This window comes from Aquimarina ulvae (assembly GCF_053613295.3).
The window spans coordinates 1-43,729 of the sequence record NZ_JBSIBP030000020.1 but is presented as its reverse complement, the minus strand read 5'-3'; the positions used below and the strand labels follow the sequence as shown (position 1 = coordinate 43,729).

Here is a 43,729-nt window from a genome sequence, read left to right as displayed (position 1 = left end):
GCTGATAATTGTACTACAGATCCTGTTATTGCTTTTGTAAGTGACGATACTTCTGTTCCCGGTGTTGTATCGAGAACCTACAGCGTAACTGATGAGGCTGGTAATAGTATCAATGTGATGCAAACAATTACGATAAACGATACGACCAATCCAACGGCCAGTGACCCAGCATCTATTTCGGTACAATGTAGTTCTGATATTCCATCACCGGATCCCACCGTGGTTTTGGATGCTGCAGATAATTGTACTGCAGATCCTGTTGTTGCTTTTGTAAGTGATGATACTTCGGTTGCCGGTGTGGTGACCAGAACCTACAGCGTAACTGATGAGGCTGGTAATAGTATCAATGTTATGCAAACAATTACGATAAACGATACGACCAATCCAACGGCCAGTGCCCCAGCATCTATTTCGGCACAATGTAGTTCTGATATTCCATCACCGGATCCCACCTTGGTTTTGGATGCTGCAGATAATTGTACTGCAGATCCTGTTGTTGCTTTTGTAAGTGATGATACTTCGGTTGCCAGTGTGGTAACGAGAACCTACAGCGTAACTGATGAGGCTGGTAATAGTATCAATGTTATGCAAACAATTACGATAAACGATACGACCAATCCAACGGCCAGTGACCCAGCATCTATTTCGGTACAATGTAGTTCTGATATTCCATCACCGGATCCCACCGTGGTTTTGGATGCTGCAGACAATTGTACTACAGATCCTGTTGTTGCTTTTGTAAGTGACGATACTTCTGTTCCCGGTGTTGTAAGGAGAACTTACAGTGTAACAGATGAAGCCGGTAATAGTATCAATGCGATGCAAACAATTACGATAAACGATACGACCAATCCAACGGCCAGTGCTCCAGCATCTATTTCGGTACAATGTAGTTCTGATATTCCATCACCGGATCCCACCGTGGTTTTGGATGCTGCAGACAATTGTACTACAGATCCTGTTGTCGCTTTTGTAAGTGACGATACTTCTGTTCCCGGTGTTGTAAGGAGAACTTACAGTGTAACAGATGAAGCCGGTAATGGTATCAATGTGATGCAAATAATTACAATAAATGATACGGAGGTTCCAATGATTACCTGTCCTGGTAATCAAATATTAACAACAGGTTCTTTAATTCCTGATTATTCAGGCATAGTAACTATGGTGGACAATTGTGATGCTAATGTAACAATAGAACAAAGTCCATTAGCGGGATCAGTTTTTGTTGATGGAATGACAGTACAGATGATCGCTACAGATGCTAGTGGTAATTCTAATGGTTGCTCATTTGTAATTACGACTTCTTCGGATACAGAAGCACCGGTTCTTGTATGTATACCTGATCAAGACGTACCGTGTGATTCAGAAGTGATTTTGGATTATAGATCTGCAGTAACTGTGATGGATAATACGGATCCAAGTCCAAGTATTACTCAGGTGCCAGCTCCTGGAACTGATATAATAGATGGAATGGAAATAGTAATTACGGCAACTGATGCAAGTGGCAATAGTGCTGTATGTAGTTTTAGGATAGATCAGGACAGGGTGTTAATAGAAGCAGGAGACAATGAAGAAATAACAGAAGGAGAGGCGGTACAGCTGAGTTCTGAAACTTTGGATTCGGGTACCATTATATGGTCTCCGATCACCGGTCTAACAGATGCAACTATTTTTAATCCCATAGCTAATCCTACAGAAACGACCACATATACGGTTACATTTACCAGCGATGAAGGGTGTATTGCTGAAGATACCATCACTGTATTTGTAGAACCACTTCCAGAAGATGAAACAAAATATGGTTTCTCCCCTGATGGAGATGGGATCAATGAGTTTTGGGAAATTGATGGAATTGAGAATTATCCAAATAATCAGGTTTCAATATTTAATCGTTGGGGAGATTTAGTTTTTGAGATTGAAGGTTATGATAATACATCTCGAGTATTTAATGGAATCGCTAACAGAAAGAGAAGCCTTGGAGGAGACAAACTTCCGGAAGGGACTTATTTCTTCAACATTAAAACCGAAGGCACGAACCATTTCAAAAAATCAACAGGTTTTCTTGTTTTAAAACGCTAATTCATGAAAAAAACATATATGTTATTGATAGTTGTAATACTATCAAAAGGGTTTTTATGTAAAATATTTTCTCAACAAACACCACTTTTTGCAAACTATGATTACAATACAGTGTTGATCAACCCAGCTCATGCGGGCTTTTACGCTGATACAGACGTAACGCTAACCAACAGAGGATATCTGAATCAAATTGATGGAAGCCCAAGAAATATTGGATTGACAATTAACTCCTCTTTAAATTCGCGAAAAGTAGGTTTAGGTGCTGGCTTTTCTAGTGATAAAATCGGAGTTACAACAGCCACAAGTTTATTTGCATCGTACGCTTATAAAATAATTTTTGACCATAATTATAACCGTGCTCGGTGGTGGTCTTATAACCCTAACGTATTGTCTTTTGGAATTACAGGAGGAGTTCTGCTATACAACGAAAATTTACAAGAATTAGGAATACAAAATGACCCTAATTTTGAAAATAATATCAATACTGCTATTCCAACAATTGGTGTTGGAATCTTATATAATAGAGAACATATTTATATTGGATTTTCTGCATCGAACGTTTTAGGTAATTCTTTAACTTCTGATAAGAATATTAATCTTGATAATCCATTGTATGCTTACATGGGATATAGGTTTTTTACAACTCGTTTCCAAGAAGTAATGATAAAGCCAAATGTTTTGATAAAATATGTTTCAGGAGCACCAATCCAAGCAGATTTTAATCTTACAGTAAATTATAAAAATAGCATCGAAGTTGGAGCTGGTTATAGAACCAGTTCTTCAATAAATTTTTTAGCAGGATTTTACCTTTTTGATCACTGGAGAATACTCTATAATTATAATCAAACAGTAAGAAATACTCCGATTAATAATACGCACGGAATCGTGCTTAGTTACCGTTTTGGAGATGGTTTTGTAAATAAAAGGTCTTAAATTAGACCTTTTTGCATAATAGGTTGGAGCTTTATTTATGATGATACGTGTAGATTTTGTAAATACAAGTGCTTTCTCGATAAAAACATAGAAGGCCTATTGGTTAAAAGTAAGAGGAATTATAAGGAAGATAAAAAATCAGACAACTGGTTGTCTTGATAATGATTACTTACTCCTCTTAGACATAAGGTTATCTATGCAGTGTATAATAACTTTTTTATTATATCACTTATATAATGTATCAGATTATTTTAAAGATAAATTAGTGTTGTATGTAATTCATTTTAATAGCATATTTGGTAAGTCCTGCCAGGTTTCTTACATTTAGTTTTGCGATTAAGTTTTTTCGGTAACTTTCTATAGTATGTTTACTTAAGAAAAGCTTATCAGCAATTTCCTGAGTTGTAAATTCTTGAGCAATTAAAGTTATTACATCAATTTCTCTTTGAGTAAGCTTTACCTCTTCATTTTTCTTTTTGGAAAACTTATTCTCCATATAAATATCTTTTATTTCACGAGAAAAATATTTTTCTCCCCCCAGAATCGTTTCTATAGCCTTAAGAAGTTCTTCTTTTTCAGCATTTTTTGGGACATACCCATCTACATCATGCTCGATAAGATTGTCTATCATATCTGGATTGTTATGCATGCTTACTACCAGCGTTTTTATTTTAGCGTTTTTTTCTTTAACAATCTTATTGAGCGCAATTCCGTCCATTTCTGGCATGGTGATATCTGTTATAATCAGATCAATTTTTTCATCCGGATTGATTTCTAAGTATTTGGCAATATGTTTACCGTTTTTTGCTGTTAAAAGGATATTATAATCATTTTGAGAATTTAGGATACTTAGCAATCCATCTAAAAACATTTTGTGGTCATCAGCTATAATTAGGTTGTATTTCATCTGCGGTAATTATTACGTTGGTTATTTCTATATTAATAATCGTTCCTCTTTTTATTCTGGAATCTATATCTATCGTTCCTGATATTTTGTTTAATCTACTTCTAATATTCCTAAATCCAATACCTTCTACATTTTTGTCTAGGTTAAAACCTACACCGTCATCTTCAAAAAGAATATTTAATTCGTTATCAACAAAATTGAACTGCAGTTCAATAGCAGATGCTTTAGCATGTTTAATACTATTGGTAACAAGCTCTTGTATGATCTTAAATGTCTCAACTTGCAATGTTTCATCTAACGCGTCAATAGTTTTTCTGGGAAATGCATTAAAAGTAGTGTTTAGTTTACTGGCACCTCCTATATTATTAAAATACTCTTCGAGTACATCACAAAAGTTGTTTTTACTAAATTTTTTAGGTATTAAATCGTGAGAAATACTTCGAACTAGCTCATAAGTATCATCAATTTGGTCATTGATCCCTTTTAGAGCACTTTCATTTTTCTTTTCAGAATTATTTAGTTGAAGTTTAATAGCGGCTAGATTACCTCCAATACTATCGTGCAGTTCCTGGGCAATACGTTTTCTCTCTTTATCTTGTCCCTCTACAGAAGCCTTAATTACTTTTAATTCTTGATCTTTTAATAAAGACGAAATTTTTTCTTCGCTTATTTCTTTTTGTTTTATACTTAATTCACTCTGTACTTTAATTTTTTGATAATAGGTAATTAATAAACCAATTACAGGAATTAAAAGTATAAGGAAAGAATACAAGATGATATTTTTAAATACTCGTTGCCGTATCGTTTCGTCTTCTTGAATTTTTAATTGAGCATCTTTTAATTCCTGATTCTTTTTTAAAATAATGTTATCATTTAATGTTTTTTCTGAAATGTTCTGAAACGATAACAGCTGGTTTTCGTGTTTTTTTCGCTCAATTTCAATTTCTTTTTTTTCAATTTCCTGTTTAAGTTTTAGGTTTCTAATAGCTTCTTCCTGATTTGCTAGTTCAAGTTTTTTATTAGTGTTTTCTACTTGCAGAAATTTAATCTCTTTCTCTTTTTGGAGCGTTTTATACTGTACTTCTAACTCATTAATTTCTCTATCCTTATCTAATTTTTGTGTAGAGTCAATCGTTTGGGTATACTTTTCATAATAGGAGAGGGCTTTTTTGTAATCATTTTGGACAGTAGCGATTTCTTTAAGCCTATAGTAAATCTTTTCTTGTTCTTTGAGAAAACCAACTTCTTTTGCCTTTTGTAATCCGGAAAGCGTTATTTCTTCTGCCTCCTTGAATCTTTTAAGATCACTAAGTACTCGGCCTTTTTCAACGCTACCAAAAATTTCCATGCGATCATATTTGTTAACCTTTGCAATTTCTAAAGCCTGATCAAAAGAAATTAGAGCCTTATCCAAATTACCTAGTTTTTTATAAGTAATTCCCATATTGACCGAAATTGTTCCAATACAACCCATTCTATTTGCTTCTTCACAAATTTTCCTAGCTTTTTCAAAATATGCTACGCTCTTGTCAAACTCCTCTCTATATCCATATATGTTAGCCATATTTACTATTGAGCCAAATACGATTTCTTCATTTTCTTTATACTCTATACATTTTTCTAATAAATCCAAAGCAAGATCATACTCGCCGGTTTCGGTATAGATGCTGGCCAAGCCAAAAGAGTTGACATAATTAACACGCTTGTCATCATACTCCAGTGAAATATCTATCCCTTTAAGATGCCATTTTTTAGATTTTTCTCTCAATCCCAAGAAACTATCTGCCTGTCCAAGCGTATAATACGCTAAGCCATAGATGTTTTTTTTTAGGGTATCGTTTCCAAAATCATTTAATTCGAGTATTTTTTTTGCATAGTATTTTACCGAATCAATTTGTGATACGCTTCTAAAATAAGAACTTAAAACCAAACTTAAATCAGCTTTAAACCTATCACTTTTAACAGATCTTTTCTTTAGCTGTTTGTGTGCTCTTATGTAGCTTTCTCTTCTTTTATCAGGTATATTGGCTAACGTTTTGAGTTCTTGGATAATTTGCCTTTCTCCTTTATTGGGATAAGGGAAAGTTCGCTTAGTGTCAATTTGTGCATTGATATTCATTGAGATTAATAGGATTAAAGCCATTCCGATAGTCCTACAATAGAAAAATTTTATGTAATTAGGTCTTGTCATTAACGCATTTATTATTTCAAGGTATCATAATTTCTTTTTCATTATTAGCAAGTATTACTGGTATTGCGATATCAATGATAGTTCCTCTATTTATTCTGGAATCAATAAAAATAGTTCCCAAAACACTCTTTAATCGACTTTCAATATTACGTAAACCTATGCCGTTTTGATGCTTTTCTGTATCAAAGCCAATTCCATTATCCTCAAACATGATATATATATCGTTCTCTACAAGATTTATTTGTAGTTCGACTAAAGAAGCTTTGGAATGTTTGATAGTGTTCGTGATTAATTCTTGGATTATTTTAAAACTTTCATCTTGAATAGTTTCATCTAATCGATCAATTTTCTTTCTGGGAAATGCACTAAAAGTAGTTTCTAAATTGCTGGAATCCCCAATATTTTCAAGGTATTCTTCTAAGACATCGCAAAAATTATTCTTACTAAACTTTTTAGGAATAAGATTATGAGAGATGCTACGAACCAGTTCATAAGTATCATCTATTTGTGGATTTATTTTTTTAAGAATACCTTCGTTTTTACTGGGGGCATTATTTAGTTGAAGTTTGATAGCAGCTAGATTTCCTCCGATACTATCATGTAGTTCCTGAGCTATACGTTTCCTCTCTTTATCTTGGCCTTCTACGGAAGCTTTTATTACTTTTAATTCCTGATCTTTTATCAGAGATGAAATCTTTTCTTTATTAATTTCCTTTTGTTTCTTGTTTAATTCACTTTGAGCTTGAATTTTTTGATAATACGTAATCAAGAGACCAATAATTGGAATAAGGAGAATCAAAAAAGAATAAAGAATAATATTTTTAAACCCCTTTTGTCTGGTAGCTTGTTCTCGTTGTAATTCAAGTTCAAGGCTCCGATTGGAATTTTCTGCGAGTAAAAGCTTAATTTCTTTTTCTTTCTTAATAGTTTGATATTTTACTTCTAACTCGTTAATTTCTTCATTTTTTTGAAGTTGATTAATAGAATCATTTATTTCATAATATAACGTGGTAAAATTAAGAGCGCTTCTGTAATCGTTCTTCAATTTCGAAATATCACTAAGGTCACTATAAATTTCCATTTGTATTGACAATAAACCTAATTCTATCGATTTATTTAGGGATTCTGAAAGCACCAATTCTGCTTCCTTGTAGTGTCCCATTTCTGCAAAGACATCACCTATATTTGCATTTGCTATTAGTGCAATTTGAGAAAATTGATTTTCACCAGCAACTTTGGCTGCTTTTTTATAATTAACAATAGCCTTTTTGTGATTACCCATTTCTTGGTAATTGGCTCCCAAATTAAGGATGATGTTTGATAATGCATTATATTGTTTATCTTTTGCCGCTAATTCTTGTGCCTGCTTTAGGTATTTATTTGATGTCTCAAAATCTTTTAGATATGCATGGATATTACCTATATTGATATAACTACCATAAATAATTTCTGGGTCATTTTCGTAGGAAAGACATTCTTCAAAAAGCTTCAGAGATTGTTGATAATTTCCTAAATCGCTGTACGTAAGTGCTAGACCGTGTAAATGTGTAAAATAAAGATCTGTTTCTTTAAATTTTTCTGTTAATCTAATGCCCTTTTGATGCCACTTTTTGCTTTCTTCATAGAGCCCTTTATTCTTATAATTAATCGCCAATATGTTGTACGCTAGTATTTTTCCACGAGTACCTAAAGAGTCGTTTTGTGACGCACTAAATTTAAGGGACTCTTCTACATAATAATTAGAAGAATCAATCAATGTTCTATTTTTATAGTAATAAGCTAATAACAAATTTGCATTTGCTTGTGCATAATCTGTTTTTGTGTTTTTTATAAGGTGGTGTGCAATTTTTACTATTTTTTGTTCTTCTTCGCTGTTCAGAATGTCGTACGCTTTATTAATAAGATCTCTTTCTTTTTCTTTAAGTGTATATTTTTTAGAGAAAGCAGGAATATTATTGTCATTAACCTGTGCACTAATGATCGAACATAGTGTTAAATATATATATATAATCCCTTTTAGCAATAATTTAGGCATAAACAAAGGTATTAATTCTAACAGGTTCTGATATCCCTGAAAACAGGGATCTTCAATGCTCTGTTTACCGTTTATTCATACATAAGATACTGTGATCGGATCTTTTTAAACTGTTCTAAATCTTTTTGCCAGGTTTTTTTGATTTCTTTTTCTGTATAGCCTTGTTCTATCTGCTTTTGTAATATTTCTGTTCCTGCATGTATCGTAAATGATTTGTTGTTAAAAAAACCTTCTTTATTTTTCGAATTAAGGTAAGCATCAAGCAACCATTGCAAGTTAATCTTGTTAAGGCGTTCTGTTTTTCTAAGATCCCTTCCATAGCAGACTTCTCCTTTATGCTTAGGATATTTAGAACCAAAATTAGGTTGAGGAGTATAAGCAAAATTATATTTTTCTATTGGGAAATCTGGAGATCCAAAAATCTGAAATTGCATTTCCGTACCGCGACCCGCGTTAATTGTTGTTCCCTCAAAAAAACCAAGACTGGGATAAAGATTTATTGATCTATCGTTTGGTAAATTAGGAGAAGGTCTTATGGCCAAACTATAATAGGTTTCATGCGTGTAATTCTTAACAGGTATGATATTGATCTCGCATTTTAGATCATCACCTAGCCAACCTTCTCCATTGACCATTTTTGCATATTCTCCTATAGTCATCCCGTGCACAAGCGGAATCGGATGTACACCTACAAAACTTGCGTGTTCGGGCACTAACGTTGGCCCATCAATATAATGCCCGTTAGGATTAGGACGATCCAAAATTAATAAGGGGATATTATTTTCTGCGCAAGCTTGCATTACATAATGAAGTGTAGAAATATAAGTGTAAAATCTTGCTCCAACATCCTGAATATCAAAAACAACTATTTCAATATCAGAAAGGGCTTCTGCAGATGGTTTTTTGTTTTTACCATATAATGAAATAATTGGCAACCCTGTTTTGATATCCTTTCCATCGGATACCAGTTCTCCTGCATCCGCTTTCCCTCTGAAACCGTGTTCTGGAGCAAAAACTTTTTGAATTTCAATATTTCTGGATAATAAGGAATCCACCAAATGGGTATATTGGTCAAGAGACGTTGTGGTTACTCTTTCGTTTTGTAAAAGGGGCTTCAAATGTGGAAACTTAAAAATAACGGATGTTTGGTTTCCTACAATAGCAACTTTTTTATTCTTTAATAACGGCACATACAGTTCTGTTTGATTTGCTCCTACGATAACGGGCTTTAAGACATTTATAGAATCCTGTATTTCACCTTCTGAAATAACACTTTTTTCGTTGGTATTAGACTTTTCGACTTCAGAAGTAGTTGGAGTTGATGTTTTTGTTCCGCTTCCGCAAGAAATAAGCAGCGTAAAAAAGAATAAAAACGTATTTTTGAACCGGTCTGCTAAATAGGCAGATGCATTTTTGATAAAAACCATAGATAACTTTGAATTTCGAATATTTTATTGCCAAACGCCTTATCAAAGGTAAGGAACATAAAAGTAGCATATCATCAACAATTATTAAAATTGCCATCTTTGCAATTGCCATTGGTATGGTGATGATGTTGATAACAGTTGCTACTGGTATAGGTCTACAACGTAAAATCAGAGAAAAAGTTGCTGCATTTAATGGGCATGTTATTATAACCAGTTACGATAATAATAATAGTGTAGAATCATTAATCCCTATTAAAAAGGAACAACATTTTTATCCTAATTTTGTGGATGTTAACGGAATTACCTATGTACAAGAATTTGCCACAAAAGCAGGCCTTATCAGAACGGAGGATAATTTTGAAGGAGTTGTAGTTAAAGGAGTTAGCAATACATATAATTGGTCATATTTTAGAGAATATTTGACTGAAGGTGTATTGCCTGATTTTACAAATCCTAGAAATAATCAAATATTAATCTCTCAATACATTTCATCAAGATTAGGTCTGGCAGTAGGAGATAAAGCGAATACTGTTTTTTTGAAAAAAAACTCAAGCTCCAATATTCCGGCTAATATTCGTGCTTTCGAAGTAGTTGGGATTTATGATTCAGGCTTTCAGGAATTTGACGAAAAATTTATTTTCGCAGATATCAGGCATATTCAGAAAATGAACAAATGGGAAGAAAATGAAGTTGGGGGATTTGAAGTGTTTATTGATGATTTTGATAAAATAGATCAGAAAGGCAGAGAGGTTTATAACAGTATCCCTTCTGATTTAGAAGCTCAGACAATCGCTTTAAAATATGGAAGTATCTTTGAGTGGCTGAAACTTTTTGACTTAAATATTATTGGTATAATCAGTATCATTATATTGGTTGCAGGCATTAATATGATCACTGCATTGCTGGTGTTAATTTTAGAGAGAACACCGATGATCGGAATTCTTAAATCCCTTGGAACTAACGACTGGAGTATAAGAAAAGTTTTTTTATACAATGCTGGTTATTTGATTCTTCTTGGATTGTTTTGGGGTAATGTAGTTGGTATAGGACTATTGTTTGTTCAGAAAAATTATGGGGTTATTGGTCTTAACCCGGCAACATATCACGTAAGTACAGCACCGGTTTACATCAGTTTGTGGTATATTCTATTTCTGAATGTGGGAACTATGTTGTTATGCTTGCTGATGTTGCTGATCCCTTCATTTGTGATTGCTAAAATATCACCTTCTAAAGCAATTAGATTTCAGTAGTTGTAAATAAGACACCTTCCTCTTACATAATGACTTTGTATTTGTATCTTTGCACCGCATAAAAAATAAAGCGGGTTAAAGAAACTGTAATAAATTAATAAGCTTGTGAAGTACGCAAATAATATACTAGAAACCATTGGAAATACACCGATGGTGAAAATGAATGCTTTGGTAAAAGATGTGGATGCGCTGGTATTGGCAAAATATGAGACTTTTAATCCAGGAAATTCAGTAAAAGACCGAATGGCGCTGAAAATGATAGAAGATGCGGAAGCAGATGGAAGATTAAAACCGGGCGGAACTATTATCGAAGGTACATCGGGTAATACTGGAATGGGCTTAGCCTTGGTTGCCATTGTTAAAGGATACAAACTCATCTGCGTGATGGCAGATAAACAATCCAAAGAAAAAATGGATATTTTACGTGCCGTTGGAGCAAAAGTGATGGTGTGTCCAACTAATGTAGAGCCAGATGATCCCCGATCATACTATTCGGTTTCCAAAAGGTTGGCCGAAGAAACTCCTAATTCTTGGTATGTAAATCAATATGATAATCCTTCTAATGCTAAGGCACATTATGAGAGTACAGGACCTGAGATATGGGAGCAAACTGATGGTAAGATCACACATTTTATTGTAGGTGTAGGAACAGGAGGGACAATATCTGGAGTTGGAAAATATTTAAAAGAAAAAAATCCAAATGTAAAAATTTGGGGAATAGATACCTATGGTTCTGTGTTTAAAAAATATCATGAGACCGGAGTGTTTGATGAAAATGAGATATATTCTTACATCACAGAGGGTATAGGAGAAGATATTTTACCGGAAAATGTAGATTTTTCGATTATCGATGGATTCACAAAAGTGACTGATAAGGATGCTGCGGTATATACCCAGAGACTTGCTAAGGAAGAAGGAATGTTTCTTGGTAATAGTGCCGGAGCCGCTATTAAAGGTTTATTACAGTTAAAAGATAACTTCAAGAAAGAAGACGTAGTTGTCGTGCTATTTCACGACCACGGAAGTCGTTATGTAGGTAAGATGTTTAATGATGATTGGATGCGAGAACGTGGTTTTCTGGAAGAAGAAGTATCTACTGCAGTCGATTTGGTGAAAAATCATGAAGTAAAACCCCTAGTGACAGTAAAAACAGAAGAATTGGTTTCTCACGCAATAGAGCATATGCGTAAATTTCAAATTTCACAAATACCGGTTCTAGATAGTGAAGGTTTTGTTGGTTCTGTAGACGAAAGTGCATTGTTTACCGCGTTTCTAGAAGATAAAAACACCGGAGATACACCTATTCGAGAGATCATGAATGATCCTTTTCCGATCGTTAACTCTCATACATCCGTTGATGAAATATCCAGATTAATAAAAGATGGTAATTCGGCGGTTCTTGTAGCGCTAGAAAACGGTAAGTATCATATTGTTACAAAATATGATGTAATCAGTCATATAAAATAAATTATTTATATTTATAACATGTTAGGAACCCCCTTTATTAGTCATATGAACTAATATAGGGGTTGTTTTTATACTCTAAAACCGAATTTATAGATAGTTCTACGCAACTTAATGATAAAATATCAATCTATAAATAAGAAGGGTGTGTATAAAATCTTGGGGCTATGCAAAAATATTCGTTTAACTTTTCTGATATAGATGAATTAAGAAACTATTTTAGATCTCAATTGGATCCAGAAGGAGCTACTGATAGAATTTATTTTCCTTCAGAAATAGGAGAAGGGTACCTTAGTTATTATAAAATATCTCCAGAGGTTTTTCTTTTTATTAACAACTATAAATCAAATGTCGATATAGAATATATTCGAGAACCTATAGAGGAAAAAGATATTATTTTACATTTTAGAAAATACTCATTAGATCATCAAATAAAAAAAAATGAAATTATAAGCTCTTACTCAGATGGTTATACTCCTGGAAATATGAGATGTATGGACGCCCAACAAGGAGAACGCGTTTACATTACAAAAGGAGCCGAAGTAAAGTCTATTATGATCGTATTGAAAAGTAAATACACCAAACCTTATTTTTTGAAAAAAAATAATATGGCAGAGAAGGTAGATCAATATATAAGATATTCTCATCAGCATATTAATAAATTTTATTTATCCTACAAGCAATCCATACTTTTTGATCAGATTGTTTCTCCTGACATCGGTAAAGTAGAAAATTATTTATTTTTTATCGCAAGAGGAATTCGATTGTTAGAAACTTTTTGGAAAGACGTTTTAATGTGGGAAACTGAAAGTAATCCATTTAACATTAATAGCTCACAAGTGGGGAATATATATAAAGTAAGTAATTATCTGGAACATAATTTACACGAACCATTTGTTGGAGTTGATCAATTAGCCTCTATGGCTCATATGAGTCGCACAAACTTCTTTAATATGTTTAAAGAGATTCATGATCAAACACCATTAGAATTTTTTAATAATAAGAAATTAGAAAGCTCTTACAATATGATCTTTACAGAGGGGCTGTCTATCAAAGAAGTTATGGACAATTTGAATTACTCCAACTCCTCCAAATTTAAGAAGGCATTTTTTAATAAATTTGATATTTATCCCGATATCCAAATTTAATCAAATAGCAAATAGGTATAAAATATAGATGGTTGTCATATTTTGACAACCATCTATAACCTAACACAAACTCAACTAAGCTTAGGATTTTATAATCTTTATTTTTTTATTGAAATTATCTTCCCTATTTGTTTAACAAAGAAAAGAAATGATACGATTGCAACAATTTCCATTAATACATAAAATCTTACCAATAGTACATTTTTGCTAGTTTTAAGTCTTTTTTAAGAGTTTTTTGGTGTAAATGCTACTATTTAGGGTTGAATAGTGTGGTTTTTAAGGGGGAAACACCTTTTTTTTTAAGCTTAAAACGTAATTTAGGTAGTTTCTATAGCCATTTTTATAGGGATTAGTGAAATTTTCAAACACCATCTGCCTATTGTATCATAAGGTTGCGTATTTATTATCTCCAAAAACAAACTATACTGATTACGTTTGTGAATAGCTTCCAAAATTAGTTCCGGAAAACAAATCAGCTTCAATTTAGTTGTTACGAATATTGATAAAATTATTTATCAATGAGAGTAACAAAACAATTATTAGTAACACATGATATTAGAACCAACATTTATTTCTTGGATAATATTAGGTAAATTATGAATGAAGAACTTTTACATTACGTATGGAAATATGAAAAATTTAATTTTTCAAACTTAAAAACCACTAGCTCGCTTTCAATTGTTATACAGCGTGTAGGAAATCATAACAAGATGAACGCAGGACCAGACTTTTTTAATGCTCAATTGATAATTGACAATCAAAAATGGGCAGGTAATGTTGAAATTCATATAAAATCAAGCGATTGGTATGCACATCACCACGAGAGCGATCCTGCTTATGATAATGTTATACTGCATGTAGTCTGGAAAGATGATATGAATATTTTTAGAAAAGATAATTCTGTCATACCTACTTTGCAGTTGAAAGATTATATAGATGAGGCAGTATTGTATCGATATCAAAAACTATTTCGAAATAGGGATAAAGGCTGGATTCAATGTGAAAAACAACTAACTGATGTGCCTGACTTTACTATTTTCAATTGGCAAGAAAGATTATATTTAGAAAGATTAGAACAAAAGTCTGAATTGATTTTGGAGTTGTTGAACAATTCTATGAATGATTGGGAAGCAGTACTTTTTAAGTTATTAGCAAAGAACTTTGGTTTAAAGATTAATAGTGATGCGTTTCTAAGTTTAGCCAATTCTTTTGACTTTTCATTGGTAAGAAAGTGCAGTACGGATACAACGCAATTAGAAGCCTTGTTTTATGGACAAGCAGGTTTGCTAAATTCTGATTCTAATGTTTCCTATGTTCAGGAACTTCTGAAGCAGTATAAATTTTTAAAAAACAAGTTTAAATTGACAAATCAAGGTGTACTTTCTTTTCAGCTTTTTAGGTTACGCCCCTCTAATTTCCCTACAATTAGGATATCTCAATTGGCAATCCTTTATTTTAGAAATCAACATCTTTTTAGCAAAGTCATTCAAACTAAAAGTTTGACTAAATTCTATGAACTATTTAGCGTTGCCGCAAGTAATTTTTGGAAAACCCATTATACGTTTGACAAAGAGTCAGCCAACCGAAATAAAACCTTAACGAAATCATTTATTCATTTGATTATAATCAATACCGTTATTCCCTTGAAATTTATGTATGCCAAAAACCAAGGAAAAGATGTTTCAGAAGAAATCTTAGGGCTGATATCACAGTTACCAGCAGAAAAAAATGCAATCACAGATAAATTCGGAAGCTTAGGTATTACCATTGAAGATGCGTTGCATTCTCAATCGATGATCCAGCTTAAATACAATTATTGTGATCAAAAAGCATGTTTACGGTGTGCCATTGGTAATTATTTATTGAATAGAGAAGGTAATTCAGGATAATATAATTAATTTGCATTATGCTTTATAATCTGAGACATTTTTTAGAGCGAAACGGATTTTACGTTTCTAGTAGGTTAGCGGATAGATTAGGAATGCGTGCTAAAAATGTACGTTTATTTTTTATTTATTTGACCTTCGCTACTGCAGGATTAGGCTTCGTAATTTATCTCAATCTTGCGTTTTGGTTGAAATTAAAAGATTTAGTATACACTAAAAGAACTTCAGTATTCGATTTATAAATATGTTGCAAAAGTTCGGTTCTAAAATATATATTGCCTTAACCTTATTATTGGCTGTGGTTGGAATAGGTGTCTTGGGTTTTCGTTTCTTTTCGAATTACTCCTGGATCGACTCACTTTACATGACAATTATAACCATGTCTACTGTTGGTTTTGGAGAAGTAGAACCATTAGATGATGCCTCTAAATTATTTACTGTATTTTTAATTATAACCAGTGTGCTAATTTTAGGATATTCATTGTCAGTAATCACAGAATATATCGTAAGCAAGAGCGATCCACAGCGAGTACAATATCGAAAACTACAAAAAATGATAGGTAAATTAGAAGATCATATAATCATAGTTGGTTATGGTCGTAACGGTAAACAAGCAGCTGATAAACTGTTAGCATATGATAAACCCTTTGTGGTTATCGAAAATAATAAAGCCGTAATTGAAAAGTATCAGAGTGATGAGCGATTTTTTGTTGAAGGTAACGCCACCGAAGATGATGTATTGATAGAAGCTGGACTTAAAAAAGCATCTACCCTGATTTGTACTTTACCAGAGGATGCAGATAACCTTTTTATAGTATTGTCTGCCAGACAAATTAATAAGGATTTAAAAATAATTAGCAGGGCTTCGCAAGATGCATCTTACAAGAAAATTAGATTGGCAGGAGCAGACAATGTAATTATGCCGGATCGAATCGGTGGTGATCACATGGCTTCTTTGGTCGTAGTGCCTGACTTAATAGAGTTTTTGGACAACCTTTCTATTGTTGGGAAAAAATCTATAAACATAGAAGAAGTGTCTTTTGAAGACATGTTTGATGATCAAAAAGAACGCACTATCAAAACGATTGATATGCGATCGAAGACAGGTTGTTCTATTATTGGTTATAAATCACCCGAAGGGGAATATGTGGTAAATCCAGGTGCAGATACTTTATTAAAACCAGGATCTAAGATTGTAATAATAGGTCAACCAGAACAAGTAAATCAGCTAAATAAGGAGTTTAATATTTAAACAATTACCTAAGATTTAATCGTTAAATTATTGTAAACAATGGTTTTTTTTAGCATCTTGCTCACTTCAAAAAACTAAATTCAAATAACTCACTCATTATGAAGAGAATTCTTCTTTCAATTTTAGTACTTATAACTCCATTTTCAATTTTTGCTCAAGATATTCAAGAACCGACACTTTCTGAAAAGATAGATCAGGTGTTTTCATCTTATACAGGCTGGTTTGTTGATGCAATATTTTATGAAATACCATTTTCTGCAGAATTTAAGATTCCATGGGTATTGATAGTCTTAATTGGTGGTGCATTATATTTTACAATATATTTTAGGTTTATTAATATAACAGGCTTTGTTACTGCAATTAAAGTAGTTCGTGGTAAATATGAAGATATAGAAAAACACGGAGCCAAGGAACTTTATGGAGACGGTGGAGCAGCAATAGATGGAGATATACCGGATACTATTAGGGACGAAAGTGCTGATGGAGAAGTTTCACATTTTCAAGCACTTACTGCAGCCCTTTCTGCAACTGTAGGATTAGGTAATATTGCAGGGGTAGCGGTTGCTCTTTCAATAGGAGGACCAGGTGCAACATTTTGGATGATTATTGCAGGAGTTTTAGGAATGGCTTCTAAATTTGCAGAATGTACTTTAGGTGTAAAATATAGAGATGTCGGCGAAGACGGTACGGTTTACGGTGGACCTATGTATTATCTTAAAAAGGGACTTGGAGAAAAAAATATGGCTGGACTTGGAAAGGTATTAGCTGTGTTATTTGCAATATTTGTAATCGGTGGATCCTTTGGTGGTGGTAATATGTTCCAGGCAAATCAAGCCGCTGCCCAGTTTGTCGAGCTAACAGGTCTTCAAGGAGGTAATGCCGGGTTGTATTTTGGGATTGTTATGGCAGGTCTTGTTGCTGTAGTTATTATTGGCGGTATCAAGAGGATAGCATCCGTAACCGAAAAAGTTGTTCCTTTTATGGCAGGTGTTTATGTGCTTGCCGCATTGATAATTTTAGTAGTAAATTATAAACATATAGGAGACGCATTCGGGCTTATTTTTGAAGGAGCATTTTCTGGATTAGGTATAGCCGGTGGTTTAGTTGGAGTAATGATCCAAGGAATAAGAAGAGGAGCATTCTCAAATGAAGCGGGAGTTGGTTCTGCTGCAATAGCACATTCTGCCGTGAAAACAAAATACCCTGCCAGTGAAGGTATTGTAGCACTATTAGAACCTTTTGTGGATACCGTTGTAATCTGTACAATGACTGCTTTGGTAATCATTATCACTAATTTTGATTCGCAGTTTTTAGAATATGGAACGCCTGTAACAGAAGGTGTAGAATTGACTGCAACAGCTTTTGATACTGTTATTCCTAATTTTTCTATTGTATTAACCATTGCAGTAATACTTTTTGCTTTTTCTACAATGATTTCTTGGTCATATTATGGTATGCAAGGATGGAAATACTTATTTGGTAAAGGAAGAATAACTGATCTTATTTATAAATTACTCTTTTTGATTTTTGTGGTTGTAGGTGCTTCGATTAGTCTGGGTTCTGTAATAGACTTCTCTGATGCAATGATTTTTGCGATGGTTGTACCAAATATAATAGGTGTATTGTTATTAACACCCAAAATTAGAATAGAACTAAAAAAGTACTATGATGCAATTAACCTAAAGAAAGAGGCTATAGAAGACGGAGCAAGCGAATTTGATGTGTAACTAATAAATTTATCAACTTCATGAAAGATTTAAAATCCCATTTCGAAATACATCAACGTTTCCGAAATGGGATTTTTCTTTTGAGTTTGCTTATTTTTGGTTTAATCGTAGCGTTGTATTGCTTTCCTGATGCAGCTAGTAGATCAGATAATTTTCAAGAACTTTCAGAATTTCAAATTAAGATAGACTCTCTTAAGAAGCAAGCTGCTAATAAAAAAAAGAGCTATAAGCAGCAACCTTTTAATCCTAATTTTATAAGTGATTATAAAGGGTATATTTTAGGTTTATCTTCAGAAGAGCTGGACCGGCTTTATACATACAGAAAAGAAAATAAATGGGTAAATTCTGTTGCAGACTTCAAAAAAGTCACAAAGGTTTCTGATTCATTGTTAGCAATCGTTTCACCTTTATTTAAATTTCCTGATTGGGTACAAAATTCCAACAAATCAAAAGCTTACCCAAAATCAAAGTATCCTGCAAAACCTTTCTCAGACAAAGGGGATCTTAATACTATGACCTCTGTAAATCTTCAGGATGAAGTAGGAGTGCCCGATTTTATCGCAGAAAGAATTATTAAGTATAGAAATAATCTTAATGGATTTATAGATGACCTTCAACTCAAAGATATAAGAGGTCTTTATGAAAATCAACGACAAAAAATCCTCTCACTTTATACCGTCAAAACAAAGAACGAAATTAGGAAAGTTAATATCAATCAAGCTACTGTAAAAGAATTGATGGAAGTTCCTTATTTTGATTTTGAAACTGCGCTTGATATCAAAGATTTTATTAAAGAAAACAATGGTGTGTCTGATTTTGAAGAATTAGGAAAAATTGAAGGTTTTTCTTTAGAAAAAATAGATAGAATAGCATTATATTTGACTTTAAAATAAAAATCGGAAAAAATTACTGCAAATATTGATAATATTTAAATGCTTAATTTAAGCATTTAAATATGTTTTGTAGTACTATGTTAGCTATATAAATCAATGTTATCATTTAAACAACATGTATTTTACAGAAGAGCACGAATTATTTAGAGAAAGTCTTAAAGATTTTTTACAAAAAGAGGTAGTTCCACATATAGAGAAGTGGGAGAAAACCGGAGATATAGAGCGTTTCATTTGGAAAAAGTTCGGCGAAATGGGTTATTTCGGAATTGCGTATCCAGAAGAATATGGCGGATTGGATTTGGATTTATTCTACACGGTTATATTTTTGGAAGAACTGCAAAAGATCAATTCTGGTGGTTTTGCGGCGGCTATGTGGGCGCACGTGTATCTTGCCATGACTCACGTTAATAAAGAAGGTGATGATAGGATAAAAGAAAAATACCTAAGAACGAGTATCACCGGTGAAAAAATAGGATGTCTATGTATTTCGGAGCCATTCGGCGGATCGGATGTTGCGGGTATGAGAACTACTGCAGTAAAAGAAGGCGATACATATATTATCAATGGATCCAAAACATTTATTACAAACGGAGTTTACAGTGATTATCTTGTAGTCGCTGCTAAAACATCTCCAGAGCTAGGTAATAAGGGAATCAGTATTGTTATCATCGACAGAGATACTCCGGGTGTTTCAGCTACTAAATTGGATAAGCTAGGCTGGAAAGCTTCAGATACTGGTGAAATAGCTTTTGATAATGTAAGAATTCCTGTGGAGAATTTAATGGGCGAGGAAAACAAAGGTTTTTCTTATATAATGCAGCATTTTGCATTAGAAAGATTGATAATGGGAATTAATGCACACGCCAGAACGGAATATGCGCTGGAGTATGCTATAAGGTATATGGGTGAACGAGAAGCTTTTGGAAGAACCATAGACAAGTTCCAGGCACTTAGGCATAGTGTTGCGGATATGGCGAGTGAATTAGAAATGTGCAAAGAATTTAATTACTCGGTAGCAAAAAGACTTAATGAAGGGCAATATGTTGTAAAAGAAGCCAGTATGTCTAAATTAATATCAACAAAGATTGCTGATGAGGTTATTTATAAATGTCTTCAATTATTAGGAGGTTATGGTTATATGGAAGAATATCCATTGGCGAGATTGTTTAGAGATAGTAGACTTGGCCCAATAGGAGGAGGAACCTCTGAAATCTTGAGAGAGATTATCGCCAAAATGGTGATTGATAAGAAAGAATATAAGCCTGCGGTTGAGAAATAACCTGGTTTTTTTTGGCGAAAATTTTTGTTCAATTCGCCAAAATGGTGATTGATAAGAAAGAATATAAGCCTGCGGTTGAGAAATAACCTGGGCTTTTTTTTGCGAAAAATTTTTGTTCAATTTGCCAAAAATGGTGATTGATAAGAAAGAATATAAGCCTGGGGTTGAGAAATAACCTGGGCTTTTTTTTTGCGAAAATTTTTGTTCAATTCGTCAAAATGGTAATTGATAAGAAAGAATATAAGCCTGCGGTTGAGAAATAACCTGGGCTTTTTTTGGCGAAAAATGTTTTTTCAATTTGCCAAAAATGGTGATTTACTGTAATAAATAATATATATCCACTAATTAGAATTCTATAATGATGCACTTTTTTTGCTTTTTTTGGTGAAATTCTGGACTGATAATTAAATAATTAACACGCCTTATGGATTTCTTATTTTAGACCATTTGAAAATATCAAATTATCATATTTTAACTGCTATTTCTGAGTAAGTGATAAAATTTTATCAACACGAAAACGTTTGCGTACAGTTTCAAACGATTTCGGTATATGTAAAAATATTACATTGTAAGAAATTTAACACACAAACACTTATTTTATGAAAACTTTTAAGTTCATTTATTTTCTGTTGACGGTATCTTTTTTATTAGTATCGTGTGGTAAAGACGAGGTTCTGGATTCTGTAGAATCCGAGTCTGCAAAACCCGAAGAATCAATTTCTACTAGAGCTGGTCTAAAAACTATAGGTTCCGGTGTAATGATGCAAGCATTTTATTGGGATGTTCCCGCTGGTGGGACTTGGTGGAATGTAGTTAAAGGAAAGGTGAGTAGCTGGAGCAATTCAGGTATCGATGCTATATGGTTGCCACCCGTAAGCAAAGCCCAAAATGGTCCATTCTCAATGGGGTATGATCCTTTTGATTATTATGATTTTGGACAATATAATCAAATGGGTACTACTGAAACACGATTTGGATCTAAATCAGAATTAGAGTCTTTAATTACTCGTGCTCATAATAATGGAGTGAACGTAATTGCTGATATTGTGATAAACCATAATAGTGGAGGGGATTTAGAACCGAACGAATTTGCAGGAAAAGACACCTACACGAAGTTTAACCCATTATCCAATAAGTTTAACCGGACCAAGTATGATTTTCATCCTAATGAAGCATATAATTCTGACAGTGGTATTTTTGGTGGATTCCCAGACTTAAGTCATAATAAAACGTATGTTCAGGATTGGTTATGGAAAAGAAGTAATTCTGTTGCAAAGTATTATAAGAATACTATGAAATTTGATGGGTATAGGTTTGATTATGTGAAAGGTTTTGCTCCTTGGGTTGCAAAAGAATTTAGAAAATCTACAGGCGTATTTGGTGTAGGAGAGTATTGGGATGGAAATGTAAATACTTTAAAATGGTGGACAGATCAGTCAGAGATGTCGGCTTTTGATTTTGCATGTTATTATAAAATGAGAGACGCTTTTGTAGGGAACAACCTTAATGCACTTAGCGGAGATATGTTGTGGAAAAGAAACGCGAGTAGAGCAGTTACCTTTGTAGCCAATCATGACACAGATGAGATTTATACAAATAAACTGTTAGCATATGCTTACATTTTAACTCACGAAGGGTATCCTGCTCTGTTCTACAGGGATTATGAAGATTGGCTAGATAAGAATAAATTGAATAATTTAATTTGGATTCACAATAATCTTGCAGGAGGAAATACTTCAAACCTTTGGACTGATAATGATGAGTATATCGCCAGAAGAAATGGTGGAGGAGGAAAGAATGGATTGATAGTATATATCAATAATTCTAATTCTTGGAAAGAAAGATGGGTGGAGACCAATTGGTCCAGTAAGACAATAAAAGATTATACGGGTAGTTCTAGTTGGGAACCAGTAACACAAGGAGGAAGATGGGTGAAAATTCAGGCTCCACCAAAAGGATACACTGTTTGGTCTCTTAAATAGTATTTTATGTTTCTTAGCTTAAAAAATAGTAAGTAAAAATGGTTAAATAGATATACGGTTTTTTATTTTTGGTTAGGGTTAACTATAGCTACAAATAAAAAACCGTTTTATTTAATTTTAGAATGGAAATCTATTAAAAAATTAACTTCATTAAAAAAAAGCTTTGTGGATAATACTTTTGTGTTATATTTGCACCCTAATTTTTAAAGAAAGGAGGTAACACTATGTTAATTATACCAGTTAAAGACGGAGAAAATATAGATAGAGCGTTAAAACGTTTTAAGCGTAAATTTGATAGAACAGGAACTATGCGTCAGCTGCGTAAGCGTCAGGCGTTCACAAAGCCTTCTGTAGAGCGTAGAGCTCAGGTTCAAAAAGCGCAGTATATTCAGCACTTAAGAGATCAAGAAGAAATTTAAAACAAGTTAAAAACGCTTTGTTAGTTGATTTCTTTTTAAAGAAGTCTAACTTCGTTTTTAAGTATAGATAAATTAAAACCATTAGGTATCAAAAGTTTTTTACTTTTGTGTTCTAATGGTTTTTTATGTTTGTCAAAGAGTTTATTGATTATCTACTTTTAGAAAAAAAGTATTCTGAACATACTGTTTCGGCTTACAAAACAGATTTATTAGCCTTTATCCAATTTTATAATCAAGCGTTTGGTAGCGATGATATATCGACGTCAAATTATCCTCAGGTTCGTTCTTGGATTGTAGATTTGGTAGACTCAGGTGTTTCGAATAGAACTATTAATAGGAAAGTGTCTTCCCTTAAAACCTATTATAAATTTTTGCTTAAATCCGGGCAAATTGATAAAAATCCATTAGCAAAACATCAGGCGTTGAAAGCGTCTAAAAAAATACAGATTCCGTTCTCTAATTTTGAGGTTGAAAATGTGCTGGAGGAGTTAAAGGAAGGGGTTGATTTTAAAAGTGTTAGAGATAGATTGATTGTAGAACTTTTTTATGCAACAGGAATGCGTAGAATTGAATTGGTAAACCTGAAATTAACCGATCTGGACATCTCTAATAGACAGGTTAAAGTTTTAGGGAAACGTAATAAGGAAAGATATATACCTTTAATACCTTCATTGCTTATTACATTAAAACAGTATATGACATTACGGTCAGTGATTAAGGTGGATTCTGAAGTTCCTTTTTTATTGCTAACAGAAAAAGGAGTTAAAATTTATGAAACACTTGTGTATCGAATCATAAATGGTTATTTTAGTAAGGCATCTTCTAAGATAAAAAGAAGCCCGCATATATTGAGACATTCATTCGCGACGCATCTTCTTAATGAAGGGGCAAACTTAAATGCTGTAAAAGAATTACTTGGTCATTCCAGTTTAGCAGCTACTCAGATTTATACAAACCAGAGTGTAGCTCAGTTAGCAAAAGTGCATAAACAGTCTCATCCAAGGAATAAAAAGTAAAGCGTAATTTCTTTTAGGCTTTAAACATATGTTCAATCAATTAAAATAACACCTATGAAAGTGAACTTGCAATCCGTAAATTTTAACGTCGATCAAAAATTGGTAGATTTTACACAAGCAAAATTGGATAAGCTTGAAAATCATTTTAGCAGAATTATACACGCTGATGTTTTTTTGAAAGTTATGAATACAAGTAGTAAAGAAAATAAGATCACCGAGATTTTGCTAAGTGTTCCTGGGGGTGAGTTTATAATTAAGAAAATAAATAAAAGTTTCGAAGAAGGTGTTGATGAGTGTGTTAGTTCGTTAGAAAGGCAGTTGCGAAAACGGAAAGAAAAATTAAAAGCACATGTTTGATGATTTTTTTTTAAAAATTGTTTTGTGTAAGGAATAATTTCTATACATTTGCAGTCCGTTAGAAATAGCGGACTTTTTTATGTTCAAAAACATACTGAAAAGCCGATATAGCTCAGCTGGCTAGAGCAGCTGATTTGTAATCAGCAGGTCGTGGGTTCGAGTCCCTCTATCGGCTCTTGAAATTTTGAAAAAAACATCAGGTTTGAAATTCGTTTTTAGTTGAAAGCAACTTTCATTCGGAACGATATGATCATCCTGAGTTAGGCCGAAAGTAGTTTCGTTATCGGCTGTTTTAAAGTATTGATTTTCTGATAAATCAAAGCTTTTAAAATTAAATTTTGAATTGTAAAATATTTGATTACTTTTGCGCATTCAAAATTTAGAAGTTCATTCTAAAATAGTGATTATAATTGGGGAGATACTCAAGCGGCCAACGAGGACAGACTGTAAATCTGTTGGTTTTACCTTCGCAGGTTCGAATCCTGCTCTCCCCACAACCTTCAATTTTGATTTCAGAATTGTAAAACGCGGGAGTAGCTCAGTTGGTAGAGCGTCAGCCTTCCAAGCTGAATGTCGCCGGTTCGAACCCGGTCTCCCGCTCTAAAAAATACAGAGCTAATCTTGATGCAAAATTAGCATTGGATTTTTAAAATAAAAGTAATGGTGAATCGGTTTTCTTTCGATGATTAATGAAGAATCCTGGTTGATCATTGTGTACTTTAAAAAGCCGGTGTAGCTCAGGGGTAGAGCGTTTCCTTGGTAAGGAAGAGGTCACGAGTTCAAATCTCGTCATTGGCTCTTGGTTCACAAGTTTAAATTGAACACTATATATAACTAAGATTAAATAAATTCATTATGGCAAAGGAAACTTTTGATCGTTCCAAACCGCACTTAAATATTGGTACTATTGGACACGTTGATCACGGTAAAACAACTTTAACCGCTGCAATTACTAAAGTATTAGCAGATGCTGGATTTTCTGAAGCAAAATCTTTTGATCAGATCGATAATGCACCGGAAGAAAAAGAAAGAGGTATTACAATTAACACGTCTCACGTTGAGTACGCTACTCAAAATCGTCATTATGCACACGTTGACTGTCCAGGTCACGCCGATTATGTAAAGAACATGGTTACTGGTGCGGCGCAGATGGATGGTGCGATCTTGGTGGTTGCTGCTACCGATGGTCCTATGCCACAAACTCGTGAGCATATCTTATTAGGACGTCAGGTTGGTATTCCAAGAATCGTTGTGTTCCTTAATAAAGTGGATATGGTTGATGATGAAGAATTATTAGAGCTAGTAGAAATGGAAGTAAGAGATCTTCTTTCTTTTTATGAGTACGATGGAGATAACGGACCTGTAGTTTCTGGTTCTGCACTAGGAGCTCTTAATGGAGAGCAAAAGTGGGTTGACACAGTTTTGGAATTGATGAAAGAGGTAGATGCTTGGATCGAAGAGCCATTACGTGAGATTGATAAAGATTTCTTAATGCCAATCGAAGATGTATTCTCTATTACCGGTCGTGGTACTGTTGCTACTGGACGTATCGAAACGGGTATCGCTAACACTGGAGATCCTGTAGAGATCATCGGTATGGGAGCTGAGAAACTTACTTCTACTATTACTGGTATCGAGATGTTTCGTCAGATATTAGACAGAGGAGAGGCTGGAGATAATGCAGGTATCTTATTGAGAGGTATTGAAAAAACTCAGATTTCTCGTGGTATGGTAATTACTAAACCAGGATCTGTAACACCACATGCCAAGTTTAAAGCTGAGGTTTATATACTTAAAAAAGAAGAAGGTGGACGTCACACTCCATTCCATAACAATTATCGTCCTCAGTTCTATGTTCGTACAACTGATGTAACTGGAAATATAGCACTTCCTGATGGAGTTGAGATGGTAATGCCTGGAGATAACTTAACGATTACTGTTGAGCTTATTCAGCCAATTGCGATGAATGTAGGTCTTCGTTTTGCAATCCGTGAAGGTGGTAGAACAGTAGGTGCCGGTCAGGTAACTGAAATTTTAGACTAAACAATATAGTTAATATATAAGAAAAGGTATTCGTTACAACGAATACCTTGACTTATGTATACGGGTTTAGCTCAGTTGGTAGAGCACTGGTCTCCAAAACCAGGTGTCGGGAGTTCGAGCCTCTCAACCCGTGCAAAGAAATGTTTTGTATTTTCATTGAGGAAAAATACATTTGAGATTGAAGAAAACACGAAGTTTAGATGTGTGTCCTAAATGATGACGAAGGATGCCTTTCAGTAAAACAATAAGATAAGTAGCTTTCATAAATTACATGTAAAGCTGAAATAAGAAACTTAAAGTGGCAGATATTTGCCGTTGAAAAGAATAAATAAGATGGCTGGATTAATAAATTACATTACAGAATCGTATAACGAGTTAAAAAATCACGTAACCTGGACGCCTTGGGCAGAAGCCCAGAGGTTGACGTTGGTTACCATTATTTTCTCAGTTATTTTTTCTTTAGCTATCTGGGGAGTTGATACTGTATTTAGTAATTTGATAGAGTATTATTTCACTTTAGTTAAATCATAAATAACATGGCCGAAGTTAGTAATACAAAAAAATGGTACGTTGTTCGTGCTGTAAGTGGCCAAGAGAACAAGGTCAAGGATTATATTGAGCGTGAAATTGCTCACATGGGTATGGAAGACTACGTTTCTCAAATTCTGGTACCAACAGAAAAGGTGGTTCAGATACGAAATGGCAAAAAAATCAATAAGGAAAGAGTGTATTTCCCTGGCTATGTTATGATTGAAGCTAACCTATCAGGAGAGATTCCTCATATCATAAAATCAATTAACGGGGTTATTGGTTTTCTTGGTGAGGTAAAAGGAGGAGATCCTGTACCGTTAAGAAAAGCTGAAATTAATAGAATGCTCGGTAAGGTAGATGAGCTTGCAGTGAAAACAGATAACGTGGCTATTCCTTACACTGTTGGTGAGACAGTAAAAGTAATTGACGGTCCGTTTAATGGTTTCAATGGTACTGTAGAAAAGGTAAATGAAGAAAAGCGTAAACTTGAAGTAATGGTTAAAATTTTCGGTAGAAAAACACCATTAGAATTGAGCTATATGCAAGTAGAAAAAGTATAATAATTGTTACATTATATATTCTGAATTGTTCTTATTGCTTCCACTTTGTAGGACAATTCTAATTTAAAATTAGAAAAATGGCTAAAGAGATAAGTAAGGTTGTAAAACTTCAAGTACGTGGAGGAGCGGCTAACCCATCCCCACCAGTTGGACCTGCTTTAGGTGCTGCCGGAGTGAATATCATGGAATTTTGTAAGCAATTCAATGGTAGAACACAGGATAAGGCTGGTAAAGTATTGCCAGTTGTTATAAATGTTTACAAAGACAAGTCTTTTGATTTTGTAATCAAAACTCCACCTGCGGCAGTTCAAATACTGGAAGCAGCAAAAACTAAAAAAGGTTCAGGTGAGCCAAATCGTAAAAAAGTGGCTAGTGTTACTTGGGATCAGGTTCGTACAATTGCGGAAGATAAAATGCAGGATTTAAATGCGTTTACTATCGAATCTGCTATGAAAATGATTGCCGGTACCGCTCGTTCAATGGGTGTAACTGTAAAAGGACAAGCTCCTTTTTAATCCAAAAACGTGTAGAAAATGGCAAAAGTAACTAAAAAGCAAAAAGAAGTACGAGCTAAAGTTGAAAAGAATAAAGCGTATTCTGTAGACGAAGCTTCTGCTTTAGTAAAAGAAATAACAAACGTAAATTTTGATGCTTCGGTAGATCTTGCAGTTCGTTTAAATGTAGATCCTCGTAAAGCAAATCAAATGGTGCGTGGTGTGGTAACATTACCTCACGGAACAGGAAAGGATGTTAAAGTTCTCGCATTAGTAACACCGGATAAGGAAGCCGAAGCTAAAGAAGCTGGTGCAGATTTTGTAGGTCTAGATGAATATCTTGACAAGATAAAAGGTGGATGGACTGATGTAGACGTGATCATTACAATGCCAAGTGTTATGGGGAAATTAGGTCCATTAGGTCGAGTTTTGGGACCTCGTGGTTTAATGCCAAACCCTAAGACAGGTACGGTAACAATGGATATAGCAAAAGCTGTTTCTGATGTTAAAGCTGGTAAGATTGACTTTAAAGTCGATAAAACTGGTATCGTTCATGCTGCAATTGGAAAGTCTTCGTTCTCTGCTGATAAAATAGCAGGAAATGCAAAAGAATTATTAACAACATTAGTGAAGTTAAAACCTGTGACTGCTAAAGGTATATATATTAAATCCATATATATGTCCTCTACAATGAGTCCCGGTGTTGAGATTGATTCCAAGAACTTTGCTGGGTAATTAAGATAAACGATTATGACAAGAGAAGAAAAATCAAAAGTAATTGAAGACTTAACTGCTCAGTTAGCTGAAAACACTAATATCTATTTAGCTGATATTTCAGGTTTGGATGCAGGAACAACTTCAAATTTACGTAGAGCTTGTTTTAAAGCTAACGTATCATTAAAAGTAATTAAGAATACGCTCCTTGCGAAAGCAATGGAGAAATCAGATAAGGATTTCGGAGAATTACCGGAGGTTTTAAAAGGTAATACTTCTGTTATGTTTTCTGAAACCGGTAACGCACCGGCCAAAGTTATCAAAGAATTTCGTAAGAAATCCGAGAAGCCTTTGTTAAAAGGGGCTTTTGTAGAAGAAGCGATTTTTGTTGGTGATGAGATGCTGGATGCACTTGTAGACATCAAGTCTAAAGAAGAAGTTATTGGAGATATTATTGGCTTATTACAGTCACCGGCTAAGAATGTTATTTCTGCATTAAAGTCAAGTGGTGGAACAATAGCTGGTATTCTTAAAACATTATCCGAAAAAGAAGGATAATCTAAGCAAGTACGCACTTTTTAACAAATTATATTTCAATAAAAAAATTATTTAAAACGATAGAAAATGGCAGATTTAAAAGATTTCGCAGAACAATTAGTTAACTTGACAGTAAAAGAAGTTAATGAGTTAGCTGATATATTAAAAGAAGAGTATGGTATCGAACCTGCTGCCGCTGCAGTAGCTGTTGCTGCTGGTGGTGCTGCTGCTGGTGGAGATGCAGCTGAAGAGCAAAGTGAATTTGATGTAATCCTTAAGGCAGCTGGTGGCGCTAAGTTAGCAGTGGTTAAACTTGTTAAAGAATTAACAGGTCTTGGTCTTAAAGATGCTAAAGGATTAGTGGATAATGCTCCTAGTCCAATCAAAGAAGGAGTGGCAAAAGATGAAGCAGAAGCTCTAAAAGCTCAATTAGAAGAGGCTGGAGCTGAGGTTGAGCTTAAGTAAGCTTGCCAAATATTGACATAGAGGTTTAGACCTGGAGAATTCTCTCTAAGGTCTAAACCATTTTGCGTATATAAATATGAAGTATTAAAATACGCTGTTTTTTAAATTTTAATTTAATTCCGTCCATTGATGTTAGCAACGCAAACTGAAAGATTGAATTTTTCTTCTGTAAAGAATAGACCTGATTATCCAGACTTTCTAGATATTCAGATCAAATCCTTTCAGGACTTTTTTCAATTAGAAACAAAGTCTGAAGAAAGAGGGAATGAGGGTCTTTATAATACCTTCATGGAAAATTTCCCGATTACGGATACACGTAATCAATTTGTACTAGAATTTTTAGACTACTTTGTAGATCCTCCAAGATACGATCTACAAGAATGCATAGAGAGAGGTCTTACCTACAGTGTACCTCTTAAGGCACGTTTAAAACTTTTTTGTACCGATCCCGAACATGAGGATTTTGAGACAATTGTTCAGGACGTTTATTTAGGTACTATTCCTTATATGACTCCAAGTGGTACTTTTTGTATCAATGGGGCAGAGCGTGTTGTTGTATCCCAATTACACCGTTCACCTGGTGTGTTCTTTGGACAATCATTTCACGCAAATGGAACAAAGCTATATTCTGCCAGAGTAATTCCTTTTAAAGGATCCTGGATAGAATTTGCAACCGATATCAATAGCGTAATGTACGCGTATATTGATAGAAAGAAAAAATTACCGGTTACTACACTTTTTCGTGCAATTGGTTTCGAGAGAGATAAAGATATTCTAGAAATTTTTGATCTTGCTGAAGAGGTTAAAGTTTCTAAATCCGGATTAAAGAAAGTATTAGGCCGTAAACTGGCTGCAAGAGTATTGAATACCTGGCACGAAGATTTCGTTGATGAGGATACTGGAGAGGTTGTTTCTATTGAACGTAACGAAATTGTATTAGACCGTGACACAGTTCTTGATAAAGATCACTTAGATGAGATCGTGGATTCTGGAGCTAAAACAATTTTACTTCATAAAGAAGACAACCAAAAAGGTGATTACGCAATCATCCATAACACATTGCAAAAAGACCCTACGAATTCTGAAAAAGAAGCCGTAGAACACATATACCGTCAATTACGTAATGCAGAACCGCCTGATGAAGAGACTGCAAGGGGTATTATTGATAAGTTATTCTTCTCTGATCAGCGTTACAACCTTGGTGAGGTAGGTCGTTATAGAATGAATAAAAAGTTAGGTCTTAATATCGAAATGGATAAGCAAGTTCTTACCAAAGAAGATATTATTACCATCATAAAATATTTAATTGAATTGATTAACTCTAAAGCGGAGATTGATGATATTGATCACCTTTCTAACCGTCGTGTTAGAACGGTAGGAGAGCAATTATCGCAACAGTTCGGAGTTGGTCTGGCACGAATGGCTCGTACGATTAGAGAGCGCATGAATGTTAGAGATAACGAGGTATTTACACCTATTGATTTGATTAATGCAAAAACATTGTCTTCTGTTATTAATTCTTTCTTTGGTACGAATCAGCTGTCTCAGTTTATGGATCAAACCAATCCATTAGCAGAGATTACTCACAAACGTAGACTTTCTGCTCTTGGACCAGGTGGGTTATCACGAGAGCGTGCTGGTTTTGAGGTTCGAGATGTACATTATACGCATTATGGTCGATTATGTCCTATTGAAACACCAGAAGGACCAAATATTGGGTTGATTTCTTCCCTTGCTGTGTTTGCTAAAGTGAATTCGATGGGATTCCTTGAAACTCCGTATCGTAAGGTTGAAGATGGTAAAGTAGACTTAAGTGAGTTTAGATATTTGAGTGCAGAAGAGGAAGAAGAGAAATTAATAATGCAAGCCAACTTGCCGCTAAAGGAAGATGGTACGATTGAAAGTGAAAAGGTCATTGCTCGTATGGAAGGTGACTTTCCAGTAATAGAACCTTTATCTGTAAATTATGCAGATGTTGCACCAAACCAGATTGCTTCTATTTCTGCATCATTAATTCCTTTCTTAGAGCATGATGATGCAAACCGTGCATTGATGGGATCGAATATGATGCGTCAGGCAGTGCCGTTATTAAGAGTTGATGCTCCGATCGTGGGTACAGGACTAGAACGTCAGGTGGCTTCAGATTCACGAGTGTTAATCAACGCAGAAGGAGAAGGAGTTGTAGAATATGTAGATGCCCAGAAAATAACTATTAAATACGATAGAACAGAAGAAGAAAGAATGGTAAGTTTTGATAGTGATTCTAAAACTTACAACTTGATCAAGTTCCGTAAAACGAACCAGGGTACTTCTATAAATTTGAAACCAATTGTTAGAGTTGGCGATAGAGTAAACAAAGGGCAAGTTTTATGTCAAGGGTATGCAACCGAGAATGGTGAACTTGCACTAGGTAGAAATATGAAAGTAGCCTTTATGCCTTGGAAAGGGTATAATTTTGAAGATGCGATTGTGATTTCTGAAAAAGTAGTTAGAGATGATATCTTTACTTCTATTCACATTGATGAGTATTCATTGGAAGTTAGAGATACTAAGTTAGGTAACGAAGAGTTAACTAATGATATTCCTAACGTTTCTGAAGAAGCTACAAAAGATCTTGATGAAAACGGGATGATCCGTGTTGGTGCTGAAATTAAACCAGGAGATATTCTAATTGGTAAGATTACGCCAAAAGGGGAAAGCGACCCTACACCTGAAGAAAAATTATTAAGAGCCATATTTGGTGATAAAGCAGGGGATGTAAAGGATGCTTCCTTAAAAGCTTCACCATCTTTACACGGTGTTGTTATAGACAAGAAGTTATTTGCTCGCGCGATTAAAGATAAACGTAAACGTTCTCAGGATAAGGAAGATATTTCAATTTTAGAAAGATCTTATGACGCAAAATTTGCGTTGTTAAAATCAGAATTAGTAGATAAATTATTTGTTATTGTTGGAGGTAAAACTTCACAAGGAGTTATTAATGATTTAGGAGAAGAAGTACTTCCGAAAGGTAAGAAGTTTACTCAGAAAATGCTAAACAGTGTTGATGATTATGCACACCTTACCAAAGGAACTTGGACTACTGATGATGCTCTTAATAAGATGGTTGCGGATTTAATCCACAACTTTAAGATTAAAGAAAATGATTTGCAGGGTAACTTACGTAGAGAAAAATTTACAATCTCGGTAGGAGATGAATTGCCTTCTGGAATCATAAAACTAGCTAAAGTTTACATTGCTAAAAAACGTAAACTTAAGGTAGGTGATAAAATGGCAGGGCGTCACGGTAACAAAGGTATTGTTGCGCGTATTGTAAGAGAAGAGGATATGCCATTCTTAGAAGACGGAACACCAGTAGATATTGTATTGAATCCATTAGGTGTGCCTTCTCGTATGAATATTGGTCAGATTTATGAAACTGTATTAGGTTGGGCAGGTCAGAAGTTAGGTAGAAAATATGCTACTCCGATTTTTGACGGAGCCTCTCTAGATCAGATTAATGAGTTTACTGACGAAGCAGGTATTCCAAGATTTGGACATACGTATTTATATGATGGTGGTACAGGAGATCGTTTTGATCAACCGGCAACAGTAGGTGTAATTTACATGCTTAAGTTGGGTCATATGGTTGATGACAAAATGCACGCACGTTCTATTGGTCCATATTCCTTGATCACACAGCAACCACTAGGTGGTAAAGCACAGTTTGGAGGTCAGCGTTTTGGAGAGATGGAGGTATGGGCGCTAGAGGCATATGGTGCTTCGGCTACCCTTCGTGAAATATTGACTGTTAAATCTGATGATGTTATAGGAAGAGCCAAAACATACGAAAGTATCGTTAAAGGAGAGCCTATGCCAGAACCAGGATTACCAGAATCATTCAACGTGTTAATGCACGAATTGAAAGGTCTTGGTCTTGATATCAGATTAGAAGAATAATATTTAAATCGTACCCTGAGCATTGTCTTAGGGTACGATCAAACTATTATTCATTTTTAAATTACAATAATTCTTAAGCAACCATAGATTATGGCAAGAAATAATGATAAGAATACAGTAAAGAGGTTTAATAAAATCTCTATTGGTTTAGCATCTCCTGAGTCGATTTTAGCAGCGTCGCAAGGAGAAGTTCTGAAACCTGAAACTATCAATTATCGTACACACAAACCTGAGCGAGATGGTTTGTTCTGTGAGCGTATTTTTGGTCCTGTTAAGGACTTTGAGTGTGCTTGTGGTAAATATAAAAGAATTCGTTACAAAGGTATCGTTTGTGATCGATGTGGAGTAGAAGTAACAGAGAAGAAAGTTCGTAGAGACCGTGTAGGGCATATTAACTTGGTAGTGCCTGTAGCACACATCTGGTATTTCCGTTCTTTACCAAATAAAATAGGATATTTATTAGGTCTTCCATCTAAGAAATTAGATATGATAATTTACTACGAAAGATACGTAGTAATTCAGCCTGGTATTGCTAAAAATGAAGAAGGAGAGCCTGTTCAAAAAATGGATTTCCTTACAGAAGAAGAGTATCTTAATATTTTGGATAGCCTTCCTCAAGAAAACCTATATCTTGATGATACAGATCCCAACAAGTTCATCGCTAAGATGGGCGCAGAGTGCTTAATTGAGATATTAAAGAGAATTGATCTGGATGAATTATCTTATCAGTTAAGACATAAAGCAAATAATGAAACTTCTAAACAACGAAAAACAGAAGCACTAAAACGTCTTCAGGTTGTAGAATCATTACGAGATGCTAATAAAAATAGAGAAAACCGTCCGGAATGGATGATTCTTAAAGTAGTACCAGTAATTCCACCAGAGTTACGTCCATTAGTACCATTGGATGGAGGTCGTTTTGCTACCTCTGATTTAAATGACTTGTATCGTCGTGTAATTATACGTAACAATCGCTTAAAACGTTTAATGGAAATCAAAGCTCCTGAAGTAATTTTACGTAATGAAAAACGTATGTTACAAGAATCAGTAGATTCGCTGTTTGATAATACACGTAAAGCTTCTGCGGTTAAGACAGATTCTAACAGACCATTAAAATCACTTTCGGATTCATTGAAAGGTAAACAAGGACGTTTCCGTCAGAACTTACTCGGTAAACGTGTAGATTACTCTGCTCGTTCTGTAATTGTTGTAGGACCTGAATTAAAATTATTCGAATGTGGTCTTCCTAAGAATATGGCAGCTGAGCTTTACAAACCATTTGTAATCAGAAAATTGATTGAACGGGGTATTGTAAAAACCGTAAAATCTGCAAAGAAGATTATAGATAGAAAAGAGCCTGTGGTTTGGGATATTTTAGAGAACGTTCTAAAAGGACATCCTGTATTATTAAACCGTGCTCCTACGCTTCACCGTTTAGGTATTCAGGCATTTCAGCCTAAACTTATAGAAGGTAAGGCGATACAGTTACACCCATTAGTATGTACGGCATTTAACGCCGATTTTGATGGAGATCAAATGGCGGTTCATTTACCATTGGGACCAGAAGCTATATTAGAAGCTCAATTATTAATGTTGGCTTCTCATAATATTTTAAACCCTGCCAATGGTTCTCCAGTAACAGTACCTTCTCAGGATATGGTGCTAGGATTATACTATATGACTAAATCTCGTAGATCTACATCCGAGTTAGTGGTTAAAGGTGAGGATCTGACATTCTATTCTCCAGAAGAGGTAATTATAGCATACAATGAGAAAAGGTTAGATATCAACGCTAATATTAAAGTTAGAACAAAAGATATCGATGAAAATGGAGAGTTGGTCACTAAAATAATAGAAACTACAACAGGTAGAGTTTTATTTAACGAAAAAGTTCCTGAAAAAGCTGGGTATATTAACGAGGTATTGACCAAAAAATCTCTTAGAGATATTATCGGAGGTATTTTAAAGGTGACTAGTGTGCCAGAAACGGCAGTGTTCCTAGATGAGATCAAAACGCTAGGATATAACTTTGCATTTAGAGGAGGATTATCTTTTAGTTTAGGAGATATTATTATCCCTGCAGAGAAACATAAGATGATTGCTGATGCTAATGGTCAGGTGGACAACATTGTAGCTAATTACAACATGGGTCTTATTACCAATAACGAACGTTATAATCAGGTAATTGATATATGGACGTCTACCAATGCCGAGCTTACAGAATTGTCAATGAAACGTATCAGAGAAGATCAACAAGGATTTAACTCGGTATATATGATGCTTGACTCTGGAGCAAGGGGATCTAAAGAACAGATTCGCCAGCTTACAGGTATGCGTGGATTAATGGCGAAACCGAAAAAATCGAATTCTGCAGGTGGTGAAATTATTGAAAATCCAATTCTTTCTAACTTTAAGGAAGGACTTTCGATTCTTGAATATTTTATCTCTACACACGGTGCCCGTAAAGGTCTTGCGGATACTGCACTTAAAACTGCGGATGCTGGATATCTAACACGTCGTTTAGTAGATGTTGCACAAGATGTTATTGTTAATATTGAAGACTGTGGAACATTAAGAGGAGTAGAAGTTAGTCCATTAAAGAAAAATGAAGAAATTATTGAAGGTCTTGCCGCAAGAATTGCTGGTAGAACTTCTTTAGTAGATGTTATAAACCCATTAACCCAAGAGGTTCTGGTTGAAGCAGGAGTAGAGATTGATGATGTAACTGCAAAGAATATTGAAAACTCTCCGGTAGAATCAGTAGAGGTGCGTTCTGCTCTTACATGTGAGGCTAAGAAAGGTATTTGTGTTAAATGTTACGGGCGTAATCTTGCAACAGGTAAAACAGTGCAACGAGGGGAAGCAGTAGGTGTTGTAGCAGCGCAATCAATTGGAGAGCCAGGTACACAGCTTACACTACGTACATTTCACGTAGGGGGTATTGCCAGTAACATTTCTGAAGAAAATCAATTAAAATCTAAATTTACCGGTAAAGCAGAAATAGAAGATTTGAAGACTGTAAAAGGTCAGGATGGAGATGGAAATGAAATTGATGTCGTTATTTCTCGTACTTCTGAAGTGAAAATCATAGATCCCAAAACGAAGATTGTACTGAGTACTAATCTTATTCCTTATGGTTCTCAACTGTTTATTAAGAGCGGAGATACTGTAAAAGAAGGACAAAGCATTTGTCAGTGGGATCCATATAATGGTGTAATTATTTCAGAATTTGCCGGAAAAGTAAGCTATGAAAATGTAGAACAAGGTATAACATATCAGGTAGAGATTGACGAGCAAACTGGATTCCAGGAGAAAGTTATTTCAGAATCACGTGACAAGAAAAAAATACCTACACTTTTGATTATGGGTAAAGGCGACGAAGTACTTCGTTCTTATAATCTTCCTGTTGGAGCACACTTAATGGTGGATGACAATGAAAAAATTGAAGTTGGTAAAGTGTTGGTTAAAATTCCACGTAAATCGGCAAAAGCCGGTGATATTACAGGGGGGCTACCACGGGTAACGGAGTTGTTTGAAGCACGTAACCCTTCAAATCCTGCTGTAGTAAGTGAGATTGATGGTGTGGTATCTTTTGGTAAAATCAAGCGTGGTAACCGTGAGATTATTGTAGAATCCAGAATTGGTGAAATCAAGAAGTACCTTGTGAAATTATCCAATCAGATTCTTGTACAAGAAAATGATTTTGTACGTGCAGGTATGCCTTTATCAGATGGTTCTGTAACTCCAGAAGATATTCTGAAAATTAAAGGGCCGTCTGCAGTACAGCAGTATTTGGTGAATGAGGTACAGGAAGTATATCGATTACAAGGAGTAAAGATTAACGATAAGCATTTTGAAGTAGTAGTACGTCAAATGATGCGTAAAGTTAGAATCCAAGATCCGGGTGATACGATTTTCTTAGAAAATCAATTGGTGCACAAAGCTGATTTCATCGAAGAAAATGACTCAATTTTCGGTATGAAAGTAGTAGAAGAAGCTGGTGATAGTGAAAACTTGAAGGCAGGTCAGATTATTTCACCAAGGGATCTTAGAGATGAAAACTCTATTTTAAGAAGAGAGGATAAGAATTTAGTTGAAGCAAGAGATGTCACTCCTGCTACAGCGACTCCAATACTTCAGGGTATTACTAGAGCTTCGCTGCAAACGAAATCGTTTATCTCTGCTGCATCATTCCAGGAAACTACAAAAGTTCTAAATGAAGCCGCTGTAAGTGGTAAAGTTGATGATCTGGAAGGGTTAAAAGAGAATGTAATCGTTGGACATAGAATCCCTGCTGGAACTGGTATGAGAGATTATGAGAGTATCATAGTTGGTTCCAAAGAAGAGTTCGAGGATCGAATGGAACAGCGACAAGAAGTAAACTATAACTAATCAGTAAAGCCTGCCAATTGGCAGGCTTTCTGTTTTTTAAGAACCAATGGTTCAAATAAATTTATTATAACATGGCAGACGAAAAGAAACAAAAGCAAAATCAGTTAAATATAGAATTAGATGATGCTATTGCTGATGGAATATACAGTAATCTGGCAATTATTAATCACTCGGTATCCGAATTTGTGGTAGATTTTGTAAATATCATGCCCGGAAGACCTAAAAGCAAAGTGAAAAGTAGAATCATTTTGACTCCACAACATGCCAAAAGACTTTTAAAAGCATTAGGAGATAATGTATCAAGATTCGAAGCCGCTCACGGAGAAATTAAAGATTATGAACAACCACCGATCCCTTTAAATTTTGGACCTACAGGACAAGCTTAGTTGATGATTGGAGTTAAATAATATAAATCCGCTGGTTTTTTTAACAAGCGGATTTTTTTATGAAAAATAACAAACTTGATCGAGCGGTATATTTTTACTATATTAATCAATAATAATTTTATAAATATGTCGTCTGATCGAATCAAAACCTATTCCGAGTTCTATAAGTTTTATTTAACAGAACATCAAAATAAAACAAGTAGGACGCTACATTTTGTAGGAACATTTTTAGTTTTTGTAATTATAATTGTTGCTATCTATTATCGCTGGAGTTGGAAATGGTTTTTAGTTCCTGCAGTAGGATACGGTTTTGCTTGGATCGGTCATGCTTTTTTTGAAAAAAATAAACCAGCAACATTCAAATACCCTCTTTGGAGTTTAATCTCTGATTTTAAATTGTTTTTTGAAATTCTTGCAGGAAAACGTTCGCTAGATAGTTCAAAGGATTGATATAATAACATTCTATTAAAAGTGTGATTACTATAAATATTAGATATAACGAACCATTGAATCGATTAAATAATTATTGTTTAATCAACTTTTTGTTTAGAATGTATATACTAGTATATTTTTTTAGAAAAAAGTGTTAAAAATCACTTTAAAATTGTTTTAGAATTCTGAAGTGAAATGAAAAGTAATAGAAGGGTATTTTTGTTGAGTCATTTGAAGACTAAAGGATGAATCAGCTAAAAATACTAATTGCCCCTGCTTATCTTTTGCTAAAAATTTACTTTTTACACGTTTAAAATCAATAAATTCTTCATTACTTTCATCCGCTACATCTACCCAACAAGCTTTGTGTACATTTAAGTTTTCATACGTACATTTAGCACCGTATTCGTGTTCTAATCTATATTGTATTACTTCATATTGCAGTGCGCCAACGGTACCGATCACTTTTCTTCCGTTTAGCTCTAAAGTAAATAACTGGGCAACACCTTCATCCATTAATTGGTCGATACCTTTTGCCAATTGCTTGGATTTTAATGGATCAGCATTGTTGATATATCTAAAATGCTCTGGAGAAAAGCTCGGAATCCCCTTGTAATTTAGTTGTTCTCCGGTAGTAAGTGTATCACCAATCTTAAAATTTCCAGTATCATGCAAACCAACAATATCACCCGGGAAGGAGATATCTACAATTTCTTTTTTCTCCGCAAAAAAAGCATTGGGACTAGAGAATTTGAGTTTTTTGTTATGCCTTGTATGCAAATACGGTACATTTCTTTCAAAAGTTCCTGAAACAATTTTTATAAAAGCTAATCGATCTCTATGTTTTGGATCCATATTGGCATGGATCTTAAACACAAACCCCGTAAAATCTTTTTCGTCTGGTTGTACTAGCCTTGTATCACTTTCTTTAGGCCTCGGTGTAGGAGCAATTTTTATAAAACAATCCAGTAATTCTCGTACGCCAAAATTGTTTAAGGCAGAGCCAAAAAATACAGGTTGTAAATCTCCACCTTGATATGCCTCTTTATTAAAAGTTGGATAAATACCGGCTACTAATTCTATCTCTTCTCGTAAAGTTTCAGCTGCAGTAGCTCCAATTAGTGTATTAAGTTCTGGAGAAGATAGATCAGAGACTTCAATAGTTTCTTCTATATTTTTTCTGCTGTCACCACTAAATAAGTTAATGTTTTTCTCCCAAATATTGTAGATTCCTTTAAAATCATACCCCATTCCGATAGGAAAACTTAAAGGAGTAACCTTTAATCCCAGTTTTTGCTCCACTTCATCGAGAAGTTCAAAAGCATCTTTTCCTTCACGATCGAGTTTGTTAATAAAGACAATCATTGGGATATTACGCATTCTACAAACAGAAACTAATTTTTCAGTTTGTTCCTCTACACCTTTCGCAACATCAATAACTACAATTACACTATCAACAGCTGTTAAAGTTCTAAAGGTATCTTCGGCAAAATCTTTATGTCCGGGAGTGTCTAAAATGTTAATTTTAATTCCTTGATATTCAAATGCTAATACGGAGGTAGCAACAGAAATACCTCTTTGACGCTCTATTTCCATGAAATCACTGGTGGCACCTTTTTTTATTTTATTGGATTTAACGGCTCCTGCCTCTTGTATGGCGCCTCCAAATAATAGTAGTTTTTCTGTTAATGTAGTCTTACCGGCATCTGGATGCGAAATAATTCCAAATGTTCTTCTTCTTTTTATTTCTTCGGTGAATTTCATGGTTGTTCTATTGCTAAAGTTTGCAAATATACTACATAAATGTACAATAATATGGAGCGGTTATAAAACTAGTGTTTTTCCAAATATTGTGTTTTTAACCTGATTTATAGCTAAAAAAGATGCATTTCGTCGAAAACATGAAAAGTTTAAGGGAAAAAAGCTATTATAATTACAAATCTATTGCAATATTTGTGTAAAGAAAATTTTACGGTTTTTCCGTAATTTTTTGTAATAGCAAAATTTTAATAAGCTGGTTAGTAAGTAAAAACTAGTTATTATGATTTTTTAAAATATATGAAAACCTAACCCATATAGTTTTCGTATATACATTATGTAAACCATCGTCACATGAAAAAAAATACCCAAATCTATTGGGGTCGTGCATTGCGTTCAATGCTAACGACTCTTTTTATCTTATGTTTAATACCTCACAACTCTTTTAGCCAAGATACCGATGGAGACCTAGTTTCCGATTCCGTTGATCAAGATGATGATAATGACGGAATTGTAGATACGGATGAAGGTCTAAATTGTGGGGCCACTTTTATCAATGTTGGTGCCGCACCCGCTGGAAATCAAAATGGTGTTGGGGCAATTAATGATATTTATGATTTTGATGGTGTTGATGTGGATCTTACAACAACGGTTAATCAAGTAAATGGAGGTACATTGTCTCAATTACAGGTTGAAGATGCTACTTCCCTTCGGGTACAAGGTCAGGCGATAGATAATGGTATTGGAGAAACCTTAGTGTATACATTTACGTTTAGTCAGGAGGTTACTGATGTCAGGTTCAGGTGGTCTGGGATTGATGAAGGTGACAATGTTACCGTTTCCGCAGCAGGGTCTAATGTACAAAGCATTTTTTTAGGAGACTTGATGAACCCGTCTGCTTTTCCAAGTGCTAATTATACAACAACATCTGGCGGAGCGTCGCATATCATAGTAAATAATAATAGTTTATCTCCAACAATTACTGCTTATACGAACGGTTCAGGTGATACAACGGCTAATTATTCAGATATAACGATCGAGGGACAAATAACTTCTTTTGAAATTACTACTAATAAACTAAGAAGAGACGGGAATACTGTAAATAATGGTAATATAACTTTTCTTTTTTCAAATTTTATCTATTGTACTTTTACGAATTCTGATAATGATAGCATACCAGATCATTTGGATGCAGATAGTGATAATGATGGTTGTTTTGATGCGTTAGAAGGTGATGGTAGCATACTGGCATCTCAGGTAGACGGATCGGGTCAAATTACTGGCGGAGTTAACAATACGAGCGGGATTCCAAATAGTGCAGGAACTGGTCAGTCTGATGTCAGTAGCACGAATAGTGCGGTAACTGGCGGTCAATGTGATGATGATAATGATGGTGTAGTCAATGATAATGATGTCTGTCCGGGATTTGACGATACAGTGGACAGTGATAATGATTCGGTTCCGAATGATTGTGATCAGGATGACGACAATGATGGAATCCTTGATGTTGATGAAGGTAATTGTACTTCTGCCCAGATTGAATGGAACCATAATGATAGTGGTGGTCAATCTGATACGGCGACTTTTACACCAGGTTCAAGTGCGTTTTATACTAGTTCACAACCAGTAGTCTTTGGTCCAGGTTTGGATGAGGTAACAGATAACTATGCCTTTACATATTTGTTAAGAGGAGCTGATACCGATAATTTCACTGATTCCAAAACGGCTGATGACTATTTAGAGTTAACCTATACTCCTGCAGAAGATTTACTTTTGGATGGTATTTCATTAGGTTTTTTCACAAGTACGTCTTCTGATGCTGAATTTAACGCAGGAAATTTTAAAATAGCTATAGAAGTAAGCAATGACCCTGGTTTTGCTAGTCCAACTCTTTTGTTTACAGATATACAAGTAGGGGATATGCAAGCTCCGAGTGGTTATGTGTCAATAACAAATAATATAAATAGTTTTCTTTTAGAGGGGGGAAATGCATATTCTTTTAGATTTTATTTTTATGATGAAGAAAATACAGATCCTTTAAATAGAGTACGTTTTGATGATGTTCAATTTCCAAGTAGAGTTGTCTCGTCTTGTGACTCTGATGGGGATGGCATTGTAAATAGTTTGGATACGGACTCTGATAATGATGGTTGTAGTGATGCTAATGAAGCGTATAATGATGCCAATGCAGATGGAGGGGATGGAGGTCAGTTTGGTTCTGTAGATCCTGCAACTGTAGATAGTGATGGCCTTGTAATAGAAACAGGAGTCGATTATACGTTAGGAATAAACTCTAATGTCACGAATAGTGGTGCAAATATATGTACTGCACCTACACCTGTAGTTTTACATCAAACGCCTCCTTGTACTGATACTGTTTATAATTTGGTATGGGATGGCTTTGCTCCTAATGGGATAGATGAATTTGACTGGACACCAGATGGAGCACTAACGAATACATTTTCCGATGTTGATGGATCCGGAGTAGATATAACACATACTTTTTCTGGAGAAACAGGTACGTTGGGTACGTGGCCTACATCTGGTTCAACCCAAAGCCCTAATGTCGACTCTAATGCATCAGGAAATATAGATGATGAAGTGTTGGAATTTTTCACAAATGGTTTTGGAGCAACTGGAATAACACAAACAATAACATTTAACACAAATATTTATTCTTTTGGATTTGATTTATACCATATTAACGCAAATGGTGCTGGAAACGGAGACTTTTTTACTGTAACGGCGACAGATGGTTTAGGGAATACTATATTTCCGACATTTACAAATTCAGGAACACCTTCTTATACATCGAACGAAACTAATGGACAAATTGATGCAACAGGAAGCTCAGTTTCGAATCAAAATGACCAAATAGGAGTTAATTTTGAAGATTTAGATGGAATTTCTAGTATCACCTTGGTATGGCAAAATTGTTCAACTTGTAACCCTAATCTGCAACACGGTTCTGCAATAGGAAGTTTTGATTTTTGTACGGAGATACCACCATTTGGTGATTTGTCTTTGATCAAGAGTGTTAGCAATGTTACCAGTGCAGGCGCAGCAGGTTTATTGGATGATGTTATCGAATACACCTTTAGTGTTACCAATACAGGTAATGTTACCTTGAGTGGCGTTGAGATTGACGATGTATTAACAGGAAGTACGGATCTAGCGGTTAGTCCTGCTACGCTGACTCCTGGTCAGACAGGTACAGTGACGGCTACCTATAC

General features: G+C 34.7%; 32 protein-coding genes and 5 tRNA genes. 32 read left to right on the top strand and 5 right to left on the bottom strand.

Annotation, left to right across the window (positions count from 1 at the left end; all coding sequences use genetic code 11):
- Window positions 1-2,079: HYR-like domain-containing protein (locus ACWGOQ_RS23560; RefSeq protein ID WP_458202878.1), on the top strand; the 2,079-nt coding region annotated here is incomplete at its 5' end.
- A 3-nt stretch (window positions 2,080-2,082) separates the two neighbouring features.
- Window positions 2,083-3,012 (top strand): PorP/SprF family type IX secretion system membrane protein, encoded by a 930-nt coding sequence (locus ACWGOQ_RS23555; protein ID WP_452060313.1) that lies wholly within the window; start codon window positions 2,083-2,085, stop codon window positions 3,010-3,012.
- 262 nt (window positions 3,013-3,274) lie between these two features.
- Here ACWGOQ_RS23555 and ACWGOQ_RS23550 read toward each other — a convergent pair whose 3' ends face one another.
- The 4 genes from ACWGOQ_RS23550 to ACWGOQ_RS23535 all read right to left on the bottom strand — a co-directional run bounded on the left by ACWGOQ_RS23550 (window position 3,275) and on the right by ACWGOQ_RS23535 (window position 9,572).
- Window positions 3,275-3,919, bottom strand: a complete 645-nt coding sequence (locus ACWGOQ_RS23550) for a response regulator transcription factor (protein WP_452060312.1) — start codon at window positions 3,917-3,919, stop codon at window positions 3,275-3,277.
- The gene (locus ACWGOQ_RS23545; protein WP_458202877.1) at window positions 3,894-6,038 is read right to left on the bottom strand and encodes a tetratricopeptide repeat-containing sensor histidine kinase; all 2,145 of its coding nucleotides are present in this window, start codon (window positions 6,036-6,038) and stop codon (window positions 3,894-3,896) included. The genes ACWGOQ_RS23550 and ACWGOQ_RS23545 overlap by 26 nt, the downstream gene beginning before the upstream one ends.
- Window positions 6,039-6,126: 88 nt before the next feature.
- Window positions 6,127-8,145 (bottom strand): tetratricopeptide repeat-containing sensor histidine kinase, encoded by a 2,019-nt coding sequence (locus ACWGOQ_RS23540; RefSeq protein WP_452060310.1) that lies wholly within the window; start codon window positions 8,143-8,145, stop codon window positions 6,127-6,129.
- Between the two features lie 71 nt (window positions 8,146-8,216).
- Window positions 8,217-9,572, bottom strand: a complete 1,356-nt coding sequence (locus ACWGOQ_RS23535) for an exo-beta-N-acetylmuramidase NamZ family protein (protein ID WP_452060309.1) — start codon at window positions 9,570-9,572, stop codon at window positions 8,217-8,219.
- A gap of 8 nt (window positions 9,573-9,580) precedes the next feature.
- Here ACWGOQ_RS23535 and ACWGOQ_RS23530 point away from each other — a divergent pair, with 8 nt between their 5' ends.
- The 29 genes from ACWGOQ_RS23530 (at window position 9,581) to ACWGOQ_RS23390 (ending at window position 38,756) form a co-directional block, all read left to right on the top strand.
- Complete coding sequence (locus tag ACWGOQ_RS23530) at window positions 9,581-10,822, top strand: ABC transporter permease (RefSeq protein ID WP_452060308.1); 1,242 nt, start codon at window positions 9,581-9,583, stop codon at window positions 10,820-10,822.
- A 105-nt stretch (window positions 10,823-10,927) separates the two neighbouring features.
- Entirely contained in the window at window positions 10,928-12,289 is a 1,362-nt protein-coding gene (locus ACWGOQ_RS23525) for a pyridoxal-phosphate dependent enzyme (RefSeq protein ID WP_452060307.1), read from the top strand.
- Window positions 12,290-12,453: 164 nt separating this feature from the next.
- Window positions 12,454-13,434 carry a helix-turn-helix domain-containing protein gene (locus ACWGOQ_RS23520; protein WP_452060306.1) on the top strand — a complete coding sequence of 327 codons (981 nt, stop codon included), beginning with the start codon at window positions 12,454-12,456 and terminating at the stop codon, window positions 13,432-13,434.
- 596 nt (window positions 13,435-14,030) lie between these two features.
- Window positions 14,031-15,323, top strand: coding sequence for a DUF2851 family protein (locus ACWGOQ_RS23515; RefSeq protein WP_452060305.1), 1,293 nt, complete (start codon window positions 14,031-14,033; stop codon window positions 15,321-15,323).
- 17 nt (window positions 15,324-15,340) lie between these two features.
- On the top strand, window positions 15,341-15,562 hold the full coding sequence (locus ACWGOQ_RS23510) for a PspC domain-containing protein (RefSeq protein WP_280931121.1): 222 nt from the start codon (window positions 15,341-15,343) through the stop codon (window positions 15,560-15,562).
- A gap of 2 nt (window positions 15,563-15,564) precedes the next feature.
- The gene (locus ACWGOQ_RS23505; RefSeq protein ID WP_452060304.1) at window positions 15,565-16,572 is read left to right on the top strand and encodes a potassium channel family protein; all 1,008 of its coding nucleotides are present in this window, start codon (window positions 15,565-15,567) and stop codon (window positions 16,570-16,572) included.
- Window positions 16,573-16,670: 98 nt separating this feature from the next.
- Window positions 16,671-18,299 (top strand): alanine/glycine:cation symporter family protein, encoded by a 1,629-nt coding sequence (locus ACWGOQ_RS23500; RefSeq protein ID WP_452060303.1) that lies wholly within the window; start codon window positions 16,671-16,673, stop codon window positions 18,297-18,299.
- A 20-nt stretch (window positions 18,300-18,319) separates the two neighbouring features.
- Window positions 18,320-19,192 carry a ComEA family DNA-binding protein gene (locus tag ACWGOQ_RS23495; RefSeq protein WP_452060302.1) on the top strand — a complete coding sequence of 291 codons (873 nt, stop codon included), beginning with the start codon at window positions 18,320-18,322 and terminating at the stop codon, window positions 19,190-19,192.
- A gap of 115 nt (window positions 19,193-19,307) precedes the next feature.
- A complete protein-coding gene (locus tag ACWGOQ_RS23490) occupies window positions 19,308-20,471 on the top strand; it encodes an acyl-CoA dehydrogenase family protein (protein WP_452060301.1) in 1,164 nt (387 codons plus the stop codon).
- Window positions 20,472-21,070: 599 nt separating this feature from the next.
- Entirely contained in the window at window positions 21,071-22,453 is a 1,383-nt protein-coding gene (locus ACWGOQ_RS23485; RefSeq protein ID WP_452060300.1) for an alpha-amylase, read from the top strand.
- 224 nt (window positions 22,454-22,677) lie between these two features.
- The gene (rpsU, locus tag ACWGOQ_RS23480; RefSeq protein ID WP_025743950.1) at window positions 22,678-22,872 is read left to right on the top strand and encodes a 30S ribosomal protein S21; all 195 of its coding nucleotides are present in this window, start codon (window positions 22,678-22,680) and stop codon (window positions 22,870-22,872) included.
- 125 nt (window positions 22,873-22,997) lie between these two features.
- The gene (locus ACWGOQ_RS23475; RefSeq protein WP_452060299.1) at window positions 22,998-23,888 is read left to right on the top strand and encodes a tyrosine-type recombinase/integrase; all 891 of its coding nucleotides are present in this window, start codon (window positions 22,998-23,000) and stop codon (window positions 23,886-23,888) included.
- Between the two features lie 54 nt (window positions 23,889-23,942).
- Window positions 23,943-24,245, top strand: a complete 303-nt coding sequence (gene hpf / locus ACWGOQ_RS23470) for a ribosome hibernation-promoting factor, HPF/YfiA family (RefSeq protein ID WP_452060298.1) — start codon at window positions 23,943-23,945, stop codon at window positions 24,243-24,245.
- Window positions 24,246-24,346: 101 nt separating this feature from the next.
- A tRNA-Thr gene (locus ACWGOQ_RS23465) sits at window positions 24,347-24,420 on the top strand.
- Window positions 24,421-24,657: 237 nt separating this feature from the next.
- A tRNA-Tyr gene (locus tag ACWGOQ_RS23460) sits at window positions 24,658-24,739 on the top strand.
- 33 nt (window positions 24,740-24,772) lie between these two features.
- Window positions 24,773-24,845: transfer RNA gene (locus ACWGOQ_RS23455), tRNA-Gly, on the top strand.
- 126 nt (window positions 24,846-24,971) lie between these two features.
- Window positions 24,972-25,043, top strand: a tRNA-Thr gene (locus ACWGOQ_RS23450).
- 57 nt (window positions 25,044-25,100) lie between these two features.
- Window positions 25,101-26,288 carry an elongation factor Tu gene (tuf, locus tag ACWGOQ_RS23445; protein ID WP_452060297.1) on the top strand — a complete coding sequence of 396 codons (1,188 nt, stop codon included), beginning with the start codon at window positions 25,101-25,103 and terminating at the stop codon, window positions 26,286-26,288.
- Between the two features lie 60 nt (window positions 26,289-26,348).
- Window positions 26,349-26,421, top strand: a tRNA-Trp gene (locus ACWGOQ_RS23440).
- A gap of 200 nt (window positions 26,422-26,621) precedes the next feature.
- Window positions 26,622-26,819 (top strand): preprotein translocase subunit SecE, encoded by a 198-nt coding sequence (secE, locus tag ACWGOQ_RS23435; RefSeq protein WP_452060296.1) that lies wholly within the window; start codon window positions 26,622-26,624, stop codon window positions 26,817-26,819.
- 5 nt (window positions 26,820-26,824) lie between these two features.
- Entirely contained in the window at window positions 26,825-27,379 is a 555-nt protein-coding gene (nusG, locus tag ACWGOQ_RS23430; RefSeq protein WP_027393796.1) for a transcription termination/antitermination protein NusG, read from the top strand.
- 77 nt (window positions 27,380-27,456) lie between these two features.
- Window positions 27,457-27,894, top strand: a complete 438-nt coding sequence (gene rplK, locus ACWGOQ_RS23425; RefSeq protein ID WP_378294476.1) for a 50S ribosomal protein L11 — start codon at window positions 27,457-27,459, stop codon at window positions 27,892-27,894.
- 18 nt (window positions 27,895-27,912) lie between these two features.
- Window positions 27,913-28,608, top strand: coding sequence for a 50S ribosomal protein L1 (rplA, locus tag ACWGOQ_RS23420; protein WP_452060295.1), 696 nt, complete (start codon window positions 27,913-27,915; stop codon window positions 28,606-28,608).
- Between the two features lie 15 nt (window positions 28,609-28,623).
- On the top strand, window positions 28,624-29,145 hold the full coding sequence (rplJ, locus tag ACWGOQ_RS23415; protein ID WP_452060294.1) for a 50S ribosomal protein L10: 522 nt from the start codon (window positions 28,624-28,626) through the stop codon (window positions 29,143-29,145).
- 66 nt (window positions 29,146-29,211) lie between these two features.
- A complete protein-coding gene (rplL, locus tag ACWGOQ_RS23410; RefSeq protein WP_452060293.1) occupies window positions 29,212-29,589 on the top strand; it encodes a 50S ribosomal protein L7/L12 in 378 nt (125 codons plus the stop codon).
- Between the two features lie 129 nt (window positions 29,590-29,718).
- Complete coding sequence (gene rpoB, locus ACWGOQ_RS23405) at window positions 29,719-33,528, top strand: DNA-directed RNA polymerase subunit beta (protein WP_452060292.1); 3,810 nt, start codon at window positions 29,719-29,721, stop codon at window positions 33,526-33,528.
- Window positions 33,529-33,618: 90 nt separating this feature from the next.
- The gene (rpoC, locus tag ACWGOQ_RS23400; protein WP_452060291.1) at window positions 33,619-37,920 is read left to right on the top strand and encodes a DNA-directed RNA polymerase subunit beta'; all 4,302 of its coding nucleotides are present in this window, start codon (window positions 33,619-33,621) and stop codon (window positions 37,918-37,920) included.
- A 71-nt stretch (window positions 37,921-37,991) separates the two neighbouring features.
- Window positions 37,992-38,306, top strand: coding sequence for a DUF3467 domain-containing protein (locus ACWGOQ_RS23395; RefSeq protein WP_378294482.1), 315 nt, complete (start codon window positions 37,992-37,994; stop codon window positions 38,304-38,306).
- 126 nt (window positions 38,307-38,432) lie between these two features.
- Complete coding sequence (locus tag ACWGOQ_RS23390; RefSeq protein WP_452060290.1) at window positions 38,433-38,756, top strand: Mpo1-like protein; 324 nt, start codon at window positions 38,433-38,435, stop codon at window positions 38,754-38,756.
- Between the two features lie 159 nt (window positions 38,757-38,915).
- Here ACWGOQ_RS23390 and ACWGOQ_RS23385 read toward each other — a convergent pair whose 3' ends face one another.
- Complete coding sequence (locus tag ACWGOQ_RS23385; RefSeq protein ID WP_452060289.1) at window positions 38,916-40,502, bottom strand: peptide chain release factor 3; 1,587 nt, start codon at window positions 40,500-40,502, stop codon at window positions 38,916-38,918.
- A gap of 348 nt (window positions 40,503-40,850) precedes the next feature.
- Here ACWGOQ_RS23385 and ACWGOQ_RS23380 point away from each other — a divergent pair.
- Window positions 40,851-43,729 (top strand): CLIPPER-2 domain-containing protein (locus ACWGOQ_RS23380; RefSeq protein WP_458202876.1); only part of this gene is annotated, 2,879 nt, incomplete at its 3' end.

Bases quoted from the DNA above. Each gene is read 5' to 3' on its own strand.
- ACWGOQ_RS23555 (WP_452060313.1), top strand. From the start codon at position 2,083: ATGAAAAAAACATATATGTTATTGATAGTTGTAATACTATCAAAAGGG.
- ACWGOQ_RS23550 (WP_452060312.1), bottom strand. From the start codon at position 3,919: ATGAAATACAACCTAATTATAGCTGATGACCACAAAATGTTTTTAGAT.
- ACWGOQ_RS23545 (WP_458202877.1), bottom strand. From the start codon at position 6,038: ATGAATATCAATGCACAAATTGACACTAAGCGAACTTTCCCTTATCCC.
- ACWGOQ_RS23540 (WP_452060310.1), bottom strand. From the start codon at position 8,145: ATGCCTAAATTATTGCTAAAAGGGATTATATATATATATTTAACACTA.
- ACWGOQ_RS23535 (WP_452060309.1), bottom strand. From the start codon at position 9,572: ATGGTTTTTATCAAAAATGCATCTGCCTATTTAGCAGACCGGTTCAAA.
- ACWGOQ_RS23520 (WP_452060306.1), top strand. From the start codon at position 12,454: ATGCAAAAATATTCGTTTAACTTTTCTGATATAGATGAATTAAGAAAC.
- ACWGOQ_RS23515 (WP_452060305.1), top strand. From the start codon at position 14,031: ATGAATGAAGAACTTTTACATTACGTATGGAAATATGAAAAATTTAAT.
- ACWGOQ_RS23510 (WP_280931121.1), top strand. From the start codon at position 15,341: ATGCTTTATAATCTGAGACATTTTTTAGAGCGAAACGGATTTTACGTT.
- ACWGOQ_RS23505 (WP_452060304.1), top strand. From the start codon at position 15,565: ATGTTGCAAAAGTTCGGTTCTAAAATATATATTGCCTTAACCTTATTA.
- ACWGOQ_RS23500 (WP_452060303.1), top strand. From the start codon at position 16,671: ATGAAGAGAATTCTTCTTTCAATTTTAGTACTTATAACTCCATTTTCA.
- ACWGOQ_RS23495 (WP_452060302.1), top strand. From the start codon at position 18,320: ATGAAAGATTTAAAATCCCATTTCGAAATACATCAACGTTTCCGAAAT.
- ACWGOQ_RS23490 (WP_452060301.1), top strand. From the start codon at position 19,308: ATGTATTTTACAGAAGAGCACGAATTATTTAGAGAAAGTCTTAAAGAT.
- ACWGOQ_RS23485 (WP_452060300.1), top strand. From the start codon at position 21,071: ATGAAAACTTTTAAGTTCATTTATTTTCTGTTGACGGTATCTTTTTTA.
- rpsU (WP_025743950.1), top strand. From the start codon at position 22,678: ATGTTAATTATACCAGTTAAAGACGGAGAAAATATAGATAGAGCGTTA.
- ACWGOQ_RS23475 (WP_452060299.1), top strand. From the start codon at position 22,998: ATGTTTGTCAAAGAGTTTATTGATTATCTACTTTTAGAAAAAAAGTAT.
- hpf (WP_452060298.1), top strand. From the start codon at position 23,943: ATGAAAGTGAACTTGCAATCCGTAAATTTTAACGTCGATCAAAAATTG.
- tuf (WP_452060297.1), top strand. From the start codon at position 25,101: ATGGCAAAGGAAACTTTTGATCGTTCCAAACCGCACTTAAATATTGGT.
- secE (WP_452060296.1), top strand. From the start codon at position 26,622: ATGGCTGGATTAATAAATTACATTACAGAATCGTATAACGAGTTAAAA.
- nusG (WP_027393796.1), top strand. From the start codon at position 26,825: ATGGCCGAAGTTAGTAATACAAAAAAATGGTACGTTGTTCGTGCTGTA.
- rplK (WP_378294476.1), top strand. From the start codon at position 27,457: ATGGCTAAAGAGATAAGTAAGGTTGTAAAACTTCAAGTACGTGGAGGA.
- rplA (WP_452060295.1), top strand. From the start codon at position 27,913: ATGGCAAAAGTAACTAAAAAGCAAAAAGAAGTACGAGCTAAAGTTGAA.
- rplJ (WP_452060294.1), top strand. From the start codon at position 28,624: ATGACAAGAGAAGAAAAATCAAAAGTAATTGAAGACTTAACTGCTCAG.
- rplL (WP_452060293.1), top strand. From the start codon at position 29,212: ATGGCAGATTTAAAAGATTTCGCAGAACAATTAGTTAACTTGACAGTA.
- rpoB (WP_452060292.1), top strand. From the start codon at position 29,719: ATGTTAGCAACGCAAACTGAAAGATTGAATTTTTCTTCTGTAAAGAAT.
- rpoC (WP_452060291.1), top strand. From the start codon at position 33,619: ATGGCAAGAAATAATGATAAGAATACAGTAAAGAGGTTTAATAAAATC.
- ACWGOQ_RS23395 (WP_378294482.1), top strand. From the start codon at position 37,992: ATGGCAGACGAAAAGAAACAAAAGCAAAATCAGTTAAATATAGAATTA.
- ACWGOQ_RS23390 (WP_452060290.1), top strand. From the start codon at position 38,433: ATGTCGTCTGATCGAATCAAAACCTATTCCGAGTTCTATAAGTTTTAT.
- ACWGOQ_RS23385 (WP_452060289.1), bottom strand. From the start codon at position 40,502: ATGAAATTCACCGAAGAAATAAAAAGAAGAAGAACATTTGGAATTATT.